The organism is Mesorhizobium sp. WSM3862 (genome assembly GCF_002294985.1).
Classification (GTDB): Bacteria; Pseudomonadota; Alphaproteobacteria; order Rhizobiales; family Rhizobiaceae; genus Mesorhizobium.
Genome location: NZ_NSGE01000003.1, coordinates 399303 through 453827, shown reverse-complemented (window position 1 = coordinate 453827; position 54525 = coordinate 399303). Strand labels below are relative to the sequence as shown.

Here is a 54525-nt window from a genome sequence, read left to right as displayed (position 1 = left end):
GCGGCGATGCACCTGGCGCACGAATTCTTCCGCGTCCTCGAGCGACATCCATTGCGCGGGATCGATGCCCTCGATGTCGAGGGCAATGAGATCGTCCGGCGCCGGCTCGGCGAAATCGATGAAATTGTTGGCCTGCTCGACCGGATTGCCGGGGCGGGCGAGGTGATAGGCGCCCCATTTCAGGCCGAGCGCCTTCGCCACCACCTTGCGCGTCTGGAAAAGCTCGCGCGTCACCGCATGGCGCTTCCACAGCGCCTTGCAGAGCTTCACCTCGGTCTCGTCGCCGAAGCAGAAATAGGGCGGCGGCAGCCCGTCGGACGCCTTGTTGATGAAGCCGACGATGCGTTTGTCGGTGGCAAGCTCAGCCCAGTCGATGGAGTTGTATTCGTAGGCGTCGATCACCAGCGCGCGGTCGGCATTCTTCCACGGCTCGGAGAAATCCGAGGCCTTTGCCGCCGTGCCCAGCGCAACCGCAGCCGCGAGAAGCGCCAGGCGGCGAAGAGGGCGCGCCGGCTTTTTCAATCAGGGTGTCCCCACTGACCAGAGGACGATCCTGAACCGCTATGGTTAAGGAAGTGCTGTCAACCCGCGAGCTGTTCAGCGCCGGAACGGCGACTGAACCTCTCCGCCCGTGGACGACGAAGTCTACGCTTGCAAAATTCGCGTGTTTGACGTTTACGTAAAAAGAAGGACGCAGGCCAACCCCAAGAATGGATGGCCTCGCTTCGGCTCCGCGACTACGGTTGGCCGCACTGGAGGAGAAGCAGCAAACATGTATCGCGCACCGGTCGAGGACATCGCCTTCACGCTGAAGCAGGTAGCCGGCCTGAAGCCGGCGCTGGACGACGGCACCTTCGGCGACCTCGGCGAGGACCTGGTCGACGCGATCCTGGGCGAGGCCGGGCGCTTCGCCAGCGAGGAGGTTGCGCCGCTCTACAAGATCGGCGACGAGCATGGCGCGGTGCTTGTGGATGCCGCCGTCACCACGCCGCCGGGCTGGAAGGAGCTTTACCGGCGCTGGATCGAAGGCGGCTGGAACGCGCTGTCCGGGCCGGAGCAATATGGCGGCCAGGGCCTGCCCACCATGCTCGGCGTCGCCGCGCTCGAAATGTGGAACTCCGCCGCGATGGCCTTCGGCATCGGCCCGACGCTCACCATGGGCGCGGTCGAGGCGCTCGACAAGCACGCCTCCGCGGCGCTGAAGGCCAAATACCTCGCCAAGCTCGTCTCGGGCGAGTGGATGGGCACGATGAACCTGACCGAGCCGCAGGCCGGATCGGACCTCGCCGCTTTGCGCACCCGTGCCGAGCCTGCCGGCGACGGCACCTACCGCATCTTCGGCCAGAAGATATTCATCACCTATGGCGAGCACGATTTCACCGACAACATCGTGCATCTGGTGCTGGCGAGGCTGCCCGACGCGCCCGCCGGCACGCGCGGCATCTCGCTGTTCCTGGTGCCGAAATTCCTGGTCGATGACGACGGCTCGCTCGGCGCCCGCAACGACGTCTTCTGTTCCGGCCTCGAGCACAAGCTCGGCATCCACGCTTCGCCGACCTGCACCATGATCTATGGCGACGGTTTTGCGGGCATGACGCCCGGCGCCATCGGCTGGCTGATCGGCGAGGAGAACAAGGGGTTGGCCTGCATGTTCACGATGATGAACAACGCTCGCCTCGCGGTGGGCATGCAGGGCGTTGCGGTGGCCGAAACTGCCACGCAGAAGGCGATCGCCTATGCCAATGAGCGCCGGCAGGGCAAGGCATCTGATTATTCAGGGTCCGGCATGGCGCCGATCGTCCATCACCCGGACGTGCAGCGCAATCTTCTCACCATGCAGGCGCTGACGCAGATCGCGCGTGCTATCGCCTATTCCTGCGCGCACGCCATCGACCGTGCCCGTGTCGCCGAGGGCGAGGCCGCCGCCAACTGGCGCGACCGCGCCAATCTTTTGACGCCGCTGGCAAAAGCCTTTTCGACCGATGTCGGCGTCGAGGTCGCTTCGCTGGGGATCCAGGTGCATGGCGGCATGGGCTTCATCGAGGAGACGGGCGCGGCGGCGCTCTATCGCGACGCCCGCATCGCGCCGATCTATGAAGGCACCAACGGCATCCAGGCGATCGACCTCGTCTCGCGAAAACTGCCGCTCGGCGGCGGCGAGCACGTGCATCGTTATATCGGCGAATTGAAAGCGATGGCCGATGCGGTGCGCACCTCCAACATCGAGGGTTTCGGCCGCACCGCCGACAATCTCGATCGCGCGCTTGCCGATCTCGACGAGGCGACCCGCTTCTTGCAAAGGCTGATGGCCGACGGCAAGGCCGATGCCGCGATGGCTGGCGCCACGCCCTATCTGCGCCTAATCTCGCTCGCCGCCGGCGGCGCTTATTTGGCGCAAGGCGGCCTAGCCGACCGCGGCCGCGTCGCGCTTTGCCGCTTCTTTGCCGAGAACCTCCTAGGCGAGACGCGCGCGCTCAAGGAGCGCGTCATCGACGGCGCCGAAAGCCTCGCCGCCGCCGGCAAGGCACTGATCGCCTGAACAGCCAGTCAGCCGAAGGAACCGATCGTGACCGACCATATCCTCATCGAGCGCCGGGGCGCCGTGCAGATCATCCGCATGAACCGGCCTGAGAAGAAGAATGCGCTGACACGTGCCATGTACGCGAAAATGTCGGCCGCCCTTTCTGAAGGTGATGCCGATCCGACGGTTCGCGTCCATGTCTTTCTCGGCGTGCCCGGTGCCTTTTCCGCCGGCAACGATCTTGCGGATTTCCTGGTGATCGCCACCGGCGGCGAGGGCGGGAATGAGGTGTGGGATTTCCTGATGGCGCTGGCCAAGGCGGAGAAGCCGATGGTCTCGGGTGTCGATGGCATAGCGGTGGGCATCGGCACCACGCTCAATCTGCATTGCGACCTGACCTTCGCCACGCCGCGCACGCTCTTCCGCACCCCCTTCGTCGACCTCGGCCTCGTGCCGGAGGCCGGCTCCAGCCTGCTCGCGCCGCAGATCCTCGGCCGCCAGGGCGCCTTCGCGCTGCTCGGTCTCGGCGAAGGTTTTTCGGCTGAGCGCGCCAAGGCCGCCGGCCTGATCTACGATGTGGTCGTGGAAGACGCCCTGGAAGGCGCGGTGCTGGCTGCGGCGGCCGAGATCGCCGCCAAGCCGCCGCAGGCGCTTAAGATTGCCCGCGATCTGATGCGTGAGCCGCGCGAGGAACTCGTCGCCCGCATCAAGGTCGAGAGCGAGCATTTCCGCGAGCGGCTGAAGTCCGACGAGGCGCGCGCGGCGTTGACCGCCTTCATGACCCGCAAGAAAGGCTGAAACTCTTCGCTCTCGGCGATCAGGGGTAAAGCCGCGTCTTGTCCCAGCCGCCGGCGTCGTTTCTCGAGAACACGATGCGGTCATGCAGCCGGAACGGGCGGTCGTGCCAGAACTCGATCGTCTGCGGCAGGATGCGGAAGCCCGACCAGTGTTTCGGCCGCGGGATTTCGCCGATCGCATAGCGCGCCGTGTATTCGGCCACCGCCTTTTCCAGCGCGAAGCGGCTTTCCAGCGGCCGCGACTGTTTCGAGGCCCAGGCGCCGATGCGGCTGCCGCGCGGCCGCGTCGCATAATAGGCGTCGGCCTCGGCGTCGCTGACGATCTCCACCGGCCCGCGCACGCGCACCTGGCGGCGCAGCGATTTCCAGTGGAAGCACATCGCCGCCTTCATGCTGCCAAGAATCTCGCGGCCCTTGGCGCTCTCGAAATTCGTGTAGAAGACAAATCCCCTTTCGTCGAACCCCTTGAGCAGCACCATCCGCACATCCGGCATGCCGTCGGCGTCGACGGTTGCCAACGCAACGCCGTTGGGGTCGTTGATCTCGCTCTTGACGGCGTCGTCCAGCCACTCGGCAAACAGCCGGAACGGCTCCAAAGCCTCGGCGAAGTCACCGCTTGTTAACTCACTTTCGTTCATAGTTTTCCAAATTTTAACGTTGCGGGAGGAGTTCGCCGATTGTCGCGTATCGCGCAAGCTTTTGACAGCGGGCAATGGAGCGTTATTGCTTCGGCCAGCGCCAAGGCTGCGTTGCTGACATTGGCGCTTCCGCTCGCGGCCTGTGGCGCCGGCGGCTTCAGCCTCGAGAAGGCGGAGGTTGACCGCTCGATCATCACCTCCAGCGCGCCGTCCGCGCCCGCCGTGCCGGCAAGCAGCGACAACGACTCGGACCAGACCACGATCGGCAATGCGGTGTCTTCCGCCGACATCCAGGAGCTCGGCGGCCAGGCGGTGCCATGGGCCAATGCCGGCACCGGCTCGCGCGGCTCGATCACCGAGCTGGTCGAACTCAAGGATGGCGGCTTGACCTGCCGCCGCTTCAACGCGACGCGGGAAAGTTTCGACGGCGTCGCCATGTACCAGGGCGAGCTCTGCATTGCCGACGCCGGAGGCTGGCGCATGCAGGAGTTCAAGGGGCTCTAATTTCACTCTCCATTGGCATCTTGCACCACTGGAATTTCTTCCTATGCGAGCGCATATAGAGGGCAACTGTGGACCCAATCTCTCTTTCAGGCAGGAAGCATGCGCGACCCCTATGAGGTGCTGGGCGTTGCCAAGAACGCCTCGGCCAAGGAAATAAAATCGGCGTACCGCAAGCTCGCCAAGCAGCATCATCCGGACCAGAATCCGAATGATCCGAAGGCGAAAGAGCGTTTTGCGGCCGCCAACCAGGCCTATGAGATCGTCGGCGACGAGAAGCGCCGCGCAGCTTACGATCGCGGCGAGATCGACGCCGACGGCAAGCCGAGATTCCAGGGCTTCGAGGGCGCGGCCGGAGGCGATCCGTTTGCCGGATTCCGCCGTCAGCAGGGCCCGGGCGGGGCGCATTTCGAATTCCGCACCGGTCGTCCGGGCGGCGATCCATTCGACGGCAACAGCGATATCTTCAGCCAGATCTTCGGGGAGGCCTTTTCGGGTGGGCGGGGTCCAGGCCGTGGCGACCGTCGCCAGCCGGTCCAGGCGCCCGACCTCAATGTCACGCTGGACATCACCGTCGAAGAGGCGGCCACCGCGGAGAAGGTGACGGCGATGTTCCCTGACGGCCGCAAGATGGCGGTCAAGCTTCCCGCCTATGTCGAGGAGGGCCAGACCATCCGCCTGAAGGGTCAGGGCGAGCAGGGGCCCGGCCAGCCGGGCGACGCGCTCGTCAAAATTCACATTCGCCGCCATCCGCGCTATCGCATCGAGGGCCGCGACCTGCATGTCGACCTGCCTATCGAACTCGCCGACGCGGTGCTCGGCGCCAAGGTGGCCGTCGAGACGCCGACCGGCAAGCTCGCGGTCAACGTTCCCGCATGGTCGAGCTCGGACAAGGTGTTGCGCCTGAAGGGCAGGGGCCTGCCGGAAAAAGTAGGTGGCCATGGCGATCTCTACGCCCATGTGCGGCTGATGCTGCCGGAGGGTGGAGACGCCGATCTCGAAGCCCTGATGCGTAAGCGGAAAGGCTGATCGAAGCAGTTTTCTCCTCAAGCCAGTCTGTTTTCGACGCTTGAAGGGGCCCTGTGCCTGTGCGATAGGGCTCCACAAAGCAGACATTCTTGCGGAGAATTGCGCACATGGCGGGTGGACAGGGCCTGATGGCCGGTAAGCGAGGCCTCATCCTTGGCGTCGCAAACAATCGGTCGATCGCTTTCGGCATCGCCAAGGCTTGCGTCGATCACGGCGCCGAAATCGCGCTGACCTATCAGGGCGAGGCGTTCAAGAAGCGCGTCGAGCCGCTGGCGGCGGAACTCAACGCGCATGTCGCCGGCCATTGCGACGTGACCGACCCGGAAAGCCTGGACGCAGTCTTTGCCGACATCGCCAAGCACTGGGGCAAGCTCGACTTCCTCGTCCATGCCATCGCCTTCTCGGACAAGGACGAGCTGACCGGCCGTTATGTCGAGACGACGCGCGATAATTTCCTGCGCACCATGGATATTTCGGTGTTTTCCTTCACCACCATCGCCAAGCGCGCCGAGCCGCTGATGAGCGAAGGCGGCTCGCTGCTGACGCTGACCTATTACGGCGCCGAGAAGGTTATGCCTCACTACAACGTCATGGGCGTCGCCAAGGCGGCGCTCGAGGCCAGCGTGCGCTATCTGGCCGTCGACCTCGGCTCCAAGAAGATCCGCGTCAACGCCATCTCGGCCGGCCCGATCAAGACCCTTGCCGCCTCCGGCATCGGCGACTTCCGCTACATCCTCAAATGGAACGAGTACAACGCGCCGCTCAAGCAGACGGTGACGCAGGAAGAGGTCGGCGATTCCGGCGTCTACTTCCTGTCGGACCTGTCGCGCGGCGTGACCGGCGAGGTCCATCACGTCGATTCCGGCTACCATGTCGTCGGCATGAAGGCGGTCGACGCGCCCGACATCTCGACCGTCAAGGACTAGTTCTCTCCGCCTGTCTATCGTCCAGGCCCTGGCCCGACCTCCGGAGACCTGATGTATCCGCTCGTCTACATCGCGCGCCACGGCCAGACGCAGTGGAACGCCGAGGGTCGGCTGCAAGGCCAGGCGGATACCGATATCAACGAACTTGGCCGCGAGCAGGCGACGCAAAACGGCCGACGGTTGGCGGACCTTATCGGAAACGCCGCGAATTTCGATTTTGTCGCCAGCCCGATGCGCCGCACGCGTGAGACGATGGAACTGATGCGCGCGGCGATGGGTCTCGACCCGCTCGCCTATCGCACCGATCCGCGCTTGGTGGAGCTAAGCTTCGGCGACTGGCAGGGTTTCACCTTTGCCGAACTCGAAAAGCGTGTCCCGGGTTCGACCAAAAGCCGCCGCGCCGCGAAGTGGGATTTCCAGCCGCCCGGCGAGGGCGCCGAAAGCTACGAGATGCTGCTCGAGCGGATCAGGCCGTGGTTCGACGCGCTTCAACGGCAGACGGTCTGCGTCACCCATGGCGGGGTCATGCGCTGCTTCTTCCGCCTCGTCACCGGCATTTCCAAGCAGGAAGCCGCCAGTCTCGAGATGCCGCAGGACCGCCTGCTCCGGCTCGAGGGCCGCAGCCTGGAGTGGCTGTAAGCCTCTACACCCTGGCAACGAATTGATCGTAGCAGTCGGCAATGCTTACCTGTCATGCTCAGCTTACGATTTTGGGCCGGTTAGGACTGCATGTTCTCCAGTTTGATCGATAGAATTCGCCGACGGCTTGAGTTAGGTCGCCCAATTCGCCGCGGGCAGGCCCTAGGCGACATAGTCGCAGGAGCGCTGGCGGACACTCTGGCACCAGATTTTCAGCGAGTGGGCGATTTGTTCTGGGTGAGCGACCCAAGGGACCACATGCGCTATCTGTTGAAGTTTCAAACGATGAAAGGAATGACTTTTTTGCTTGCTGGGGCGTATCGGTCGACTTTGTGCCGATTTTCGGCCGTGGAAAATTTAAGTGGAAAAGAACGGCAAAGTCGGCCGCCTTTGATCTCTGTATCGACCCCATTGACCTGTCAGGCTCGATTCCAGGCTGGTGTTCTTTCTACGCCAACGATCGTGACTATCATGTCGAACGGGTTGCATTGGCTGCTGTAAAAGCCGCTCGACTGGATTGGTCGAAGATCACTGCATTGGGGGACGTCGCCCACATCTTCGAGCAACGGGCAAAGATGGAGTTCAAACGTTTCGCGTTGGAGAATTACGTGCAAACTGACCTGGCATGGGGCCTCATCCTAATCGCTTTGGGGCGGCTGAACGAAGGTCAGCATCGCCTCGACGCATTTTGTCAGCAGTTCGCTATAGCCCGAGGGTCGACTATCCTCGTAAAGGCGAAGGATGAAGCCACCAAGATAGCGGCCGGACGACCGGCGCCGTTGTTTCGTTGACCAGGTTGCGACCTAATTCTAGTCGCTGTCCGGCAGCTGCATATCGGTCACGACATTCTCGCCATTGGTCACGTCGTAGGCGAGGACGATATCCATGCCGGGCTTCAGCGCGTCGAGATCGGTTTCGGCGTTGAGCTTGTAGGACTTTCCGTCGTCCAGCGTCAGCGTCAGCGTGTCCTTGTCGACCTTCTTGATCAAGCCTTCGGTCTGGCCGGCGAACGCGGCAGCGGTGGAAATGAGCAACATGGCGCAGGCGGCGCCAATCAGGGTACGCATCGTCGTCCTCTTTGGTCATTGCGCCGGCATGAGCAACGGCGGATCCTCAACGGCGGATGGAAGAGAGCAGAAACCAACCGAATGTGTCAAAACTAAATCCTCCAGATCACAGATTGATGCATCCGATCACCGTTTGACCGCTGTGGAAAACGCCAATAGAAGGCACGCTTGAACCGGCGAACCGGGTCCGCGCCGGGCAGGGCGTTTTTCCATGTCTCACAACACCTTCGGCCATCTTTTCCGCGTCACCACCTGGGGTGAAAGCCATGGCGCCGCGCTTGGCTGCGTTGTCGACGGCTGCCCGCCCGGGATCCGCTTCAAGCGCGAGGACATCCAGGCCGAGCTCGACCGGCGCCGCCCGGGCCAGTCGCGCTTCGTCACCCAGCGCCGCGAGCCGGACGAGCTCAAGATCCTCTCCGGCTTCATCCTCGACGAGGACGGCGAGACGATGATCACCACCGGCACGCCGATCTCGATGCTGATCGAGAATGTGGATCAGCGCTCCAAGGATTACGGCGAGATCGCCCGCCAGTACCGGCCGGGCCATGCCGATTACACCTATGAGGTCAAATACGGGTTGCGCGACCATCGCGGCGGCGGCCGCTCCTCGGCGCGCGAGACGGCAGCTAGAGTGGCGGCCGGCGCGCTGGCACGCAAGGTGGTGCCGGGCATGGTGGTGCGCGGCGCGCTGGTTTCGATGGGCGAAAAGTCGATCGATCGCGCCAATTGGAACTGGAATTTCATTGGCGATGCGGAAAACCCGTTTTTCACCCCCGACCCGGCCTCGGTTCCGGTCTTTGCCGCCTATCTCGACGGCATTCGCAAGGCCGGCTCGTCGGTCGGCGCGGTGATCGAGATCGTCGCCGAAGGTGTGCCGGCGGGCCTCGGCGCGCCGATCTATGCCAAGCTCGACCAGGACATAGCCTCCGGCCTGATGTCGATCAACGCCGTCAAGGGCGTCGAGATCGGCAACGGCTTCGAAGCCGCCCGCATCACCGGCGAACAGAATGCCGACGAGATGCGGATCGGCAATGACGGCAAGCCGGTGTTTTTGTCCAACAATGCCGGCGGCATCCTCGGCGGCATCTCGACCGGCCAGGCGATCGTCGCCCGCTTCGCCGTCAAGCCGACCTCCTCGATCCTCACGCCGCGGAAATCGATCGACAAGGACGGCAAGGACGTCGAGGTCATGACCAAGGGCCGCCACGATCCCTGCGTCGGCATCCGCGCCGTGCCGATCGGCGAGGCCATGGTTGCCTGCGCGATTGCGGATCATTATCTGCGCCATAGAGGACAGACGGGAAGGCAGTAAGGCAGTAGGAGAGTATGTTACGTCGCATTCGGCGACGCCAAACTTTTTCCTTTTCCCTACTCCCTTACTGCCCTATTCCCCAAGCGAGCTAGCGAGCGTCCATGCCATACGACCAGAAGAAGATCGTCGAAGCGATCCGTGCTTTCGAGCGCGGCGAGATCGTCGTCGTCATGGACGATGATGGGCGCGAGAACGAGGGCGACCTGATCGTTGCCGCCGTCCACTGCACGCCGGAAAAGATGGCCTTCATCGTCCGCAACACCTCCGGCATCGTCTGCACGCCGATGCTGCGCGAGGACGCAAGGCGGCTGAACCTTGCGCCCATGGTGGCCGACAATGATTCCGCCCACACCACCGCTTTCACCGTCAGCGTCGACTTCAAGCACGGCACCACGACGGGTATTTCGGCGGACGACCGCACGCTCACCGTGCGTAACCTAGCCAACGGCAATGTTGGTGCCTCCGACTTCGTGCGGCCCGGCCACATCTTCCCGCTGATCGCGCGCGAGGGCGGTGTCTTGATGCGCTCGGGCCATACGGAAGCCGCGGTCGACCTGTGCAAACTCGCCGGGCTGCCGCCGATCGGCGTCATCTCCGAACTGGTCAACGACGACGGCACCGTCAAGCGCGGGCCTGAGGTGCAGGCTTTCGCCGCGCAGCACGGGCTGAAGCAGGTCTCGGTCGCCGATCTCATCGCCTATCGCCAGCGCAAGGAAACGCTGGTCGAGCGCGTCGCCTGCTCCGACATCGAGACGCCCGGCGGCAAGGCGCAGGTCTTCACCTACACGCTGCCCTGGGATTCCATGCACCATGTCGCGGTCGTCTTTGGCGACATCCGCGACGGCGAGGAGGTGCCGGTGCGGCTGCATTCGGAAGACGTCGTCACCGACGTCTTCGGCACCAGCCACCGCTTGGACCACATCATGGAGGCGATGGGCGAGCGCAAGCGTGGCGTCATCGTCTACCTGCGCGAAGGCTCGGTCGGCGTCGCCCATCAGGAGCGCAAACGGCCCCAGAGCGGCGACCGCGAGGATCACGAAGAGGCGCGCCGGCGCGAGAACGAGTGGCGCGAGATCGGGCTCGGAGCGCAGATCCTCAAGGATCTCGGCATTTCCTCGATCAACCTGATCGCCTCGCGCGAGCGCCACTATGTCGGGCTCGAAGGATTCGGCATTCACATCGCCAAGACGGAAATTCTCTGACGTTTCGGCCGACAGGCGGCGGAGAAAAACGATGGCCGCGCCATTGCCTCTCAGCCAGCAGACCGAACGACTGCTGCTACGCCGGCCCAAACAGGCGGATCTGGAGTTTCTGGCCGATCTTTTCTCGCGCCCCGAACTGGTGGCGCATCGCCCCGACCCGACGCCGGACACGCCGCAGCAGAGTGCCGCAAGGCTCGCTCGCGACATCGATCATTGGGACAGGCACGGATTTGGTCGCTGGGCGGTCGAAGCCAACGAGAGGCTGATCGGCTTCGGCGGTGTCACCTTATCGAGCGATTTCGATGGGCTGAACCTGTCCTATCATCTTCACCCCGAGACCTGGGGGCATGGCTACGCGACGGAACTGGTCCGGGGGAGCTTGCACGCGGCTTTCGGCCCCTTGCGCGCCGATCGGGTGATCGCACTGGCGCGTCCCGCCAATCCCGCATCGCGGCGCGTGCTGGAGAAATGCGGCTTCGTCTTCGAGCGAGAGATCATGCTCCATGGCGCGCCGACGGGGCTTTACGCAGTCCCGGCGGCGAAGTTCGTTCCAAAGCAGGACATATAGCCAGCCAGAGCCGGATGCATCGGTATCATCCAGCCGGAACAATCGCCGCTTCGCATTCATCCGGAGCGCAGTCCGGCGTCGCCAGCCGACACTGGCCGGCGAGCACGGTGACCAAAGCGACTGAGCCTGCCGCCACCGACACCCAGAACCCGTTCTGCGGTCCAAAAGTGTCGACCATCCAGCCGGCGGCGAAGGAGCCCAGCGCCATGCCGATGCCGATCCCGGTGGTCACCCAGGTCACGCCTTCCGTGAGCATTGCCGGCGGCACGTGGCGTTCGATCAGTCCAAAGGCGGTGATGAAGGTCGGCGAGATGGCAACGCCGCTGACGAACACGGCAAGCGCCAGCGTCGGCACCGTGTCGGCAAAAAGCAGTGGCAGAGTGGTAAGCGCGATGACGGCGACCGCTATCGCGAGTTGGCGTTGCAGCGGCGTGCGCAGGCTGAGCGCGCCGACGATGATGCCGAGCACGAAGGATCCCAGTGCATAGACGCCGATGACGAGGCTGGCTGCTTCGGGCTGGCCGAGCTCTTCGGTAATGGCAACGGTGGTGACTTCCGTGGTTGCGAAGGTCGCGCCGACAAAGATCAGCGCGAAGGTGATGATCTGCACCGGCCGCAGGCGGATCGCCGAACCGGCCGCGCCATCCTCGGCCGGGCGAATGGGCGGTTCCGTCGAACGCTGCAGCAGGAATGCCGCCGAGCCGAAGGCGAGCAGCAAGGTGCTCACCACCATCCCGGCTTCCGGGAACAGCGCGGCGCTCAAGCCCACCGACAGCGATGCCCCAGCGACATAGACCAGCTCGTCCGCGGCCGATTCGAAGGCGAAGGCCGTATTGAGCTCGGGGCGGTCGCGAAAAATCTCGGTCCAGCGCGCCCTGACCAGCGCCGGGATGCTCGGCATTAAGGCGGCAAGCAGCGACGATAGGAACAAGGTCCACACCGGCCAGTGCTGGTTGGCCGCGACGATCAAGGTCGCGAAGGCAAGCGCCGAGACAAGTGTCGTCGGCACTGCAATCCGGCTCTGGCCGAGGCGGTCGACCAGCCGCGAGACCTGCGGCGACAGGAAGGCGTTGACCAAAGCGTATGTGGCCGAGACGGCGCCGGCCAGCCAGTACTCGCCATGCGTTTGCGACAGCATCGCCACAATACCGATCGGCGCCATGGCGATCGGCAGCCGGGCGATGAAGGCTGCCGCGGCGAAGCTCTTCGTGCCAGGAGCCCGAAAGATTTCCGAATATGGGTTTCGCATGGTCCCGTTCCTCGACAAGGGAAGGCGCCGCAACTACATACGCAGCGTATGAATGTCAAATAGTTCATACGTCGCGTATGTCAATTAGCATACGACGCGTATGTGAATAAGGCCAGGAGCCATGCACAAACCCCGCAAGGAGATGATCGCCGAGACGCGCGCCAAGCTGATCGCGGCCGCGCGCCATGCCTTCGGCACGATCGGCTATGCCGAGGCCTCGATGGACGATTTCACCGCTTCGGCGGGTCTGACGCGCGGCGCGCTCTATCATCATTTCGGCGACAAGAAGGGGCTCCTGCAGGCGGTGATCGCCGAAATCGACGCCGAGATGGCGGCGCGGGTGAACGAGGTGGCCTCGCGGGCGCCTACTCGCTGGCAGCATTTCGTCGACGAATGCACCACCTATATCGAGATGGCGCTTGAGCCGGAAATCCAGCGCATCATGTTCAGGGACGGCCCGGCCGTGCTCGGCGATCCGGCTCAGTGGCCCAACGCCAGCGCCTGCACGGCTTCAATGACCGATCACCTGTCAAAGCTGCAGGAGGAGGGCGTCGTCGTTCCCGATCTCGATCCCGAGACCGCAGCGCGGCTCATCAACGGCGCCAGTAGCCAGGCCTCGCAGCGCATCGCCAATGCCAAGGATCCGGAAGCGACGTCGAAGAAGGTTGTGGCGGCGTTCAAGCAGCTGCTGGAAGGCCTGAAAACCAAATAGCATTCGGTCGCGGCGTTCCGGGCAATCACTCGGGTCCGCGCTGCCTCAGACAATTGTCCCCCGCTCAAAATCCCTCCGACATTGACTTTGGCAGGAGCGAGCGCATCCTCTCCCGCCAATTCTCTGAGGCGGAGGGTCGGGGCCATGTGGGACTTCAGCATCGGCCGGTCGGTGTCCATCATGATGCGGACGTGGCCGTTCATCGTCTTTCGCATCATCGTCTATTTCGGCATCACGGTGGCCTACATAACAGCGACCGGCACCGGCGCCAGCGTCGGTTACGGCGTCGGCCACATCTCGACCGATCCGGACGGGCCGATGTCCTTTGCCTTGTGGGGTGGGGTCGTCGGCTTCGGCGTGGTCTCGATCGCCGTCTACTGGATCCGCGAATACATTCTCTATGTGCTCAAGGCCGGCCATATCGCCGTCATGGTCCATCTGATCGACGGGCAGGACATTCCCGACGGCCAGGGCCAGATCGCCTATGCGCGCGAAGTGGTCACGAAGCGCTTCGCCGAGGCCAACATCCTTTTCGTCGTCGACCAGCTGGTGAAAGGCGCCATCCGCGCCATCACCGGGCTGATCGGCGGCATTGCTGCGTTCCTACCCATTCCAGGCTTGAGCGGCCTGGTGAGCTTCATCAACACCGTCATCCGCCTGTCGCTGACCTATGTCGACGAGATCATCCTCGGCTACAACATCCGCACCAATTCCAACTCGCCTTTCGAGACCGCCAGGCAAGGCGTCGTGCTCTATGCGCAGAACGGCAAGTTGATGGTCAAGAACGCCGTCTGGCTGGCGGTGATCATGTGGGGTGTTTCCTTCGTCATCTTCCTTTTGATGCTGGCGCCTGCCGCCGCGATCCTCTGGGTCATGCCGGGCCAGCTTGCCGGCTGGGCCTTCGTGTTGGCCATCGTCTTCGCCTGGGCCTTCAAGGCGGCTTTCATCGAGCCCTTCGCCATCGCTTCGCTGATGCAGGTCTACTTCGCCGCCATCGAGGGCCAGGTCCCCAATCCGGAATGGGACCGGCGCCTGGCCGAAGCCTCGTCCAAGTTCAGGGAGCTGCGCGACAAGGCGCTCAGCCCCTTCGGCGGCTCGCGCTGGGATTCGCCAAGGACCGCTTGAGCAGCAGCCCCGGCCACGAAGGCCGCCTGATCACGGCTTCGCCCCTTCACGGGAACCAAGGCGAGCGATCGCCGATTTGAGCGGCGCCTCGCCGGCGCCGCAAAAGGTCTCGCTCATCACCAGCTCGGGCAGCGGCAGGCGCTTGCCCCAGCCATGCGCTTCGAGGTCGGGCCTCGGCGCGAATTCCGAGACGCGGCCGACGCAGAGATAGGCGATCGGCGTGACGTGCTCGGGGATCGACAGCAGTCGCTTCAGTGCTTCGGGCTCGATGATGCTCACCCAGCCGACCCCGACGCCTTCCGCCCGCGCCGCGAGCCAGAAATTCTGCACCGCGCAGACGGTGCTGTAGAGGTCCATCTCCGGATTGTGCCAGCGCCCGAGCGGCGAGTTCTTCGAGCGCTGGCGGTCGCAGGTGATGCAGAGGTTGAGCGCGCTTTCGCAGATGCCCTCGAGCTTCAGCTTGCGGTAGAGCGCCCGCCGCTCCACCTCGATCGCCGGCAGTTCCTGTTCGCGCGCGGCCAAAAACAGGTCGCGCACCTGCCGCCGCCTTGTGGCGTCCCGGATGATGATGAAGTTCCAGGGCTGCATGTAGCCGACCGACGGCGCGTGGTGTGCCGCGGTGAGAAGCCGCGCCAAAACGCTGTCGTCGAGATCGTCGGCAAGGAAATGGCTGCGCACGTCGCGCCGGGTGAACATGGCTCGGTAGACGGCGTCGCGCGCCAATTGGTCAAAGTCATCGCCGCCGGCGGCGGCTGTTCGTGCCTGCATCGCTTGTCCCCTTGCGATAAGCAGTCCTCCGCCTGACCATGCGGATGACCATGTCTGCCGGGCCGGTCTTCTGGCTCGGGATCGACCCGCATCCGGCGCCTTCCCGTCTGGGACAGTGGCGTTTGCCGGCGCGGTCCCCCTCACAGCGTTGGGCACGCCACGGATTTCAACCGTGTTCCCGATTCTCCCGCGTTGCGGGCACCAGGCAGCGACGCGACCTTATCGCGAAGCCGAAGCCGGGCCAATGCCGCCAGCGACACGATTGGGCGCGATTTCCCCAATCATTCGGCGCTGAAACATGGCTATCCGTGCGACAGGTGCCTAGATTAGGCGCCATGACCACTCGTCTTTACACTCATCCGGTATTCCTGGAACACCTCACGCCGCCCGGCCACCCCGAGCGGCCCGACCGTTTGCGCGCCATCGAGCGCGTGCTCGACGACGAGGCTTTTTCGGCCCTCGACCGCGTCGAGGCGCCGGAAGGCGACGAGGCGACGATCCTTTACGCGCATCCGGAGGATTTCGTCGGCCGTGTCCGCGCTGCGATTCCCGAGACGGGGATCGTCTCGATCGATGCCGACACCAGCGCCAGCCCGAAAAGCTGGCAGGCGGCGGTGACGGCGATCGGCGCGGCCAACGCCGCAGTCGACGATGTGTTCGAGGGCCGTGCCGCCAATGTCTTCGTTGCCGCGCGTCCGCCCGGCCATCACGCCGAAAAAGCGACCGCGATGGGCTTTTGCCTGTTCAACACCGCGGCGATCGCCGCCCGTTATGCGCAGGAGAAGCATCTGGCCGAGCGCGTCGCCATCGTCGATTGGGATGTGCATCACGGCAACGGCACGCAGGACATTTTCTGGGACGATCCGTCGGTGCTCTATTGCTCGACCCACCAGATGCCGCTTTATCCGGGCACCGGTGCCAAGAGCGAGACCGGCGCCGGCAACATCGTCAACGCGCCGCTTGCGCCGAGCACCGGCAGCGACACGTTCCGCGACGCCTTCCTGTCGCGCGTGCTGCCGTCGATCGACGCCTTCCAGCCGGATCTGATCATCATTTCCGCCGGTTTCGATGCGCACCATCGCGATCCGCTGGCCGCGATCAACCTGACCGAGGATGATTTCGACTGGGCGACCGGCCAGCTGATGGAGCGCGCCGGGCGCCACAGCGGCAACCGGCTCGTCAGCCTGCTGGAGGGCGGTTACGATCTGCAAGGATTGGCATTTTCGGTCGCCGCCCATGTCGGGCGGCTGATGAAGGGATGAATGATGGCTGATGAAGCTAACCAAGACGTCAAGGCGATGAGCTTCGAACAGGCGCTCGACGCGCTGGAGAAGATCGTCGATGATCTGGAGCGCGGCGACGTTCCGCTCGACCAGTCGATCAAGATCTACGAGCGCGGCGAGGCGCTGAAGGCTCATTGCGACCGCTTGCTCAAGGCCGCCGAGGACAAGGTCGAGAAGATCAGGCTCTCGCGCGACGGCAAGCCGGTTGGAACGGAGCCGCTCGACGCCGAGTGAGGTGTATTGATATTCAGGTGAGGCCGCCTGCAAACGCGGCTTTCTGCGGTTCCGGTGCTCACGTCCTTCAAGTACGCTCCGGTCCGGTTCTCGGAACCCGCCATTTTCGGCTCGGTCTGACCTGAATCTCAACACACCTCGGTGCACAATGTCAGACCGGTTCGGGCAGAAAGCAGGTAAGGAGTTAAAGCATGTGCCGAAACATCAAGACCCTGTTCAACTTCGATCCGCCGGCGACCGACGACGAGGTCCATGACGCGGCGCTGCAGTTCGTGCGCAAGCTGAGCGGCGCGACCAAGCCGTCCAAGCGCAACGAGCATGCCTTCAACCACGCCGTCGAGGCGATCGCCGCCGCCGCGCGCGAACTGCTTGACAGCCTCGAAACCACCCAGCATCCGCGCAACCGCGAGGAAGAGGCTGCCAAGGCGAAGGCCCGATCCGCGCTCCGCTTCGCCTGACGCCGGTCATGAGCTTCTTTCCGGGCAACGATCCTGAGGCCGGCGACGCCTTCGCCTGCGACCAGATCGAGTTGATGGTCATTCCCAACGCCAAGGACATTGGCGGCTTTGAGGTTCGCCGCGCCTTGCCGACGGCGAAACGCAGGCTGGTCGGTCCATTCATCTTCTTCGACCGCATGGGTCCGGCCATCCTGCGCGCCGGCCATGCGATCGACGTGCGCCCGCATCCGCATATCGGGCTGTCCACCGTCACTTATCTGTTCGACGGCAAGATCAGGCATCGCGACTCGCTCGGCACCGAAATGGTGATCGCGCCGGGCGACGTGAATTTGATGACCGCCGGCCGCGGCATCGTTCATTCCGAGCGCACGCCCGAGGAATTGCGCGGCGCGCCGATGTCGATTTCCGGCCTGCAAACCTGGCTGGCGCTGCCGGACAGCAAGGAAGAAATCGCCCCGGTGTTCGCGAACACGTCGGTCGTCCACCTGCCCGAAATCGATGCCGAGGGCGTTAGCGGCCGCGTCGTCATCGGCGAATTTTCCGGGCTGCGCTCGCCCGTCGCGACCGCCTCGGAAACGCTCTATGCCGATCTGCGGCTGGCGGCGGGCGCCAGCGTCAAAATCCCCGGCGACGCCGAGGAACGCGCCATCTACACGCTGGAGGGCGAGGTTTCGATTGCCGGCGACCGTTTCCCGGCCGAGCGGCTTTTGGTGTTCAAACCGGGCGAGGAAATCGTCGTGTCGTCCGAGCGCGGCGCGCATTTCATGCTGTTCGGCGGAGCGTCGCTGGGCTCCAAGCGCTATATCTGGTGGAATTTCGTTTCGTCCTCGAAAGAACGCATCGAGCAGGCCAAGGAAGAATGGAAGACGGGCCGCTTCGATATCGTTCCTGGCGATGAGGAAGAATTCATTCCGCTGCCGGAAGGTTAGCGCAGAATGGACATTCTGCGCCGGGCGCGTCACTGACACGCATTTACATTGGCGCGCCGTCAGCCTATCTCGCGCATAGCAAAGCGCATATTTGAAGGTTAACCCAAGGTTAAGTTGACAGGCCGTCCCAGAGTGAACCCGAAGCCTGACACGCCGCTCCTCGACAAAGTCCGCATCCCGGCGGATCTGCGGGCGCTTGATGAAAGCGAGCTGCCGCAGCTGGCGACCGAACTGCGCGCGGAGCTGATCGATGCGGTGTCGCACACCGGCGGCCATCTTGGCGCCGGTCTCGGCGTCGTCGAGCTTACGGTTGCGCTGCACTATGTCTTCAACACGCCGGAAGACCGGCTGATCTGGGACGTTGGCCACCAGGCCTACCCGCACAAGATTCTGACCGGCCGCCGCGACCGCATCCGCACGCTTCGCCAGGAAGGCGGTCTCTCCGGCTTCACCCGGCGCGCAGAGAGCGAATACGACCCCTTCGGCGCAGCGCATTCCTCGACTTCGATTTCGGCCGGCCTCGGCATGGCGATGGGCCGCGACCTTGCGGGCGGCCGCAACAATGTCATCGCCGTCATCGGCGACGGCGCCATGTCCGCCGGGATGGCCTATGAGGCGATGAACAACGCCGGCGCGCTCAATGCCCGCCTGATCGTCATCCTCAACGACAACGACATGTCGATCGCCCCGCCGACCGGCGCGATGAGCGCCTATCTGGCGAGGCTTGCCTCCGGCAAGACCTATCTCGGCCTGCGCGATTTCGGCAAGAAGCTGACCTCCTATCTCGGCAAGCGCGCCGACAGCGCCATCACCCGCGCCGTCGAGCATGCGCGCGGTTACGTCACCGGCGGCACGCTGTTCGAGGAGATGGGATTCTTCCACATCGGCCCGATCGATGGACACAATTTGGAGCACCTGATCCCGGTGCTGAAGAACGTCCGCGATAATGGCGACGGTCCCATTCTGATCCATGTCGTCACCCAGAAGGGCAAGGGCTACGCGCCGGCGGAGGCCGCCGCCGACAAGTATCACGGCGTCAACAAGTTCGACGTCATCACCGGCGCGCAGGCGAAAGCGCCGGCCAACGCGCCGAGCTACACCAAGGTCTTCGCCGAGAGCCTGATCCAGGAGGCGCGCGAGGACGAACGAATCGTGGCGATCACCGCCGCCATGCCGAGTGGCACCGGCCTCGACCTCTTCGGCGAGGTGTTCCCGGCCCGAACCTTCGATGTCGGCATTGCCGAGCAGCACGCGGTGACCTTCGCCGCCGGCCTCGCCACCGAAGGCTACAAGCCCTTCGCCGCCATCTATTCGACCTTCCTGCAGCGCGCCTACGATCAGGTGGTGCACGACGTGGCAATCCAGAAACTGCCGGTGCGCTTCCCGATCGACCGCGCCGGCTTCGTCGGCGCCGACGGCGCCACGCACTGCGGCGCCTTCGACACGACCTTCCTCGCCTCGCTGCCTGGCTTCGTCGTCATGGCCGCCGCCGATGAGGCGGAGCTTCGCCATATGGTGCGCACGGCAGCCGACTACGACGGCGGCCCGATCGCCTTCCGCTATCCGCGCGGCAACGGCGTTGGCGTCGACATGCCGGAGCGCGGCTCAGTGCTCGAGATCGGCAAAGGCCGCATTCTCAAGGAAGGCACCAAGGTGGCGCTGCTCTCGTTCGGCACGCGGCTGCAGGATTGCCTGCTGGCCGCCGAGGAACTCGGCGCCGCGGGCCTTTCGACCACCGTTGCCGACGCTCGCTTCGCCAAGCCGCTGGACGAGGATCTCATCCGCCGCCTCGCGCGCTCGCATGAGGTTCTCGTGACGGTCGAGGAGGGCGCGGTCGGCGGCTTCGCCAGCCAGGTGCTGCATTTCCTTGCCCATGAAGGCCTGTTGGAAAACGGTCTCAAGGTGCGCCCGCTGGTCTTGCCGGACGAGTTCACCGATCACGCCAAGCCTGAGAAGATGTATGCCGACGCGGGCCTCGACACGACCGGCATCGTGCGGACGGTCTTCGCCGCACTCGGCCATGGCATGCAAGCGCAGCGCGCCTGAATCGAAAACTCAGCTCTCCGATTGAGTCTGTCGGCTTGCGGGTGCAACTGTTTGTTTAGGTTTTCATTTGGCCGTTCGGTTACCTTGTCTTTTGGCCGATTTTCAACGGGCGCCCTGCTAAGACCCTGGTCCTAGGTAGGGGATAAGAACAATGAAGTCGTTCCTTTGCGGTATGGCCTTGCTGAGTGCCATGGCCGCTCCGATGGCAGCCGAAACGCGTTACGACCGCAACCTGGAAAAGGCGGTGATGGACATCGTCGCCGGCAAGATGGGCAACATCCGGGGCGGCTTTTCCTACAAGCAGGCTCCCCAACTGGTGGTGCTGCCGGAAGCCGCGCCGACAGCGCCAGCTCCGGCTGAGCCGCGCGAGCAGGCCTCCAACAATGACGGCCTGATGCCGGCGGTCGAGCGCCCGGTCTCGCGGACTATTTTCTAAAACCACATATCGCGCACGCAGCGGCCGTCGCGCGGCAGGTCGTCGAACGTTTCGAGGCCGTCGAAATGCTCGATCGGCAGGTCGGCGACCGCCTCCGGCGGGGCCAGCCTGACATTGACGGCGATGCGAGTGCGGCCGCTCGAGCCGGGAAGCAACCCGCGCCAGGCGAGCACACAGGCGCATTTCGGACAGAACAGGATTTCCAGCGCGGGCTCGGCCAGCTCGACCCGCCTGTAGGAGCTCGTCGGACCTGCGATGCGGATACGCTCGTCGACATAGTCATAGGCCCAGAGCGTGCCGTAGCGGCGGCAAAGGGTGCAGTTGCAGGCGGTGATCGATCCCGGATCGCCTTCCAGCGTCCAGTGCGCAGCGCCGCAATGGCATGTTCCCTTCAGCATGGCTCTTCCTCGACCGGGTGAGCGGACTTTCGGCGCCGGCATTCTGCCGTGCTCCGCGCCATATTCAACAGGGCTGCCATTGCCTTCGCCGCCGGCTTTCGCCAATGAAGGCCGATGAGTTCCTCTCTGCCCGCCAGCGCGCGTCCGCGTCTCGACGAACTGCTCGTCGCACGTGGCCTGTTCGCCAGCCGTTCCCGCGCCCGCGACGCGATCGAACGCGGCACCGTCACCGTCGACGGCGCAGTCGCCCGCAAGCCGGGCCAGCCCGTGGCGCCACACTGCGTCGTTGCCGTCGACGATCCGGCGCAGGCGTATGTGTCGCGCGCGGCGCTGAAGCTGATTGCCGGCCTCGACCATTTCGGCCTCGATCCCTCTGGGCATGAGGCGCTCGATATCGGCGCCTCGACCGGCGGCTTCACCCAGGTGCTGCTCGAGCGTGGTGCTACCCATGTCACGGCGATCGATGTCGGTCACGGCCAGATGCACCCCGAAATTGCCGCCGATCGGCGGGTCACGGTCATTGAAGGGCTGAATGCGCGGGACCTGACCGCCGCTGATCTTGGCGACCGCGTTCCGGATTTCCTGGTCTGTGATGTCAGCTTCATCTCGCTGAAGCTGGCGCTGCCGCCGGCGCTGGCCTTGGCGGGCGAGGGCGCCAGGGCGCTGGTTCTCGTCAAGCCGCAATTCGAGGCGGGGCGCGAGGCGATCGGCAAGGGCGGGCTGCTCAAGGACCCGAGCGATGCCGAGCGCATCGCCGCCGGTTTGCGCGACTGGCTTGCCGGCATGCCGGGCTGGCGCGTGCTTGGGCTGCATCCATCGCCGATCGAGGGCGGCGACGGCAACCGCGAGTTCCTTCTCGCCGCGATCAAGGACGCGGTATCGCCATGAGCGCGCGCTTCACCATCACAAGGCTCGGTTCGCAGGGCGACGGCATCGCCGGTGCCGATGGCGGCGAGGTCTTCATCCCGTTCACGCTGCCTGGCGAGACGGTCACCGCCGCGCGCCAGAAGGACCGCGCGACGCTGATGTCGGTTGTTGAGGCTTCACCGCTTAGGGTTGATCCGCCCTGCCGACACTTCACCGAATGCGGCGGCTGCGCGTTGCAGCATTTCGAGGCCGACGGCTACCGGCAGTGGAAACGCGAACGGGTGGTGCAGGCGCTCAAGATCAAGGGCATCGCTGGTCAGATCGACGCGCTGGTGCCTTGCGCACCGCACACGCGCCGGCGCGTCGTCTTTAGCGCTCGGCGCACCGAGGCCGGCATGCTGCTCGGCTTCGTGCGCGCGCTCTCCTCCGAGATCATTCCTATCGAGGAATGCCCGATCTCATTGCCGGCAATCGTTGATGCGCTCGATCCTTTGCGAAGGCTGGCAGGACTGGTCTGCGCGACGCCGAAAGCCTTCCACATGACCGTCACCGCCACGGCGTCCGGCCTCGATGTCGCCGTCCATGACGCGGGCAAGCTCGGCGAAAACCAGCGCCGCATCGCTTCCAATTTCGTGATGGCCGCGGGCTTGGCGAGGCTTTCGATAGACGGCGAGGTGATCGTGGAGCCGAAGAAGCCGGTGGTGCAGTTCGGCTCGGTCGCCGTCGCCCTGCCGCCCGGCGCCTTTCTTCAGGCGACGGAGGCCGCCGAGCAGACGATGGCCGGTCTCGTCTGCCAGCACCTGTCGCGTGCCAAGAAGGTCGCCGACCTGTTCGCCGGCTGCGGCAGCTTCGCGCTCCGGCTGGCGGCGAAGTCGGAGGTCCACGCCGTGGAGGGAGACGCCCCGGCGCTTGCCGCGCTCGACCGTGCCTCCCGCTTCGCCAGCGGCTTGAAGCGCGTGACCAGCGAGCGTCGCGACCTCTTCCGCAGGCCGCTGACCTTCAAGGAGTTGAGCGGCTTCGACGGCCTCGTCTTCGATCCACCGCGCGCCGGCGCGGAGGATCAGTCCAAGCAGATCGCCCGCTCAGACGTGCCGCTGGTCGCGGCCGTCTCCTGCAATCCGACGACGCTGGCGCGGGATCTGCGCATCCTCATCGACGGCGGCTATCAACTGAAGAGCGTGACGCCGATCGACCAGTTCCTGTGGTCGCCGCATGTCGAGGCCGTCGCGCTGCTGGAGAAGCCGAAGCGGCGCCGGTAGTCCGCGAGAGCCGGTTCGCAAGAAACTTGAAGCCTCTCTTTTCCGAAATTTGCGCCCTAAAGCCGCCTTCTTGGAGGTCTTAGTTTTGCGCTGTTAGGGAAACATTCCTGCTCTTTCGGCGTTACTGAAATAAGCGGATGGCGGATGGCGGATAACGGACAGCGCATTGCCATGCAGACGCTTCTAAAATTCCTCAGCCTCATCGTTCTCATCGCTTTTGGCGCCGCGTCCGCGACCGGTGCGCTCGCGCAAGAGCAAAAACGTCTCGCCTTCGTCATCGGCAACGGCGCCTATCAGTCCGGCGAGCTCGCGACTGCCGCCAATGACGCCGGCCTGATCGCGCAGACCCTGCAGGCGGCAGGGTTCGACGTCGTCGGCGCGCGCGATGTCGATCAGGACTCGCTGCGCGGCGCGCTGCGCGATTTTCTCGGCAAGGTTTCCGCCGCCGGTCCCGACGCGGTCGTCTTCGTCTATCTTGCCGGCCACGGCGTGCAGTTCGAAGGGGAGAACTACTTTCTTCCGGTCGATGCCCAGATCGCCAGTCCAGCCGACGTGCCGCTTCAGGCAATGCGGCTCTCGGATGTCACCCGGTCGTTGGCCGGATTGCCGACGAAGGTAAACATCGTTGTGCTCGACGCGGCGCGGCCTGATGCCTTGCCCAAGATGAGCCAGCCCCTGGCCGGTGGTCTCGCGCTTGTCGATCCCGACCCGAACATGCTGATTGCGTTCAACGCGGCTCCGGGAACGGTCGCGCCGGAAGGCAAGGGCCCTTACGGCGCCTATGCTCAGGCGCTCGCCGAAATGATACGCGAGGGCGGGTTGTCGCTTGACGAGGTGTTCGACCGCACGCGGCTGCGCGTCAACGAGATGACGCAAGGCGCGGAAGTTCCGTGGCATGCCTCGAAGATCACCGCGCCTTTCGTCTTCTTCGACCGTGCCGCGGACGCGCCCGCGCCCAAGGTTTCGGAGGCCGAATCCCGCTCCAATCGGACCAGGGCGATCCGGGATTTCGACGCTCGTGACGCTTATATCGCGGCTCTCGACCGCGACACGATGCGCGGCTACGAGGATTTCCTCGTCGCCTATCCACACGATCCGATGGCTAAGCGCGTGCGCGCCATTGTCGCTGCGCGGCGCGAGGCGATCACCTGGCGCGAGACCTGGCTGGAGGACACGCCGGAAGCCTACTGGTCTTATCTGCGGCGCTATCCGCGTGGTCCGCATGCCTGGGACGCACGACGGCGGCTCGAACATTTCGACGCTGCCCTGGAGCCGCCGGAGGAGTTCACCGTCTATGAGTATGATTTGCCGCCGCCGCCGGAGGAGGAAATCATCTATATCGACCGTCCGGTGCTCTATTTCGACGATCCCGATTTCGACTTCGAACCGCCGCCGCCGATCACGGTGATCTTCCTGCCGCCGCCGCCGCCGGATTTCATCGTGCTTCCGCCACCTCCGCCGCCGGTCGACGTCTTCATCCTGCCGACGCCGGTATTCGTGCCGATCCCCGTATTCATCAGCCCGCCGCGCCACGTCGTGCCGCCGCCGAACGCCATCATCTTCAACAACATCCACAACACGACGGTCATCAACACCTTCAACACGACGATCAAAAACGAGACCATCGATCGGGCTGCGCAGCCGAGCGCCGGTGTTCGGCTTGACCGCCCCACAGCCCAGAAGACGACGGAAGGCGCCGTTGGTGGCCGCGCCGATGCTCTGGCGGCCAAGGTCCCACTGCCGCCGCTCCTGCAGAAGAGGGCGGCCAAGCTCCGTCAGGCCCCATCCAATCAGCAACAGGGCGCCTTGCCGCCGCAGCCTGGTCAGCGTGTTATCCAGCGCCAGCAGCCTGACACCTCGCCGGAGACCTCGTCCAGAACCGGCAAGCTCTCAACCGATCACGCCTTGCCCGGAGCCGATGGCAAGAGGCTGCCGCTGGTCAACGGCAAGCCGGCGCTCGACGGCCAGAACTTGCCCGGCAACAAGTTGAAGAGGCAACCCGGCAGGCAAGGCGTCTCGGGCGGCAACCAAGAGGCGACGGGAACTGCCGGTCCCGACAGGACCGGGAAGCAGGACACGGATCGGAAGAGGGGCAAAAAGCTCCGCAACCTGCCCGCCGTCAACGGCATGCCGGCCGACAACGGGCAGAGCGCGCGGGAGAAGTTCAGGCAGAACAGTCCCAAGGCTTTATCCGAACGGAGCGGTGGCAAGCCGAGGAAGCTGACGCGCAAGGATTTGTCCGCAGGCCAATCCGTGGTCGAACCGAGCGATCAAGGTTCGGCCGCCGCGAGCAACAAGGGCAGGAAGGTCCGCAAGCTGCCTACCGTCGACCGGATGCCGGCTGAGAACCGGCCGAGCGTGCGCGAGCGGCTCAGAAAGAACAATCCCGACGTGTTCTCTGATGAAAACCAGGGCTCGGCTAATACGAAGAGCAAGAAGTTCCGCAGACTGCCGAGCGTTAGTGCTGGGCCACCCGACAATGGACCGGCCATGCAGAAGCGGTTCAGGAGGAACAATCCGACCGTGTTCTCCGACGAGAAACAGGGCTCGGCCAGCGGGAACGACAGGCGCAGGACGTTGCGCCGGCTGCAAAACGAAGAAGGTTCCGCCGGCCGGGAGGTCACCGTCCAGCGCGACTTCAAGGTCAACAGGCCGAACCAGAACGCGCAGCGCCAGTTCAGGCAGGAAAGGCCTAACGAGCAGGTGCTGCGGCGGCAGAGGTCGGAGCCACGCCCGGAATTGCGTTCGCAGCCGAGGCCGCAGATGCAAGAGCGGCGTCTCCCCCGGGAGAAGCCGCAGCCCAAGAAGAAGCTCTCTTGCGGACAGCAGGGCGAGCCGGCCTGCAACCAGTAGGCCGGCGCGGTCGAGCCGGCGCCTTACCTTTGCGAGCCGATTTTTCGGCATGAACGTGCAAGGCAGGGGCGCCGGTTTGCAGCGTCGTCTCAACCGTCAAAAGCGGGATGCCTCGGCTGTCCAGGCCGCTCGGTCTGCGGGCCTGGCGGCATCCGTCAGGTTTTCGGCGTGCCGCCGCGCTGATTGATAGATACCCAAATATTCGGGTTCTGCTGCGACTGGCGCTTCAGGAAATAATAGCCGGTCGCGTTCCAGGGCCGGACTTCGTCGACCAGATTGTCGAGCACGAGATCGCCCTTGTCGGTCTTCACGGTCAGGATGGTGTGGCCTTCGTTGTTCAGGTCGCGCACGACCGTCATCAGCAGCGCCTGGCGGGGAAATCCCGCTTCCATGAGAAGCTTGCGCTTGTAGAGCGCGTAGATCTTGCAGTCGCCCTTGCCGTCCACCGGATAGTCCCAGTGGTCCATCATCGTGCCCCAGTGATCATAGTTGCTGACGGGCTTGATGGCGCGGTTCGCCTTCTGGTTTATGCGCTCGAGGGTTCGCATGTTCTGCGCGGTCAGCTTGACGTTCGCCGGCTGCAGGGCAGGCACTTTGCACTCTTTCGGCCGGCGGTGGCAGAAATCGATCCAGCCATAAGGGACGCTGGTACGTCCTCCCACTGTGGCGGAGCGCAGGTCGACCGGACTCGATGGCCGCTTGAACAATGTCGACTGCGCCGCCGCCGTGTCGACGCAAAGCGACGTCACACCGATCAATGAGCAAAGGCCAAGGAGGAATAAAGAGGTCAGGACGCCAGGGGAACGCAGCACTGCCAACACCACCGCAACGAGAAGACTGCTGATAGTTAAGTCGGAAGCGTCGGCCAAAGCAATTGAACAATTAATAATCTGCTAACACGATTGTGTTCGCGCTCCGGCGGGTAGCTAGGTGTGAGCTTTCCGGCCGGATCGAGGTGACCGTTCAGGATGGTCGTTCGTTAGGTATCTGACGACAAGGTTGGGATCAATTGCGAGCATGGCGCCGCCGCGCTTCGGCAAAGACACTCGCGTTCATCTCTTCAAGCGTCTTCTGCTTGCCGCGGTGCGGCAGCAGGCCAACCACGTCTTCCGGTCGCGTCGGGGTGAAGGCCGGCACTTGCTTCAGAAGAACACCGTCTGGTGTGTCTTCGACCTGCAGACGTGTGCCGGCACCCCAGTCCCTCCGTTTCCGGATCGCGCTGGGGAGGATCACTTGTCCCTTGGTCGAGACGGTGGTTATGAGTTTTTCGGCACCAGCCATCGCAAGCTTACCCCATGTAAGACACAGGTAAGATACTCAAGCGGCGGAGTGCTATTCAAACCTGCCGGATTGAGCGTGCTCAAACCCTGGTGCCGCCCACCGTCATCTGGTTCATCCTCAAATGCGGCTGGCCGACCCCGACCGGCACGCCCTGTCCGGCCTTGCCGCACATGCCGATGCCGTTGTCGAGTTTCATGTCGTTGCCGACCATGGTGACGCGGTGCATGGCGTCCGGCCCGTTGCCGATCAGCATTGCGCCCTTGATCGGCTGCGTCACCTTGCCGTCCTCGATCATGTAGGCCTCGGTGCAGCCGAACACGAACTTGCCTGAGGTGATGTCGACCTGGCCGCCGCCGAAAGAGACGGCATAGATGCCGTTCTTGACCGAGGCGATGATCTCTTCCGGCGCGGTATCGCCCGAGGTCATGTAGGTGTTGGTCATGCGCGGCATCGGCTGGTGGGCATAGCCTTCGCGCCGGCCGTTGCCGGTCGCCTTCATGCCCATCAGCCGCGCATTCTGGCGGTCCTGCATGTAGCCGACCAGCTTGCCGTCCTCGATCAGCACATTGCGCGCCGAAGGCGTGCCTTCGTCGTCCACGGTAAGCGAGCCGCGCCGCTCGGCGATGGTGCCGTCATCGACGACGGTGACGCCCTTTGCCGCTACTTGGCTGCCCATCAGGCCGGCGAAGGCGGATGTTTTCTTGCGGTTGAAGTCGCCCTCGAGGCCATGGCCGACAGCCTCGTGCAGCATCACGCCCGGCCAGCCGCTGGAAAGCACGATGTCGAATGTGCCTGCCGGCGCCGGAACGGCCTCGAGATTGACCAGCGCCTGTCGCAGCGCCTCGCGCGCGGCGTGCTTCCAACTCTCCTCGGTGAGGAACTCGCCAAAGCTCTTGCGGCCGCCCATTCCGTAGGAGCCGCTCTCCTGGCGGTCGCCATCGCCGACCACCACCGAGACGTTCATCCTGACCAGCGGGCGGATGTCGCGCACCACCTGGCCGTCGCCGCGCACGATCTCGACATGCTGCCACGAGGCGGCGAGCGAAGCCGTCACCTGGCGCACGCGCGGATCGGCGGCGCGCAGCCAGGCGTCGATCTCCTGCAACAGCTTCGCCTTGGCCTCGAAACTGGGCGAGGGGATGGGATTCTCGTCGCCGTAAAGGTGGCGATTGGTGCGCGCGGGCGCTGCGGCAAGCATTCCGGAATAGCCGCCCTTGACCGCGGAGACGGCATCGGCGGCGCGCAGCAGCGAGGCTTCCGACAGGTCGCTCGAATGGGCATAGCCGCTCGCCTCGCCGGCGACGGCGCGCAGCCCGAAACCCTGGTCGGTGTTGAAATTCGCCGTCTTCAGCCGGCCGTTGTCGAACATCAGCGCTTCGTTCTCGCTGTATTCGAGGAACAGTTCGCCGTCGTCGGCGCCCTTGATGGTATCGGCGACGATCTCTTTGACGCGGTCGTCGGAAATGTCGAATTGGCCGATCAGGCTGTTCATGGCAGGGCTGTCCGCTGGCGGTTTCGCATTCCCCCCGATGTAGGGGCGAAGTGAGGTCAAGACAATCGCCGGCCTTCACACGCGATCGTCATCGCCCCGAGCCGACTGGCGGCCGCGTTGCCGCCGCTGGACTTAGGGCAGAGCCGAGAAGCCTTCGGCGAATCCCTTCAGATCGACAGGAATGCCGATGCCTTCCTCCGGCGTCTGGAAGACGATGAAGGTGGCCGACGTGCCGTTCTTCAGCGTGTCGAGCAGTGGCTTCTCGAGGATCACTTCCGCGTAGCAGCCGTCCTGGAAGCAGCGCACGAAATAGGCGCGGCCGATGTCCTTGCCGTCGACATTGAGGCCGAGCCCGTTGGGCAGGAGCACGCCGAGCGGTGCCAGCACCCGCAGGATCTCCGCCTTGTTGTCGGCGGTGCGCAGCACCACGACGGAAAGCCCCATCTCCGGACGGTCCTCGGCGACGACGTTCTGCATCATCACGCATTGCTCGGAGGTTGCGCCGGCCGGCGTGTCGCAGATGATCGACCACGCGCCATGCGTCGACTTGACCGTGCCGCTGGGCGGCGCCGCGGTCTGCGGCGGCGCGGCATTCGCCACGCTGGCGCTAAGCGAGGCGGCAAGGAAGATAACCTTCGCCAGGGGTCTCGAAAGCCAGGAAGTCATAACGGCTCCATTGCGAATCACGGCACTTTAAGCTCCGCCAAGGCCAAGTAAAGGACGAGACCGTCGCCAGCCCGCCCAGATACCGGCAATTACGCGCTTTTCCAGAGCAAATTCGCCCGAATTGCGACCACCCGGCGCGGGGGCGGCGATGGTCGGGGATGCCCTTCGGGCTGCGCGCAAAAATGCCGCACGGTTTCGCCCGCTCCTTCCTTGCGGAGGGAAATAGAGTATGGTTTGAACCACCTTAGGGACAGACCGGGATTCCCCATCCCGGCGTCGTTCGTTATTGGTGCGATCCGATTGCAGGAAGTGGGAGACGAGAGGGCGATGAGAAAATTCATGGCAAGCGCCAGACTTCTGGCAGGTGCTGCGGCCGCGGGCACGCTCCTCTCCAGCGCATCCGCCTATGCGGATCAGCCGCGGCCATGGGAAACCGCCTTCCAGGCGCCTGCGACCGACATGATGCGGCAGATCGAATGGTTCGGAAACTACACCTTCGTATTCATCGTGGTCATCACCCTGCTGGTGCTGGTCCTGCTCGCCTATGTCATCCTGCGGTTCCGCGCGAGCGCCAACCCGGTTCCTTCCAGGACCAGCCACAACACGCTGATCGAGGTGATCTGGACCGTCGGCCCGGTCATCGTGCTGCTGCTCATCGCCATCCCCTCGTTCCAGCTGCTCACCGCGCAGTATACCCCGCCGGAAGAAGCCAAGCTGACCGTCAAGGCGACCGGCAACCAATGGAATTGGGACTACGAATACCAGGTCGACAAGAGCTTCTCCTTCAACTCGGCGATCCTTCAGGACGGTGACCGCGCCAAGGCCGGCAAGGAAGACCGCAATCTCTATCCGCGCCTGCTCGCCGTCGACAATGAGCTGGTGGTGCCGGTCAACACCATGACTCGCGTGCTGATCACCGCCACCGACGTCATCCACTCCTTCGCCGTGCCGTCCTTCGGCATCAAGATGGATGCCGTGCCCGGCCGCACCAACGAGACCTGGTTCAAGGCGGAGAAGGAAGGCCTCTATTACGGCCAGTGCTCGCAGCTCTGCGGCAAGGATCACGCCTTTATGCCGATCGCGGTTCGCGTCGTCTCCGACGCGCAGTTCAAGACCTGGCTGGAGACGGCCAAGACCGACGTGCCCGCCGCCAACAAGGCGCTGATGGCCGAGATCGATGGTACCAACAAGGTAGCGGCCGTCGGCAACTGACGCCGCGGGTTAGCAAGAATTAGGGAACGGAGCGGAATATGGCAGAGGCTGCAGCTCACGACCACCACGACCACAGGCCGCATGGCTGGGTCCGCTGGGTCTACTCGACCAACCACAAGGACATCGGCACGCTCTACCTGATCTTCGCGATCATGGCCGGGATTATCGGCGGCGCGCTTTCGGTCGCCATCCGCATGGAGCTGCAGGAGCCGGGCATCCAGATCTTCAGCGGTCTGGCGCAGATGGTCTACGGCATGCAGGGTGATGCCGCCATCGACGGCGGCAAGAGCATGTACAATGCCTTCGGCGCCGCGCACGGCCTGATCATGATCTTTTTCATGGTGATGCCGGCGCTCATCGGCGGCTTCGCCAACTGGATGGTGCCGATCATGATCGGCGCGCCGGACATGGCCTTCCCGCGCATGAACAACATCTCCTTCTGGCTGCTGCCGCCGGCCTTCCTCCTGCTGCTCGGCTCGATGTTCGTACCGAGCGCGCCCGGCGCCTTCGGCGTCGGCGGCGGCTGGACGATCTATCCGCCGCTCTCGACATCCGGCCAGCCGGGCCCCGCAATGGACCTTGCGATTCTGTCGCTCCACATCGCCGGCGCCTCGTCGATTCTCGGTGCGATCAATTTCATCACCACCATCTTCAACATGCGCGCGCCTGGCATGACCATGCACAAGATGCCGCTGTTCGCCTGGGCGGTGCTGATCACGGCCTTCCTGCTGCTCTTGTCGCTGCCGGTTCTGGCGGGCGCCATCACCATGCTGCTCACCGATCGCAACTTCGGCACCGCCTTCTTCGTGCCGGACCAGGGCGGCGACCCGCTGCTCTTCCAGCACCTGTTCTGGTTCTTCGGCCATCCCGAGGTGTACATCCTGATCCTGCCGGGCTTCGGCATCGTTAGCCACATCGTCTCGACCTTCTCGAAGAAGCCGGTCTTCGGCTATCTCGGCATGGCCTACGCCATGGTCGCGATCGGCGCCGTCGGCTTCATCGTCTGGGCGCACCACATGTACACGACCGGCCTGTCGCTCGACACGCAGCGCTATTTCGTGTTCGCCACCATGGTCATCGCGGTTCCGACGGGCGTGAAGATCTTCTCCTGGATCGCCACGATGTGGGGCGGCTCGATCTCCTTCAAGCCGCCGATGCTGTGGGCGCTGGGCTTCATCTTCCTGTTCACGATCGGTGGCGTCACCGGCGTTCAGCTGGCAAATGCCGGCCTCGACCGCTCGCTGCATGACACCTATTTCGTGATCGCCCACTTCCACTACGTGCTGTCGCTGGGCGCCGTGTTCGCCATCTTCGCCGGCTGGTACTACTGGTTCCCGAAGATGACCGGCTACATGTACTCGCCGGTGATCGCCAACACCCACTTCTGGGTCACCTTCGTCGGCGTCAACCTGATCTTCTTCCCGCAGCACTTCCTCGGCCTTGCTGGCATGCCGCGCCGCACTGTCGACTATCCGGATGCGTTTGCCGGCTGGAACATGATCTCGTCCTACGGCTCCTACATCGCCGCCGTCGGCGTTGCGATCTTCCTCTATGGCGTGTTCGAGGCCTTCCAGAAGAAGCGCGTCGCGGGCGCCAATCCGTGGGGCGAGGGTGCCACCACGCTCGAATGGCAGCTGCCGTCGCCGCCGCCGTTCCACCAGTGGGAACAGCTGCCGAAGATCAAGTAAGGCCGCAGATACAGGACCGCCGGCTCGCCCGGCGGTCCTGGCCAACGGAATGATGGACTTTAAGTACGCATGGCCCTTGCCGACCACAAATTGATGGAGGAAGTTGGCTTTCGCATGTCGGAAGCCACCGCGGGCGATTTCTTCGCCCTCCTCAAGCCGCGCGTGATGTCGCTGGTCGTCTTCACGGCCTTTGTCGGCATGGTCGCGGCGCCGGTCGCCATCAATCCGCTGCTGGCGGTGATCGCGATCCTGGCGATTGCCATCGGCGCCGGCGCCTCGGGCGCTCTCAACATGTGGTACGACGCCGATATCGACGCGGTGATGACCAGGACAGCGAGCCGTCCGGTGCCGGCCGGGCGCGTCACGCCGGGTGAGGCGCTGAGCTTCGGCCTCGTGCTCTCCGCGCTGTCGGTGATGACGCTGGGCGTGCTCATCAACTGGCTGTCGGCGGCGCTTCTTGCCTTCACCATCTTCTTCTACGCCGTCATCTACACGATGTGGCTGAAGCGCTGGACGCCGCAGAACATCGTCATCGGCGGCGCCGCCGGCGCCATCCCGCCGGTGATCGGCTGGGCGGCGGTGACCGGATCGGTCAGCCTCGAAAGCCTGATTCTTTTCCTGATCATTTTCCTTTGGACTCCGCCGCATTTCTGGGCGCTGGCGCTGTTCAAGTCGGACGACTACGCCCGCGCCGGCATTCCGATGATGCCGAACGTCGCCGGACACGCCTCGACCCGCCGCCAGATCTTTGCCTACGCGCTGATCCTGGCGCCGGTCGGCGTCTTGCCATGGCTGCTCGGCTACACCACCGCCGCCTATGGCGCGGTCTCCGTTCTGCTCGGCCTGGGCTTCGTCTGGTATGCCTGGAAGGTGCTGGGCATGAGCGATGCCGACCGCGCGATGAAGCCGGCCAAGGCGCTGTTCGGCTTTTCGCTGCTCTATCTCTTCGCAATCTTTGCCGCCTATCTCGTCGACAGCGTGGTCGGGCGTGCCCTCGTCATGGGGGGAGCATGATCGTGGCCGACAAGAACCTCGAACTGGTCACCTTGACCGAACGCCAGCGGAAGGCGCGGCGCAGCCGCTCCGTTGCCATCGGCGTCGCGCTGGCCGCGCTCGTCATCATCTTCTACATCGCCACCATCGTGCGCTTCGGCCACCATGCCTCCGGCCTGATACCGACGAATTTGATGTGAGGCGGCGATGAGCGGCGAGACCGGACCCATCGGGAAGAACAGCAACCGCATCGTCGTGGCGGTCTGCCTTGCTTTCTTCACCGGCATGGTTGGCATGGCCTATGCGGCGGTCCCGCTCTACAAGATGTTCTGCCAGGTCACCGGCTATGGCGGCACGACGCAGCGCGCCGAGAAGCAATATGCCGGTCGCGTGCTCGACCGCGACATCACCATCCGCTTCGACGCCAACACCAATGGCATTCCGTGGCAGTTCGAGCCCGTCGCGCGCTCGGTGACGATCAAGATCGGCGAGACCACGCAGGCGCATTACAGCGCCACCAACAAGTTCGATCGCCCCATCACCGGGCGCGCCTCCTTCAATGTGCAGCCGGAAATGGCCGGCGCCTATTTCAACAAGGTGGAGTGCTTCTGCTTCACCGACACGACGCTCAAGCCGGGTGAGACGCTGGACATGCCGGTCGTGTTCTATGTCGATCCAGACGTCGTCAACGTGCCGGAACTGAAGGACCTGAAGACCATCACCCTGTCCTACACCATGTTCCCGGTCGAAAAGAAGCAGCCAGTCGCGTCGTCCGCGCCGACCGCTGGCAGCCGCAACAAAGTTCCAGATTCCGAAGCAAGCCTCGGGGGTTGATATGGCAGACGCGCACGCAAAACCGAACCACGACTACCATCTCGTCAATCCCAGCCCTTGGCCTTTCCTGGGCTCGATCGGCGCATTGGTCACGGCCGTCGGCGGCGTTTGCCTGATGCAGTATCTGAAGGCCGGCAGCTTCCCAATATTCGGCCACAACATCGCCAATCCGTGGCTGTTTTTCATCGGCCTGATCATCGTGCTCTACACGATGTTCGCCTGGTGGTCGGACACCATCAAGGAAGCGCATGAGGGCCACCACACGCGCGTCGTTTCGCTGCACCTGCGCTACGGCATGATCATGTTCATCGCCTCCGAGGTGATGTTCTTCGTCGCCTGGTTCTGGGCCTTCTTCGACGCCAGCCTATTCCCGGGCGAGGCCGCGCAATATGCCCGCACCACCTTCACGGGCGGCGTTTGGCCGCCAAAAGGTCTGGAGGTTCTCGATCCCTTCCACCTGCCGCTCTACAACACCATCATCCTGCTTCTGTCGGGCACGACGGTGACCTGGGCGCACCACTCGCTGCTGCACGGCGACCGCAAGGGCCTGATCAACGGCCTGATCCTGACCGTCGGCCTCGGCATGCTGTTCACCATGGTGCAGGCCTACGAGTACATGCACGCTCCGTTCGGCTTCAAGGACTCGATCTACGGCGCCACCTTCTTCATGGCGACCGGCTTCCACGGCTTCCACGTCATCATCGGCACCATCTTCCTGCTCGTCTGCCTGATCCGGGCGATGCGGGGCGATTTCACCCCGAAGCAGCATTTCGGCTTCGAGGCGGCCGCCTGGTACTGGCACTTCGTCGACGTGGTCTGGCTGTTCCTGTTCACCGCGATCTATGTCTGGGCCTCGAGCGGCGCGGTGATCGAAGCCCACTGAGACCGATGGATTGAGTTCACGAGGCGGCTGCGGCGACGTGGCCGCCTTATCTTTTTGACCGAACGGGTCTACGGTGCGGACATGAGCGAAGACAAGGCGATCTGGCCACCCGTCGACCCGATCTCGGCCGGGCTGCGCGGCCATTGCCCGCGCTGCGGCGAGGGCAAGCTGTTCTCCGGCTTCCTCACCGTCGGCAAGCGCTGCTACAATTGCGGCCTCGACTATTCCTTTGCCGATGCCGGCGACGGTCCGGCGGTCTTCGTCATCCTGATCATCGGCTTCATCGTCGTTGGCCTGGCGCTGTGGATGGAAGTGTCGCTAAGCCCGCCGCTCTGGCTGCATTTCATTTTGTGGATACCGCTGGCGCTGGTGCTGAGCCTGGCGGCGCTGCGCCTGATCAAGGGCGTGCTGATCACCCTGCAATATTCCAAGAAGGCCGCGGAAGGCAGGCTGGACAGCGGCCAATGAGCGATGCGACCTCCTCGACTGCCGGCGCTTCGCGGCCGCGCTCGGCGCTGCTGCTTGGGCTCGGCCTTGTCCTGTTCGCCATTCTCCTCGGCCTCGGCACGTGGCAGGTTCAGCGCTTGCACTGGAAGGAAGGGCTGATCGATACCATCGACAAGCGCACCCATGCGGCACCTTTGCCACTGACCGATGTCGAGAAAGAATTCGCCGCCACACACGATGTCGATTACACGCCGGTGACGGTGACCGGCGCTTTCCTGCACCAGGGCGAGCGCCATTTCTTCGCCACTTGGGAAGGCGACACGGGCTTCAATGTCTACACGCCCCTGCGGCTCGACGACGGCCGTTTCGTGCTCGTCAACCGCGGCTTCGTCCCTTACGATCTCAAGGATCCGGCCAAGCGGAAGCAGGGCGAGGTCGCCGGCACGGTGACGGTGACGGGGCTTGCCCGCAATCCGCTGCCCGAAAAACCCTCGATGATACTGCCCGACAACGACGTCGCCAAGAACATCTTCTACTGGAAGGACCGCGACGTCATGGCCTCGAGCGCCGGGCTGCCAGCGGGAGCCGTGCTGGTGCCCTTCTTCATCGATGCCGACAAGACCCTTAACCCCGGCGGTCTGCCGGTCGGCGGCGTCACCATCATCGATCTGCCGAACAACCACCTGCAATATGCCGTCACCTGGTATGGCCTTGCCGCCGCCCTTGCCGCGGTGCTGATCCTCAGGCTTCGCCGCCCGGCGAAGGAGGAGTGAGCGCCGCTCTTGACAGGGCAGGGGTGCACGCCTCATTTCGCCTTCAGCTTTCCGACTGAACCGGCCCGTTTTGATGATTGAAAAAAAGCCACCGCTGACGATCAGGCTTTGCCAGCCGCGCGGCTTCTGCGCCGGCGTCGACCGCGCCATTCAGATCGTCGTGCTGGCGCTGAAGAAATACGGCGCGCCGGTCTATGTCCGCCATGAGATCGTGCACAACCGCTACGTCGTCGAGGGGCTGCAGAGCCTGGGCGCGGTGTTCATCGAGGAATTGTCCGAGATCCCGCCCGAGCATCGTCAGTCGCCGGTCGTCTTTTCCGCGCATGGGGTGCCGAAATCGGTGCCGGCCGACGCCGAGGCGCGCAACCTGTTCTACCTCGATGCCACCTGTCCGCTGGTGTCGAAGGTGCATAAGCAGGCGATGCGGCACCAGCGGCTCGGCCGCCATGTGCTCCTGATCGGCCATGCCGGCCATCCGGAAGTGATCGGCACGATGGGCCAGTTGCCGGAAGGAGCCGTGACCCTTATCGAGACCGAGGCGGATGCGGCAAGCTTCGTGCCGGCAGACCCGGCGGCGCTTGGCTTTGTCACCCAGACGACGCTGTCGGTCGAGGACACCGCCGGCATCATCCGGGCGCTGCAAGAGCGTTTCCCCGAGCTTCACGCCCCGGCCGCCGAATCCATCTGCTACGCTACCACCAACCGACAGGAGGCGGTGAAGGAGACGGCCGCCGGTGCCGACCTTTTCCTCGTCGTCGGCGCGCCGAACTCGTCCAACTCGCGGCGTCTTGTCGAAGTGGCGGAGCGCGCGGGCGCCGCGATGTCGCTTCTCGTGCAGCGGGCCTCCGAAATTCCGTGGAATGAGATCGGCAGGATTTCGACGCTCGGCCTGTCGGCCGGCGCCTCGGCGCCGGAAATCATCGTCGACGAGATCATCGACGCGTTCCGGCAACGCTTCGACGTCACCATCGATCTGGCCATCACGGCCACGGAAACGGAGGATTTTCCGGTGATGCGGGTGTTGCGCGATGTCGAACTGACGGCGGCCGACATGGCCTTCGTCAACGGAGCCGCGTAAACCCAGATGGCTGTCTACACCGACGTCAACGAAAACGAGCTCAGCACGTTTCTGAAAGCCTATCCGGTGGGCGAGCTCCTGTCCTACAAGGGCATCGCCGAAGGGACCGAGAACTCGAATTTTCTCGTCCATGCTTCCACGGGTTCCTACATATTGACGCTCTACGAGAAGCGCGTCGACAAGGCCGATCTGCCCTTTTTCCTCGGCCTGATGGGCCATCTCGCGCGAAAAGGCATTTCCTGCCCGCTTCCGGTCACCGCGCATGACGGAACCGTCATCGGCACACTCGCCGGCCGGCCGGCCGTCATCATCACCTTTCTCGAGGGCCTGTCGCTGAGGCGCCCGACGGCAGCGCATTGCGGCGAGGTCGGCAAGGCGTTGGCCGCGCTCCATCTCGCCGGGCGGGATTTCCCGATGAAGCGGCCGAACGCGCTTGCCATCGACGGCTGGCGCAAGCTCTGGGCGGCGTCGCGCGACCGCGCCGACGAGGTCGAGCCGGGGCTCGCGGCCGAAGTCGACGCGGACTTCCTGGATTTTGAGCGCAACTGGCCGACCCGCCTGCCACAAGGCATCATCCACGCGGATCTCTTCCCGGACAATGTCTTCTTCCTTGGCGAGAAGCTGTCGGGGCTGATCGATTTCTATTTCGCCTGCGACGACCTCTATGCCTATGATGTCGCCACTTGCCTCAACGCCTGGTGCTTCGAGAAGGACTTTTCCTTCAACCTCACCAAAGGGGCCGCGCTGCTTGCCGGCTACCAGTCGGTGAGGCCGCTTGAGGGCGAGGAAAAAGCGGCGCTGCCGATGCTGGCGCGCGGCTCGGCGCTACGCTTCATGCTGACCAGGCTCTATGATTGGCTGACCATTCCTAACGGCGGGCTGGTGATGAAGCGCGATCCAACCGAATATATCCGCCGCGTGCGCTTCCACCGGGCGATTAAGTCTCCATCCGAATACGGACTGACATGAACAAGCAAATCGAGATCTTCACCGACGGCGCCTGCTCGGGCAATCCCGGGCCGGGCGGCTGGGGCGCGGTGCTGCGCTATAACGGCGTCACCAAGGAGCTGTCGGGCGGCGAGGCCGAGACCACCAACAACCGCATGGAACTGCTTGCCGCCATCAGCGCGCTCGATGCGCTGAAGGAGCCGTGCACGGTCGATCTCTATACCGACAGCAAATACGTCATGGACGGCATTTCCAAATGGATCCATGGTTGGAAGAAGAACGGCTGGAAGACCGGCGAAAGGAAGCCGGTCAAAAACGGTGAGCTCTGGCAGGCGCTCGACGAGGCCAACAGGCGCCACAAGGTTATCTGGCACTGGGTGAAGGGCCATGCCGGCCACCCGGAGAACGAGCGCGCCGACGAACTGGCAAGGCTAGGCATGGCGCCGTTCAAGCCGAAACAGGCGCGGCCGGCACCGGTTGCGGCTGCGCCGCAGAAGGCTGGTGCTCCGGCCAGGAAGCCCGCGGCCAGGCGTTCGACGCAGAGCTATTAACGCGCCTGACGTTCTCTACCGGATCGCTAGCGCCGTGGAGAACAGGCCGAGGGCGAAGACCGTGTGCGAGACGAGGTTGAGCGCGCGCACCAGCATCGGGTTGGGCGTCCTGGATGCTGCCCAGCCGGCGCCCATGCCGGGCGCCAGCAGGAACCAGCCGGCGCCGACGGTGACGATGCCGAGGATAAAGGCCGGCAGGAAGGTCGGCGCCGCCAGCCAGCCCGTTCCCGCCAGCACGACCAGGATCACGCCGTAGAGAATTCCGACGAGATAGTGGAACGCCCAGCCCAGCGCCTTTTCATGCGTGTAGGGGGCGGCCTGACTGATATCGTCATGGAAGACCTTCTCGGGCAGATGCCGGACCCAGCGGCCGACCATGCCCCAATTCGGCCGCGGCAGCCCGAACGCCTTGTTGAGGATAATGGCCCAGACGTCCATGAAGACCGTGGCGCCGATGCCGATCGCGATGGCGCGCCAGACGATGTCGAGCATCAGAGCTGCTCGAGGATTTTGGCCGCCCCGCTCTCGTCGACGCCCGGCTTGGCTTCGACATTGAGCGCCACGACCTTGCTGTCATCGACGATCATCGAAAAGCGCTTCGAGCGCAGCCCCATGCCGTTCGCGGAAAGGTCGTTGTCGAGTCCGACCGACTTGGCGAAGTCTCCGCTGCCGTCGGCGAGATAGAGGATCTTGCCTTCGCCACCGGTGAAGCGTGCCCAGGCGCCCATGACATGGACGTCGTTGACCGAAACGACCGCGATAGTGTCGACGCCGCGCGCCACGATGGCGTCGTGGTTCTCGAGATAGCCCGGCAGATGGTTGTTGCTGCAGGTTGGCGTGAAGGCGCCGGGAACGCCGAAAAGCACCACCTTCTTGCCGGCGAAAATCTCGGCGCTGGTCATCGGCTTGGCGCCATCGGCGGTCATCACCTTGAAAGTCGCCTCGGGCAGTTTTTCGCCAACCGAAATGGTCATGGTTTCCTCGTTCGGGAGATTGGGAAGGATCTGTGCCTGCGATATCGAACCGGGGCGCATTCCGCAACCGTTCAGAGCAATGCCAGGAAAAGTGCCCAGCGGTTTTCCATTCGGAATTGCGGCTCCACGACGAATTGGCTCAAGGGAAAGGCAGCATCCCGTCCACCGCACCTTCGGCGCTTGTCAGCGTGTAGTAGAGCCCGCCGTCCGTGGGCGTCGCCGACGGCCGGTCGAGGATCGGCACGGTGAAAACAAGCTTGCCGTCCTTCTCGCTGCGCACCGGCGCGCCGAACATATAGTCGCGCTCCCCCGCGATGAAAAAGTCGACGGAATCGGCATCGCCGGGCGAATGCGCCTCGACGATGAGCGTCTCGTGGTCGCCGGGCAGCACGCGGATGCCGAAATCAGGTCGCGCCGGGCCAGGGAGCGTTGCAAGCGCCGTCTTCACCAGCGCCGCGTCGGTGGCGTTGTCCGGATCGGAAGCAGGATCGAGGCTGAGCCTCGTCTGCACCGGAATGCAGATCGTCTCGCAAATGCCGAGAAAGACGTTGGCATCGATCGTCGCCGGCTGGTCGGGCGCCGACAGCGTGAAGGTCACCGGCAGCGATACGGGACGGTCGTAGCCGGCCCATTTGCCGTAACCGTCGTCGTGGCGCTGCGGCGGCGGAAACGACAGCTTTGCATCGGCGATGTTGGTGCTGGCCGAGATGTCGATCTGCGGCGGCACACCGGCGTCGCCGGGATCGCGCCAATAGGTTTTCCAGCCTGGCTTAAGCGCGATGTCGAGCACGCCGTGGATCTTGCCCGCCTCGTCCGGCTTGCCGCTGGTCACCAGCCGCACCTTGCCGCCTTCGCTGTTGTACCAGGCCGAGGATGATGCCTCGGCCGGCTGGCCCGCTGCCAGGCCGACGACGGCGCCGAGCGCCACAATTTTCAGGTATCGCATGACGGTGATTTGATCGCCCGTTCTTGGCCGCGCAATGATTTCATGTTCCCGCCCGTATCATATTTGCGTGACATCGGGCAGCCTGACCATCTTTTCGGCGCCGCGGAAACGGGTTACCCTCAGATCCATGGACTTGTTGCGTCACAAAAAGAAGATGGCCGGACGCGGCTTTCTTGACGACCAGTTCCTGATTGCCATGCCCGGCATGAAGGACGACCGCTTCACGCGCTCCGTCATCTATATCTGCGCCCACAGCGACGAGGGCGCCATGGGCCTGATCATCAATCAGACGCAGCAGATGCTGTTCCCGGACCTTCTGGTGCAGCTTGGCATCGTGAACGAGCAGGAAGCCATCCGCTTGCCGGCGCATGCCCGCGATTTCGTCGTGCGCAATGGCGGGCCTGTCGACCGCAGCCGCGGCTTCGTGCTGCATTCCGGCGACTATCGCGTGGAATCCTCGCTCAACGTCTCCGACGACATCTGCCTGACCGCTACGGTCGACATCCTGCGCGCCATCTCGACGGGTCGCGGGCCGCGTCATGCGCTGATGGCGCTCGGCTATTCCGGCTGGGGCGCAGGCCAGCTCGAAAGCGAGATCGCCGAGAATGGCTGGCTGACCTGCCCGGCGACGCCTGAGCTGCTGTTCGACGCCGACATCGAGCGCAAATACGATCGCATCCTTGCCTCGATCGGCATCGATCTCGCCCATTTGAGCGCCGCCGCGGGACACGCTTAAACCCCTTTGCCGACCTGCGGGATTAGTCGAACCCGCCTTAGCTTCGTCATCAGCTCTGAGGAATGGGGACGCCTGAGCGATTAGGGTGATGACGAGTTGGAAGGTCACCGCAGTTCGTAAGCGCCGAAGCAAAGCCCTCTAAGCCTGCGTGAGCGGGTACTGCTCCCTCAGCGTCTTCAGCACCAGTTCGCCGGGCATCGGCGCGCCGAACATGAAGCTCTGGACATATTCGCAGCCCATCTGGCGCAGCTCCAGCGCGTCGCTCTCGTCGGAGATGCCTTCGGCGACGACCGACAGGCCAAGCTCATGGGCCATGTTGACCATGGACTTGAGCAGCACCGCACGTTTCGGCGTTGCGTCGTCGACGAAGCTCTTGTCGATCTTGATCGTGTCGAAGGGGAAGCGCGTCAGGTAGGAGAGCGATGAATAGCCGGTGCCGAAATCGTCGAGCGACAGCCCGATGCCGAGTTGCTTGAGCTTGGTCAGCACATGCGCGGTCTGCTCGGGATTGTCCATCACCAGCGATTCGGTGAGTTCGAGCCGGAAGCAGCGCGGCTTCAAGTTGGCCCGCGCAATGACGGAGCGCACGTCGCTGACCAGGTCGCGGCGGATGAGCTGCCGGCTGGAGAGGTTGACCGAAACCGACAGCGGCGCGTCGCCGATCTGCTTCTGCCAGGCCGCCAGATCCTCGGCCGCCTGCTGCATGGCGAACAGGCCGAGCTGCACGATCAGGCCGCAATTCTCAGCCACCGGGATGAAGTCTCCCGGCGGGATCATGCCGCGCCGCGGATGATCCCATCTGAGCAGCGCCTCGAAGCCGGCGACGCTGCCATCCTCCAGCCGCACGATCGGCTGGTAGGCAAGCGTGAATTCGCGCCGCTCGATGGCGCGGCGAAGGTCCGATTCGAACTGCAGCCGGTCGGTGCCGACGGTGCGGAAGGCCGGCCGGAACGGCTCGATCCTGTCTCCGCCGAAACGCTTGGCCTGATGCATGGCAAGCTCGGCGTCCTTGACCATGTCCTCCGACGAGGTTTGCGCCGTCGTCCAGGTGATCAGGCCGATCGAGGCGGTGAGCACGATCTCGCGCTTGGCAAAGGTGATCGGATTGTTGATCGCATGCTTGATGGCATCGGCCATGGCGGCGATGCGGGCCGGATCCTGTTCCGACAGCAGCATCAGCGCGAACTGGTCGCCGGCAAAGCGCGACAGCGAATCCTTGGGCTTCAAAAGCCGGTGCAGCCGGCGCGCGATGGTCAGCAGGATGGTGTCGCCGGCCGAAATGCCGAGCCCGTCATTGACCTGCTTGAAACGGTCGATGTCGATGACGAAGACGGTCGGGCGCACCTTGTCCTCGGTGCGGGCGATCGAGATGATCGCCTCCAGCCGGTTCATGAACAGCTCGCGGTTAGGCAGGCCGGTCAGGTTGTCGTGCACGGCGTCGTGCAGCAGCCTTTCCTCGGACTTCTTCTGCTCGGTCACGTCGACCATGGTGCCGACGCAGCGGATCACCTCGCCATCCGACCCGATCACGGGACGGGCGCGCAGCGAGAACCAATGATAATGCCCGTCGGCGCCGCGCAGCCGGAAATTCTGGGCCACGCGGCCGCGGCGGTGCTCCAGCACCACGTCCAGCGTGGTGCGGAAGGTGTCGCGGTCGTCGGCATGCAGCACCGGCAGCCAGTTGCGGGCCGCGCCCGAAAGGCTGTTGGGGGCAAGGCCGAGCTGCAGGCTGATGTCGGGCTTGGTCACCACGCGGTCGCGCAGCACGTCCCAGTCCCACACGATGTCGCCCGAGCCGGCGACTGCAAGCGCCTGGCGCTCGAGGTCGGAAAACAGGCCCTGGTGCAGCGCGCCGCCGGCAAAAGCGTGCTGCATGACGGTGAAGCCGATCAACAGGATGATCAGGATCAGGCCGCCGCCGAGCGCCGGCTGGGCGATGTCGTTGTCCAACATGCCGGTGATCGCCATCCACGAGCCGCATAGCCAGAGCAGCACCATCACCCAGCTCGGCACCAGCATGATCGCGCGGTCATAGCCGCGAATTCCGAGGAAGATGATGAGGCCGAGGCCGGTGAGCGCGGTCGCGGCAAACGAGATGCGGGCGATGCCCGCGGCGACCGCCGGATCGACGATGGCCACGCCGGCAATCAGCAGCAGCCCGAGGATCCAGACCAGCGCGCCATAGCTGAAATGGCCGTGCCATCGGTTGAGGTTGAGATAGGCGAACAGGAACACCACGAAGGTCCCCGCCAGCGCAACCTCGGTGCCGGCCCGCCACATCTGCTCGTTGCCGGGCGAGATTTCGATGACCTTGTTGAGAAAGCCGAAATCGACGCAGATGTAGGCAAGCACTGCCCAGGCAAGCGCGGCGGTGGCCGGGAACATCGAGGTTCCCTTGACGACGAACAGGATGGTCAGGAACAGCGCCAAGAGCCCGGCAATGCCGATGACGATGCCGCGGAACAAAGTGTAGGAATTGACCGAGTCCTTGTAGGATTCCGGGTCCCACAGATAGACCTGCGGCAGCTTGGGCGAAGCGAGCTCGGCGATGAAGGTGACGACCGTTCCGGGGTTGAGCGTCACTCGGAACACGTCGGCGTCGGGGCTGGTCTGGCGGTCGAGCGCGAAGCCTTCGCTAGGGGTGATCGCCGCGATCCGCGTCGAGCCGAGATCGGGCCAGAAGATACCGGAATTCACCAGGCGGAAATGCGGCGCGACGATCAGCCTGTCGAGCTGCTGGTCGGTGGTGTTGGCCAGCGCGAACACCGCCCAGTCGCCGGTCGAGCGCGCGTCATTGGCCTCGACCTCGATGCGCCGCACGATGCCGTCGGGGCCGGGCGCGGTCGAGACCTGGAAATTCTCGCCCTGGTTCCGGTAGATCTCGACTGCGCCCGAAAGGTCGAGCGCCTTGTCGTCGCGGGCAATCTTGATCGGCTCGACGGCCAATGCCGGCGCAACCGCTGAAAGCGTGACGAAGAGCGCCAGGATGAGGGCGAACAGCGACGCGATTCGCGAAAAAGTCGTCACATATCAGCCCTTCGTTCCATCACCCGGCGGATCGTCCGCGATCCGGGCGTAGAGGTAGTGATCCTGCCAGATGCCGTTGATCCGGAGATAGGATCTGAGAAGTCCTTCGCGCCGGAATCCGGCTTTTTCAAGCACGCGGATCGACCGTGCGTTGTCGGGAATACAGGCAGCCTCGATCCGGTGCAACCGCAGCGTATCGAAGGCAAAACGCGACACCACCTTGACCGCGTCGGTCATCAGTCCACGGCCGCCGAAGCGCTCGCCGATCCAGTAGCCGATGTGGCCGCTTTGCGCGACACCGTGGCGGATGTTGCCGAGCGTGATGCCGCCGGCGAGCTTGCCGCTCGACTTCTCGAAGATGAAGAAGGCAATGGCCGTGCCTTGCGCATAGTCCTCGCGGTAGCGGCCGATGCGCAGCCGCCAGGCGGTGCGGTCGAGCTCGTCAGGCTGCCAGCGCGGCTCCCATGGCTCCAGGAAGGCGCGGCTTTCGCCGCGCAGCGTCGACCATTCGCGGTAGTCGTTGGTCAAAGGCACGCGCAACGTGACCTTTTCGCCCTTCAGTGCCGGCAGGTCGCGGCGAAAGAAAGGAAGCGCGAACACGACTTTGGAACGAAGGTTAGACGGCGAGCCTGCGAGCCGTCGTCTGCGGGCCCGCAAGCGATTCGAGGATCGCCTCGTAGGGCGCCAGCGTGCCCACGGGGCCGACCGCCGTCAGCGTCGGCTTGGTCGAGAACAGCCGCGAGGAGAGATCGGTCAGCCGCTCGACCGTCAGCGCCGCCAGCCGCTCCATCAACTCCTCCTTGGCGATCGGCCGCCCGAACAGCAGCAACTGCCTGGCGATCTGCGAGGCGCGGCTTGCCGGGCTTTCGGCCGACATGATGAGGCCGGCCCGATATTGCGCGCGTGCACGGTCGAGCTCATCCTGCTGGATGCTTTCCCCGGCCTTCTGCAATTCGTCGATGATGACCGGCACCAGCTTGGCGATATCACTCTGTCCGGTCGCCGCATGCACACCGAAAATGCCGGTGTCGGAAAAGCCCCAGTGGAAGGCATAGACCGAATAGCACAGGCCGCGCTTCTCGCGCACTTCCTGGAACAGCCTCGACGACATGCCGCCGCCGAGGATCATCGACAGCACCTGCGAGGCGTAGAAGTCGCGCACATGGTAGGCGCGGCCCTCGAAGCCGAGCACGATCTGCGCATCCATCAGGTCGCGGTCCTCGCGGAAGTCGCCGCCGACATATTGCGCATATTGCGGGATGTTGCTGGTGGCCTTGGCGCGGAAGCCACCAAGCTGCTTTTCCACCTCACGCACGAAATTGTCGTGCTTGATGTCGCCGGCGGCCACGATCACCATGCGCTCGGCGCCATATTGCCGTTCGATAAAATCGTGCAACTGCCTGGAGGTGAAGGATTTGACCGTCTCCGGCGTGCCGAGGATCGAGCGGCCGATGGTCTGGTGGCGGAAGGCGGTTTCGGTGAAACGGTCGAAGACGATGTCGTCCGGCGTGTCGTGCGCGGCGCCGATCTCCTGCAGGATCACATGCTGCTCGCGCTCCAGTTCCTCCGGATCGAACTCCGATTCCTGCAGGATGTCGGCCAGGATGTCGACCGCGAGCGGCACGTCGGCGGAAAGCACCCTGGCGTAGTAGGAGGTCGTCTCGACGCTGGTGGCGGCGTTGATCTCGCCGCCGACATTCTCGATTTCCGAGGCGATCTCGAAGGCGCTGCGCCGTTTCGTTCCCTTGAAAGCCATGTGCTCGAGCAGATGGGCCATGCCGTGCTCTTCGTCGCGTTCATTGCGTGCGCCCGACTTGACCCAGGCGCCAAGGGCAACGGATTCGAGGCTTGGAAGGGTTTCGGTGGCGACCGTCAGGCCGTTCGACAGACGGCTTACCTCAACACCCATATGGCAACTACTCCCTAACGGGCCGCCCGCGTGTGGCGGCTCACGTATTCTTCCACCATTTTCAGCTCGGATGGAAGTATGGTGTACTTTTCGTCGGCTGTCATCAAGCCGGCGAGCCAAGCGGGCAGCGCTGGCGTAACGCCGCTGGCGGCCTTGACCGCCGCCGGGAATTTGGCCGGATGCGCGGTGCCGAGAACCACCATGGGCACGGCGCCCGACATATGGCCGGCCGCTACGTGCATAGCGGCGGCCGTGTGCGGATCGAGCAGATAGCTGCTCGCTTCAAGCGTCTGGCGAATGGTTGCCGCGACCTCGTCGACGCTGGCGCGGCCGGCGTCGAACTCCGCACGGATTTTCGCCATTTCGCCCGCTTCGACGGTAAAGGCGCCGGACTGCTTCAGCCCGTTCATGTAGCGCCTGACCGTCGCCGCATCCCGGCTCGCCGCCTCGAACAGCAGGCGCTCGAAGTTCGAGGACACCTGGATGTCCATCGACGGCGAGGTGGTGGCGAACACGCCCTTGGTGCGGTATTCGCCGCTTGCAAGCGTGCGCGCCAATATGTCGTTGTCGTTGGTGGCGATAATCAGCCGCTCGACCGGCAGCCCCATTCTCTTGGCGGCATAACCGGCGAAAATATCGCCGAAATTGCCGGTCGGCACGGTGAATGACACCGGCCGGTCGGGCGCGCCCAGCGACAGCGCCGAGGAGAAGTAATAGACGATCTGGGCCATGATGCGGGCCCAGTTGATCGAATTGACGCCCGACAGCGACACCCTGTCGCGGAAGGCGTGGTCGTTGAACATATCCTTCACCAGGCCCTGGCAATCGTCGAAATTGCCTTCGATCGACAGCGCATGGACGTTCGCCGCGCTCGACGTCGTCATCTGCCGCTGCTGCACCGGCGAGACCTTGCCGTTGGGGAAAAGGATGAAGATATCGGTGCGGTCGCGGCCGGCAAAGGCGTCTATTGCCGCGCCCCCGGTGTCGCCGGAGGTGGCGCCGACGATGGTCGCGCGGTTGCCCCGTTCGACCAGCACATGGTCCATCAGCCGCGCGAGCAGCTGCATCGCCACGTCCTTGAAAGCCAGCGTCGGGCCGTGGAAGAGCTCGAGGATGAAGGTGTTTTTGCCCGTCTGCACCAGCGGGCAGACCGCATCGTGCCGGAAAGTCGCGTAGGCTTCACGCACCAGCCGTTCGAAGACGGGTGCGGCGATCTCGCCGCCGAGGAAGGGTGTCAAGACGCGGATGGCAAGGTCGGGATAGGCGAGGCCGCGCATCGCGCGAATATCGGCGGACGAGAACTGCGGCCATTCGCGCGGCAGGTAAAGCCCGCCGTCGCGCGCCAGTCCGGCCAGCACCGCGTCCGAAAATCCAAGCACGGGCGCATCCCCGCGGGTACTCACATATTGCATCGTCAAGAACCCATTGCTGCCGGCCGCGTCATCCACGGCAAATTGGTTAATTTTCCGAGCCGGCTCAGTCGCATTTTCGCCGCGGCGTTGATATACGTCACCGGCTTTGTGAGAGGGAAGTGCAGTTCATGAGGTTTTATTCGGTCAACCGCCGTGTTGTCGCGGGTCTGGCGCTCACCGGCTTTATGCTTGCCGCCGCAGGCTGCCAATCGAGCGACAATGGCATTTTGAACTTCGGCTTCAGCAAGAAGGACCCGACCGCGCCGCCACCGCCGCAGGACCCCAAGGTGCTTGCCAGCCAGTTGCGCGCCTACTGCCCGAAAGTGACGCTGCGCGACGGCACCGCCTTCTTCAATACCTATGCCAAGGGCGCCGCCGCCAAGACGAAGAAAAAGAAAGTCGATGCTGGGGCGGACGCTGAAGCCCAGGCAGCCGCAGCCGCACAGACCGGACCGAACGGTCAATCCGTCGACCCCAATCGCGATCCCGCCAAGATCATTTACCAGGCCTCGATCACCGACGTGACGCGCGACTGCACTCACGAAAACGGCCAGCTGACGATGAAGATCGCGGTGGCCGGCAAGGTCGTGCCGGGACCGCTGTTCACGCCCGGTACCGTGACGATGCCGATCCGCATCGCGGTCCAACATGGGCCTGACGTGCTCTATTCGCAGCTTCATCAGTATCAGGTGCAGGTCACCGATCCGTCTGCCGCGACGCAATTCGTCTTCACCGACACCAACGTCGTAGTGCCGGAGCCGACCGCCCGCGACTACCAAGCCTATGCCGGCTATGACGAGAACGCGCCGGCAGCGACGGACAAGTCCAAAGCCAAGAGGAAGAAGCGCGTCGCCGCGGCGGCGACAAACTGATCTTGTTCGCCGCCAATCGCGCTTCCGCGGTTAAGCGTCCTCCGACCACTCCGACAATGCCGCAATTGTGCTGCCGAGTTCCGCCAAACGGCGGATGACGGTTTCGGCGCCCGCTTCGGTCAGCGAGTCGGCATGGCCGGGATAGCTGTGCCCCGCGCCGGTGAAGCCGATGACGCGCATGCCCGCCGTCCTGGCGCCGGTGACGCCGTGCACCGAATCCTCGATGACGAAAGTGTTCTTCGGGTTGGCGCCGAGCTGTTCGGCGGCATAGAGGAACACGTCCGGTGCCGGCTTGGTCTTCTTGCTGGGGATGTCGAGCCCCGAAAAGATGCGGCCGGCGAAGAAGGGCAGCAGGCGCACCTTTTCAAGCATGAACTCGATCCGCTCGGTGCGCGAATTGGAGCAGACGGCGCGCGGCGTGGTCACCGCCGCCACCGCCTCGCGTGCGCCGTCGATGATGCGCACGTCGCTGCGCAGCTTGCGATCGACGAGTTCCTCGGCGCGGTCGATCAGCGAGGCCTGGAAGGGAAGGTGAGATTTTTCCTCGACCCGCATCAGGATGTCCTTGAAGGTCAGCCCGGCATAGGTCTCGGCAAGCTCCTCCGGCGAAATCTCGTATCCGGCCGATGTCAGAAGCTCGGCCTCCACGCGCGCGGCGATGATCTCGGAATCGACGAGCACGCCGTCGCAATCGAAAATGACAAGGTCTGGCTGGGGCATTGGCAATCCGAAAACGGGAGGAAAATGGCCTGACTGGCCCAAGCGGCGCGGCATACACCAATGGGCCGGTGTTCGCAAATCGGTGGCGCAGGCTCTCGCTCGACCTTCACCGAATGTTTACGCTGATCGGTAACCATGACGGCCAGTAAACCGTAACGTGTGCTTTGGGTGTTTTGATGTCTGCCGTGCGTCTTCTCGACGAGCTTTCCCACGCTCCCCAGCAGTCCGAATGGCTGGACACGATCCTCAAAGGCGATTGCGTCGCCACCCTCGACAGGCTGCCGGAAAAGTCGATCGACGTCATCTTCGCCGATCCGCCTTACAACCTGCAACTCGACGGCGATCTGCATCGGCCCGACCAGTCCAAGGTGGACGCCGTCGACGACGACTGGGACCGGTTCGAGAGTTTTGAGGCCTATGACGCCTTCACCCGCGCCTGGCTGCTTGCCGCGCGACGCGTGCTGAAGCCCAATGGCACGATCTGGGTGATTGGCTCCTACCACAACATCTTCCGCGTCGGTGCCAGGATGCAGGATCTCGGCTTCTGGATCCTGAACGACGTCGTCTGGCGCAAGACCAACCCGATGCCGAATTTCCGCGGCCGCCGCTTCCAGAACGCGCATGAGACGATGATCTGGGCCTCGCGCGACCAGAAGTCCAAGGGCTACACCTTCAACTACGAAGCGCTAAAGGCCTCGAATGACGATTTGCAGATGCGCTCTGACTGGCTGTTCCCGATCTGCACCGGCGCCGAGCGCCTGAAGGACGAGAACGGCAACAAGCTGCATCCCACGCAGAAGCCGGAAGCGTTGCTGGCCCGCATCATGATGGCCTCGACCAAGCCGGGCGATGTCGTGCTCGATCCCTTCTTCGGCTCGGGCACCACGGGTGCGGTCGCCAAGCGCCTCGGCCGTCACTTCGTCGGCATCGAGCGCGAGCAATCCTACATCGATGCCGCCAATGAGCGCATCGCCGCCGTGCGCCCGCTGGATGAGGCCGACCTCACCGTGCTGTCCGGCAAGCGCGCCGAGCCGCGCGTCGCCTTCATAAGCCTGATCGACACCGGCCTGGTGGCGCCGGGCGCCACACTTTACGACGCCAAGAAGCGCTGGGCTGCAAAAGTGCGCGCCGACGGCACGCTGGCCATCGGCGACAGCGCCGGCTCGATCCACAAGATCGGCGCCGAGGTGCAGGGTTTGGACGCCTGCAACGGCTGGACCTTCTGGCACTATGAGCGCAGCGGCGGCCTCACCCCGATCGACGAATTGCGCCGCATCGCCCGCCTCGGAATGGAGCGGGCAGGCGGCTGATCCGCTTGAATCGAAAGCTCAACCGATTGCTGCAAGTGATTCAGTTCAGGCCGCAATCCCGAGCCGTTCAAGATCCGCTTGAAGCGCCTTGGCCTCGGTGAACAGCACCGCCTGCCAGCCGGCGGTCTTGGCGCCGTCGACATTCTTCTGGCTGTCGTCGATGAAGAGTGTGGCGGCCGGCTCCAGGTCGAAGGATGCGACGTGACGGTCGTAGATGGCCTGATCCGGCTTGATCAGGCCGATCTCGCCCGAGACGGTGACGCCGCGCGGCCGATTGAGAAAGTCGAAGCGCCGGCGGGCTTCGGCGAACGTGTCGGCGGCGAAATTGGTCAGCATGGTCACATCGCGGCCCCTGTCGATCAGGCCGACCATGATGGCGACGCTGTCGTCATAGGCATGCGGCACCATCTCGTGCCAGCAGCGGCGGAAGTTGCGGATGTTCTCGGCGTGATCGGGGTGTTCGGCGATCAGAAGCGCCTCGGCGTCTTGCCAGGTGCGGCCCCGATCCTGCTCGATGTTCCAGGCGCTGGTGCAGACATTGTCGAAGAACCATTTCCGCTCCTCGGCATCCGGGATCAGCCGGCTGAACGGAAGGTCCGGATCGTAGTGGATCAGCACCTTGCCGATATCGAACACGATGTGGCGGATGTCAGTCATTGCGGTCCTTTCAACGCGGGCGCAGCGGGGCTTGCTTTTTGGTTGCGCCCGGTATCGCTGCCTCGATTACCTTTTTCATGACGGTGGGCAGCGCTTCCCCGGGAATTTCGTGGGCTAGCGACCAGAAATGCCCGTTGGGCGCATCACCCCTGATGTGGGCATGGAAGACGTCGAGTTCGAGCGCGAAATGGGTGAAGACATGGCCGATCCGCCCGGCGCGCCGCCAGTCGGCCGAAATGGGCGCTGCGTCCGCCGTCGTAGCGCCGTCGGCCCGCGCCGTCCACGCCGTGGTCGGCACCTCGGTCATGCCGCCGAGCAGCCCCTTGTCGGGCCGTTTGCGCAGCAGGATGGCGCCGTCATCGCGTTGAGCGACAAAGGCAGCACCGCGCCTGAGCGGCTTGTCGCCCTTGGGCAGGCGGACTGGAAAACGCTCCGGATCGCCTGACAGGATCGCGCTGCAATCCTCGCGCAGCGGGCACAGCATGCAGCGCGGCCGCCGCGGCGTGCAGATCGTGGCGCCGAGATCCATCATCGCCTGGGCGAAATCGCCGGGCCTCGCCCGTGGCACGAGCTTCTCGACCAGCGCTCGGATTTCCGGCTTGGCCTCGCTGAGCGGCGTCTCCACCGAATAGAGCCGCGAGATGACACGCTCGACATTGCCGTCGACGACTGCGGCAGGCCGGTCGAAGGCGATCGCCGCGATGGCGGCCGCCGTGTAGGCGCCGATGCCCGGCAATTCCTTCAATCCGGCCTCGGTGTCGGGAAAGCGGCCCCCCCGCTGCGCCACGAGATCGGCGCAGGCTTTGAGATTGCGTGCCCTCGAGTAATAGCCGAGCCCGGCCCAGGCCTTCATGACGTCCTCGGCCGGCTCTGCCGCCAGCGCCTCGACGGTCGGCCATTTCTCGACAAACGTCCGGAAATAGGCTTTCACCGCCTCGACCGTGGTCTGCTGCAGCATGACCTCGGAGAGCCAGACGCGATAAGGGTCGGGTTTTGTCCCACGCGAGAACGCACTCGGCGTCACGCGCCAGGGCAGGTCGCGGTGATGCGCGTCGTACCAGGCAAGCAGGCGGACGGCGATGCTGCTATCTCCGGATACGCACTTCTCGGCTGCGGCCTTGCGGGTCTGGTCTTGCGGTGCCATTGATCGGGTGAGTTAGGATCGGAGAACGCACATGGCAGGGAAAAGGCCCTTCGGCAATCCCGTTCCGGTGAGCGATCTCGCTACCGAGATCCTCGATCCTGTCCTGAAGAAGCGCGCCGGCATCTCGATCGGACTGGTGCAGTCCTGGGAAGAGATCGCCGGGCCGCGCCTGGCCAGCCACTCGCGCCCGGAAAAGATCCAGTGGCCGCGCCGCCTGCATGAGGACGATCCGTTCGAGCCGGCGGTGCTGATCATTGCCTGCGAAGGCATGGCGGCGCTGCATCTTCAGCATGAGGCGGGCGAGGTCATCAACCGCGTCAACGCCTTCCTGGGTTTCAACGCCATAGGCCGCATCAAGATCCTGCAGAAGCCGGTCCTTTCGGCGAAAGCGCGGCCGAAACCGCAACCGCGGCCTCTCAGCGAGGCCGAGAAATCGAAGCTGGCGCGAACGGTCGGCAAGATCGAGGATGATGGCTTGCGCGCTTCGCTCGAGCGGCTCGGCGCGACCATCCTCGGACAAAAAAAGCCCTGAGCATGTCTCCCGAAAGTTCCGGCGGTTTCGGGAAAAGTCGTGGAGCGCGCTGCAAAATTGTCGTCAGTATCGCATATTCGTGATCGCGCCCGAAAAATTTGGCGATTGGATTGGGGATGCCGATGCCTTAATTCGCGCCAACTCTCGCCTTTTCTAGCCCTTGCATTGCAAAATCCAACCGATATCAGGTGATTCGCATGAACCGCTCTTTGTCTCGCAGAAACCTTCTGACCACGCTGGCCGCCGTTCCGGCAGTGGCGCTGCTTGCCGCGTGCAGCGACTCGGGTGAAGAGGCAAAGGCGGCCGATGTGAAGCCCGCCAATCCGTCGACGCCAGCCAAGCCTGCCACGCCCGCGGCCGCTCAGGTGCCGGAAGCGCAGGGCACCGTCGACATGGCGGAACTGCTCAAGCCCGGCGCTTTGCCCGACAAGCAGCTCGGCAAGGACGACGCCAAGGTCACCATCGTCGAATATGCCTCGATGACCTGCCCGCATTGCGCGCATTTCAACGACACAACCTTCCCTGAGCTGAAGTCGAAATACATCGACACCGGCAAGGTGCGCTACATCCTGCGCGAATTCCCCTTCGACCCGAGCGCCGAGGCCGGCTTCATGCTGGCACGCTGCGCCAAGGACAACTATTTCGCCATGGTGGACGTGTTGTTCAAGCAGCAGCCGAGCTGGGTCGGCGTCAGCAACACCAAGGAAGCGCTGCTGCAGATTTCCAAGCTCGCCGGTTTTACACAGGAGTCATTTGAGGCCTGCTTGACGGACCAGAAGCTTCTGGACGATGTGAGAGCAGTCCAGAAACGCGGAGCGGACGAGTTCAAGGTCGACTCGACGCCGACCTTCTTCATCAACGGAAAGACCTACAAAGGGGCGATGTCGATTGAGGAAATGTCGGCCATCATCGACCCTCTGCTCTGACGTCCAGGCCGCGCCGAAGCTGCTTGACTTCGGCATATTGGTCTTTGCGGAGCGGCGCGAATGAAGTTTTCGCGCCTTCGCCTCCTCGGTTTCAAGTCCTTCGTCGAGCCCGGCGAGTTCGTCATCGAACGCGGGCTGACCGGCATTGTCGGGCCGAACGGCTGCGGCAAGTCCAACCTTGTCGAGGCGCTGCGCTGGGTGATGGGCGAAAGCTCCTACAAGAACATGCGCGCGTCCGGCATGGACGACGTGATCTTTTCCGGCTCCGGCGCGCGGCCGGCGCGCAACACCGCCGAAGTCACGCTTTTCCTTGACAATTCGGACCGCACGGCGCCCGCCGCCTTCAACGACGCCGATGAATTGCAGGTGTCGCGTCGCATCGAGCGCGAGGCGGGCTCGCTCTACCGCATCAACGGCAAGGAAGCGCGCGCCAAGGACGTGCAGCTGCTCTTCGCCGACCAGTCGACCGGCGCTCGCTCGCCCTCCATGGTCGGCCAGGGCCGCATCGGCGAGCTGATCCAGGCCAAGCCCCAGGCGCGCCGGGCGCTGCTCGAAGAAGCCGCCGGTATCTCCGGCTTGCACACGCGCCGGCACGAGGCGGAGCTTCGGCTGAAGGCGGCCGAACAAAACCTCGAACGGCTGGACGATGTCGTCGGCGAGTTGGAAAGCCAGATCGACAGCCTGAAGCGCCAGGCGC

At 64.1% G+C, this 54525-nt stretch carries 58 protein-coding genes and 1 riboswitch (2 of these 59 running past the window's edge); of the genes, 38 read left to right on the top strand and 20 right to left on the bottom strand.

Features of this window, described 5'->3' with window-relative positions; all coding sequences use genetic code 11:
- On the bottom strand, positions 1 to 522 hold the beginning of the coding sequence (locus CK224_RS10630) for a glycoside hydrolase family 25 protein (protein ID WP_095781724.1). It extends 639 nt beyond the left edge of the window; 522 of the gene's 1161 nt are visible here — the first part of the coding sequence; the start codon lies at positions 520 to 522; its stop codon lies beyond the left edge, outside the window.
- A 250-nt stretch (positions 523 to 772) separates the two neighbouring features.
- Between CK224_RS10630 and CK224_RS10625 the strand changes: the two genes are divergently transcribed.
- Positions 773 to 2539 carry an acyl-CoA dehydrogenase family protein gene (locus CK224_RS10625; protein ID WP_095781723.1) on the top strand — a complete coding sequence of 589 codons (1767 nt, stop codon included), beginning with the start codon at positions 773 to 775 and terminating at the stop codon, positions 2537 to 2539.
- Between the two features lie 27 nt (positions 2540 to 2566).
- A complete protein-coding gene (locus CK224_RS10620; RefSeq protein ID WP_095781722.1) occupies positions 2567 to 3319 on the top strand; it encodes a crotonase/enoyl-CoA hydratase family protein in 753 nt (250 codons plus the stop codon).
- 19 nt (positions 3320 to 3338) lie between these two features.
- On the opposite strand, the gene pdxH is transcribed toward CK224_RS10620, so the two are convergent.
- Positions 3339 to 3956 carry a pyridoxamine 5'-phosphate oxidase gene (gene pdxH, locus CK224_RS10615; protein ID WP_067327835.1) on the bottom strand — a complete coding sequence of 206 codons (618 nt, stop codon included), beginning with the start codon at positions 3954 to 3956 and terminating at the stop codon, positions 3339 to 3341.
- Positions 3957 to 3995: 39 nt separating this feature from the next.
- On the opposite strand from pdxH, the gene CK224_RS10610 reads away from it, so the two are divergent.
- From CK224_RS10610 to CK224_RS30740, 5 genes are all read left to right on the top strand, one after another.
- The gene (locus CK224_RS10610; RefSeq protein ID WP_095781721.1) at positions 3996 to 4460 is read left to right on the top strand and encodes an RT0821/Lpp0805 family surface protein; all 465 of its coding nucleotides are present in this window, start codon (positions 3996 to 3998) and stop codon (positions 4458 to 4460) included.
- Between the two features lie 99 nt (positions 4461 to 4559).
- On the top strand, positions 4560 to 5486 hold the full coding sequence (locus tag CK224_RS10605) for a J domain-containing protein (RefSeq protein WP_095781720.1): 927 nt from the start codon (positions 4560 to 4562) through the stop codon (positions 5484 to 5486).
- A 107-nt stretch (positions 5487 to 5593) separates the two neighbouring features.
- The gene (gene fabI / locus CK224_RS10600; protein WP_067327837.1) at positions 5594 to 6412 is read left to right on the top strand and encodes an enoyl-ACP reductase FabI; all 819 of its coding nucleotides are present in this window, start codon (positions 5594 to 5596) and stop codon (positions 6410 to 6412) included.
- 51 nt (positions 6413 to 6463) lie between these two features.
- Positions 6464 to 7051 carry a histidine phosphatase family protein gene (locus CK224_RS10595; protein ID WP_095781719.1) on the top strand — a complete coding sequence of 196 codons (588 nt, stop codon included), beginning with the start codon at positions 6464 to 6466 and terminating at the stop codon, positions 7049 to 7051.
- Positions 7052 to 7383: 332 nt separating this feature from the next.
- Entirely contained in the window at positions 7384 to 7842 is a 459-nt protein-coding gene (locus CK224_RS30740) for a hypothetical protein (protein WP_141245808.1), read from the top strand.
- 18 nt (positions 7843 to 7860) lie between these two features.
- Here CK224_RS30740 and CK224_RS10585 read toward each other — a convergent pair whose 3' ends face one another.
- Positions 7861 to 8118, bottom strand: a complete 258-nt coding sequence (locus tag CK224_RS10585) for a DUF1344 domain-containing protein (RefSeq protein WP_066998075.1) — start codon at positions 8116 to 8118, stop codon at positions 7861 to 7863.
- Positions 8119 to 8329: 211 nt separating this feature from the next.
- Between CK224_RS10585 and aroC the strand changes: the two genes are divergently transcribed.
- The 3 genes from aroC to CK224_RS10570 all read left to right on the top strand — a co-directional run bounded on the left by aroC (position 8330) and on the right by CK224_RS10570 (position 11200).
- Positions 8330 to 9430: a chorismate synthase gene (aroC, locus tag CK224_RS10580; RefSeq protein WP_095781718.1), complete on the top strand. Its 1101-nt coding sequence runs from the start codon at positions 8330 to 8332 to the stop codon at positions 9428 to 9430.
- Positions 9431 to 9531: 101 nt separating this feature from the next.
- Entirely contained in the window at positions 9532 to 10632 is a 1101-nt protein-coding gene (gene ribB, locus CK224_RS10575) for a 3,4-dihydroxy-2-butanone-4-phosphate synthase (protein WP_095777998.1), read from the top strand.
- Between the two features lie 31 nt (positions 10633 to 10663).
- Positions 10664 to 11200: a GNAT family N-acetyltransferase gene (locus tag CK224_RS10570; RefSeq protein WP_095781717.1), complete on the top strand. Its 537-nt coding sequence runs from the start codon at positions 10664 to 10666 to the stop codon at positions 11198 to 11200.
- Between the two features lie 25 nt (positions 11201 to 11225).
- Here the strand turns inward: CK224_RS10570 and CK224_RS10565 are convergent, their stop codons facing one another.
- The gene (locus CK224_RS10565) at positions 11226 to 12449 is read right to left on the bottom strand and encodes an MFS transporter (protein ID WP_095781716.1); all 1224 of its coding nucleotides are present in this window, start codon (positions 12447 to 12449) and stop codon (positions 11226 to 11228) included.
- 121 nt (positions 12450 to 12570) lie between these two features.
- Here CK224_RS10565 and CK224_RS10560 point away from each other — a divergent pair, with 121 nt between their 5' ends.
- Together CK224_RS10560 and CK224_RS10555 are read left to right on the top strand one after the other, a co-directional pair.
- Complete coding sequence (locus tag CK224_RS10560; protein ID WP_066998060.1) at positions 12571 to 13161, top strand: TetR/AcrR family transcriptional regulator; 591 nt, start codon at positions 12571 to 12573, stop codon at positions 13159 to 13161.
- A gap of 144 nt (positions 13162 to 13305) precedes the next feature.
- Entirely contained in the window at positions 13306 to 14286 is a 981-nt protein-coding gene (locus CK224_RS10555) for a hypothetical protein (protein ID WP_095781715.1), read from the top strand.
- A gap of 30 nt (positions 14287 to 14316) precedes the next feature.
- Here CK224_RS10555 and bluB read toward each other — a convergent pair whose 3' ends face one another.
- Positions 14317 to 15054, bottom strand: a complete 738-nt coding sequence (bluB, locus tag CK224_RS10550; protein ID WP_095777994.1) for a 5,6-dimethylbenzimidazole synthase — start codon at positions 15052 to 15054, stop codon at positions 14317 to 14319.
- A gap of 42 nt (positions 15055 to 15096) precedes the next feature.
- A riboswitch (cobalamin riboswitch) is annotated at positions 15097 to 15275 on the bottom strand.
- A 114-nt stretch (positions 15276 to 15389) separates the two neighbouring features.
- Between bluB and CK224_RS10545 the strand changes: the two genes are divergently transcribed.
- The 6 genes from CK224_RS10545 (at position 15390) to CK224_RS10520 (ending at position 20440) form a co-directional block, all read left to right on the top strand.
- Positions 15390 to 16316 carry a histone deacetylase family protein gene (locus CK224_RS10545; protein WP_066998053.1) on the top strand — a complete coding sequence of 309 codons (927 nt, stop codon included), beginning with the start codon at positions 15390 to 15392 and terminating at the stop codon, positions 16314 to 16316.
- 3 nt (positions 16317 to 16319) lie between these two features.
- Positions 16320 to 16571, top strand: coding sequence for an exodeoxyribonuclease VII small subunit (locus CK224_RS10540; protein WP_095778033.1), 252 nt, complete (start codon positions 16320 to 16322; stop codon positions 16569 to 16571).
- Positions 16572 to 16762: 191 nt separating this feature from the next.
- Positions 16763 to 17029: a DUF2277 domain-containing protein gene (locus CK224_RS10535; protein WP_066998050.1), complete on the top strand. Its 267-nt coding sequence runs from the start codon at positions 16763 to 16765 to the stop codon at positions 17027 to 17029.
- 8 nt (positions 17030 to 17037) lie between these two features.
- A complete protein-coding gene (locus tag CK224_RS10530) occupies positions 17038 to 17958 on the top strand; it encodes a pirin family protein (protein ID WP_095781714.1) in 921 nt (306 codons plus the stop codon).
- Between the two features lie 132 nt (positions 17959 to 18090).
- On the top strand, positions 18091 to 20004 hold the full coding sequence (dxs, locus tag CK224_RS10525) for a 1-deoxy-D-xylulose-5-phosphate synthase (RefSeq protein WP_095781713.1): 1914 nt from the start codon (positions 18091 to 18093) through the stop codon (positions 20002 to 20004).
- A 151-nt stretch (positions 20005 to 20155) separates the two neighbouring features.
- Positions 20156 to 20440, top strand: coding sequence for a hypothetical protein (locus CK224_RS10520; protein WP_095781712.1), 285 nt, complete (start codon positions 20156 to 20158; stop codon positions 20438 to 20440).
- On the opposite strand, the gene CK224_RS10515 is transcribed toward CK224_RS10520, so the two are convergent.
- Positions 20437 to 20838 carry a GFA family protein gene (locus CK224_RS10515; protein WP_095781711.1) on the bottom strand — a complete coding sequence of 134 codons (402 nt, stop codon included), beginning with the start codon at positions 20836 to 20838 and terminating at the stop codon, positions 20437 to 20439. The genes CK224_RS10520 and CK224_RS10515 overlap by 4 nt on opposite strands.
- A 114-nt stretch (positions 20839 to 20952) precedes the next feature.
- Here CK224_RS10515 and CK224_RS10510 point away from each other — a divergent pair, with 114 nt between their 5' ends.
- From CK224_RS10510 to CK224_RS10500, 3 genes are all read left to right on the top strand, one after another.
- A complete protein-coding gene (locus CK224_RS10510; protein ID WP_095781710.1) occupies positions 20953 to 21726 on the top strand; it encodes a TlyA family RNA methyltransferase in 774 nt (257 codons plus the stop codon).
- The gene (locus CK224_RS10505; RefSeq protein ID WP_066998036.1) at positions 21723 to 22964 is read left to right on the top strand and encodes a class I SAM-dependent RNA methyltransferase; all 1242 of its coding nucleotides are present in this window, start codon (positions 21723 to 21725) and stop codon (positions 22962 to 22964) included. The genes CK224_RS10510 and CK224_RS10505 overlap by 4 nt, the downstream gene beginning before the upstream one ends.
- Before the next feature lie 144 nt (positions 22965 to 23108).
- Positions 23109 to 25817 carry a caspase domain-containing protein gene (locus CK224_RS10500; protein WP_245425883.1) on the top strand — a complete coding sequence of 903 codons (2709 nt, stop codon included), beginning with the start codon at positions 23109 to 23111 and terminating at the stop codon, positions 25815 to 25817.
- Between the two features lie 155 nt (positions 25818 to 25972).
- Here the strand turns inward: CK224_RS10500 and CK224_RS10495 are convergent, their stop codons facing one another.
- From CK224_RS10495 to CK224_RS10480, 4 genes are all read right to left on the bottom strand, one after another.
- Positions 25973 to 26686, bottom strand: a complete 714-nt coding sequence (locus CK224_RS10495; protein WP_245425881.1) for a transglutaminase-like cysteine peptidase — start codon at positions 26684 to 26686, stop codon at positions 25973 to 25975.
- Between the two features lie 136 nt (positions 26687 to 26822).
- Positions 26823 to 27098 carry an AbrB/MazE/SpoVT family DNA-binding domain-containing protein gene (locus CK224_RS10490; RefSeq protein ID WP_095781708.1) on the bottom strand — a complete coding sequence of 92 codons (276 nt, stop codon included), beginning with the start codon at positions 27096 to 27098 and terminating at the stop codon, positions 26823 to 26825.
- Between the two features lie 79 nt (positions 27099 to 27177).
- Positions 27178 to 28590, bottom strand: coding sequence for a metalloprotease TldD (gene tldD, locus CK224_RS10485; RefSeq protein ID WP_095777984.1), 1413 nt, complete (start codon positions 28588 to 28590; stop codon positions 27178 to 27180).
- Positions 28591 to 28722: 132 nt separating this feature from the next.
- The gene (locus CK224_RS10480) at positions 28723 to 29256 is read right to left on the bottom strand and encodes an invasion associated locus B family protein (protein ID WP_066998026.1); all 534 of its coding nucleotides are present in this window, start codon (positions 29254 to 29256) and stop codon (positions 28723 to 28725) included.
- 339 nt (positions 29257 to 29595) lie between these two features.
- Here CK224_RS10480 and coxB point away from each other — a divergent pair, with 339 nt between their 5' ends.
- From coxB to rnhA, 11 genes are all read left to right on the top strand, one after another.
- Positions 29596 to 30468, top strand: coding sequence for a cytochrome c oxidase subunit II (gene coxB / locus CK224_RS10475; RefSeq protein ID WP_245425879.1), 873 nt, complete (start codon positions 29596 to 29598; stop codon positions 30466 to 30468).
- Between the two features lie 38 nt (positions 30469 to 30506).
- Positions 30507 to 32156 carry a cytochrome c oxidase subunit I gene (gene ctaD / locus CK224_RS10470; RefSeq protein WP_066998019.1) on the top strand — a complete coding sequence of 550 codons (1650 nt, stop codon included), beginning with the start codon at positions 30507 to 30509 and terminating at the stop codon, positions 32154 to 32156.
- A 69-nt stretch (positions 32157 to 32225) separates the two neighbouring features.
- Positions 32226 to 33170, top strand: coding sequence for a heme o synthase (locus CK224_RS10465; RefSeq protein WP_095781706.1), 945 nt, complete (start codon positions 32226 to 32228; stop codon positions 33168 to 33170).
- Positions 33167 to 33349, top strand: a complete 183-nt coding sequence (locus CK224_RS10460) for a hypothetical protein (RefSeq protein ID WP_066998013.1) — start codon at positions 33167 to 33169, stop codon at positions 33347 to 33349. The genes CK224_RS10465 and CK224_RS10460 overlap by 4 nt, the downstream gene beginning before the upstream one ends.
- A 7-nt stretch (positions 33350 to 33356) precedes the next feature.
- On the top strand, positions 33357 to 33983 hold the full coding sequence (locus CK224_RS10455; RefSeq protein ID WP_095781705.1) for a cytochrome c oxidase assembly protein: 627 nt from the start codon (positions 33357 to 33359) through the stop codon (positions 33981 to 33983).
- A gap of 1 nt (position 33984) precedes the next feature.
- Positions 33985 to 34866 carry a cytochrome c oxidase subunit 3 gene (locus tag CK224_RS10450; protein ID WP_066998007.1) on the top strand — a complete coding sequence of 294 codons (882 nt, stop codon included), beginning with the start codon at positions 33985 to 33987 and terminating at the stop codon, positions 34864 to 34866.
- A gap of 81 nt (positions 34867 to 34947) precedes the next feature.
- A complete protein-coding gene (locus CK224_RS10445) occupies positions 34948 to 35334 on the top strand; it encodes a DUF983 domain-containing protein (protein ID WP_066998004.1) in 387 nt (128 codons plus the stop codon).
- Entirely contained in the window at positions 35331 to 36086 is a 756-nt protein-coding gene (locus tag CK224_RS10440; protein WP_176477901.1) for an SURF1 family protein, read from the top strand. The genes CK224_RS10445 and CK224_RS10440 overlap by 4 nt, the downstream gene beginning before the upstream one ends.
- 73 nt (positions 36087 to 36159) lie before the next feature.
- Positions 36160 to 37164, top strand: coding sequence for a 4-hydroxy-3-methylbut-2-enyl diphosphate reductase (gene ispH, locus CK224_RS10435; protein ID WP_095781704.1), 1005 nt, complete (start codon positions 36160 to 36162; stop codon positions 37162 to 37164).
- 6 nt (positions 37165 to 37170) lie between these two features.
- Positions 37171 to 38133 carry a homoserine kinase gene (locus tag CK224_RS10430; RefSeq protein ID WP_095781703.1) on the top strand — a complete coding sequence of 321 codons (963 nt, stop codon included), beginning with the start codon at positions 37171 to 37173 and terminating at the stop codon, positions 38131 to 38133.
- Positions 38130 to 38663 (top strand): ribonuclease HI, encoded by a 534-nt coding sequence (gene rnhA, locus CK224_RS10425; protein ID WP_095781702.1) that lies wholly within the window; start codon positions 38130 to 38132, stop codon positions 38661 to 38663. Before CK224_RS10430 ends, rnhA begins: the two co-directional genes overlap by 4 nt.
- Positions 38664 to 38678: 15 nt before the next feature.
- Here the strand turns inward: rnhA and CK224_RS10420 are convergent, their stop codons facing one another.
- The 3 genes from CK224_RS10420 to CK224_RS10410 all read right to left on the bottom strand — a co-directional run bounded on the left by CK224_RS10420 (position 38679) and on the right by CK224_RS10410 (position 40583).
- Positions 38679 to 39155: a DUF2938 domain-containing protein gene (locus CK224_RS10420; protein ID WP_095781701.1), complete on the bottom strand. Its 477-nt coding sequence runs from the start codon at positions 39153 to 39155 to the stop codon at positions 38679 to 38681.
- Positions 39155 to 39637, bottom strand: a complete 483-nt coding sequence (locus CK224_RS10415; protein ID WP_066998201.1) for a peroxiredoxin — start codon at positions 39635 to 39637, stop codon at positions 39155 to 39157. Before CK224_RS10415 ends, CK224_RS10420 begins: the two co-directional genes overlap by 1 nt.
- A gap of 139 nt (positions 39638 to 39776) precedes the next feature.
- Positions 39777 to 40583: a protein-disulfide reductase DsbD domain-containing protein gene (locus tag CK224_RS10410; RefSeq protein WP_066997988.1), complete on the bottom strand. Its 807-nt coding sequence runs from the start codon at positions 40581 to 40583 to the stop codon at positions 39777 to 39779.
- Between the two features lie 127 nt (positions 40584 to 40710).
- Between CK224_RS10410 and CK224_RS10405 the strand changes: the two genes are divergently transcribed.
- Positions 40711 to 41319 carry a YqgE/AlgH family protein gene (locus CK224_RS10405; RefSeq protein WP_095781700.1) on the top strand — a complete coding sequence of 203 codons (609 nt, stop codon included), beginning with the start codon at positions 40711 to 40713 and terminating at the stop codon, positions 41317 to 41319.
- Between the two features lie 138 nt (positions 41320 to 41457).
- On the opposite strand, the gene CK224_RS10400 is transcribed toward CK224_RS10405, so the two are convergent.
- From CK224_RS10400 to thrC, 4 genes are read right to left on the bottom strand one after another with little or no spacing between them, the layout of a single operon-like run.
- Entirely contained in the window at positions 41458 to 44346 is a 2889-nt protein-coding gene (locus CK224_RS10400; RefSeq protein ID WP_067327864.1) for an EAL domain-containing protein, read from the bottom strand.
- A 3-nt stretch (positions 44347 to 44349) separates the two neighbouring features.
- The gene (locus CK224_RS10395) at positions 44350 to 44946 is read right to left on the bottom strand and encodes a GNAT family protein (protein ID WP_066997979.1); all 597 of its coding nucleotides are present in this window, start codon (positions 44944 to 44946) and stop codon (positions 44350 to 44352) included.
- A 16-nt stretch (positions 44947 to 44962) separates the two neighbouring features.
- Positions 44963 to 46255: a pitrilysin family protein gene (locus tag CK224_RS10390; RefSeq protein ID WP_095781699.1), complete on the bottom strand. Its 1293-nt coding sequence runs from the start codon at positions 46253 to 46255 to the stop codon at positions 44963 to 44965.
- A gap of 14 nt (positions 46256 to 46269) precedes the next feature.
- Complete coding sequence (gene thrC, locus CK224_RS10385) at positions 46270 to 47667, bottom strand: threonine synthase (protein ID WP_095781965.1); 1398 nt, start codon at positions 47665 to 47667, stop codon at positions 46270 to 46272.
- A gap of 128 nt (positions 47668 to 47795) precedes the next feature.
- Here thrC and CK224_RS10380 point away from each other — a divergent pair, with 128 nt between their 5' ends.
- Complete coding sequence (locus CK224_RS10380; RefSeq protein WP_095781698.1) at positions 47796 to 48539, top strand: hypothetical protein; 744 nt, start codon at positions 47796 to 47798, stop codon at positions 48537 to 48539.
- A gap of 30 nt (positions 48540 to 48569) precedes the next feature.
- Here the strand turns inward: CK224_RS10380 and CK224_RS10375 are convergent, their stop codons facing one another.
- Positions 48570 to 49259 (bottom strand): HAD family phosphatase, encoded by a 690-nt coding sequence (locus CK224_RS10375; RefSeq protein WP_095781964.1) that lies wholly within the window; start codon positions 49257 to 49259, stop codon positions 48570 to 48572.
- Between the two features lie 176 nt (positions 49260 to 49435).
- Between CK224_RS10375 and CK224_RS10370 the strand changes: the two genes are divergently transcribed.
- Complete coding sequence (locus CK224_RS10370; protein WP_095781697.1) at positions 49436 to 50569, top strand: site-specific DNA-methyltransferase; 1134 nt, start codon at positions 49436 to 49438, stop codon at positions 50567 to 50569.
- Positions 50570 to 50614: 45 nt separating this feature from the next.
- On the opposite strand, the gene CK224_RS10365 is transcribed toward CK224_RS10370, so the two are convergent.
- Positions 50615 to 51226: an HAD-IA family hydrolase gene (locus tag CK224_RS10365; RefSeq protein WP_095781696.1), complete on the bottom strand. Its 612-nt coding sequence runs from the start codon at positions 51224 to 51226 to the stop codon at positions 50615 to 50617.
- 10 nt (positions 51227 to 51236) lie between these two features.
- Positions 51237 to 52370 (bottom strand): A/G-specific adenine glycosylase, encoded by a 1134-nt coding sequence (gene mutY, locus CK224_RS10360; RefSeq protein ID WP_095781695.1) that lies wholly within the window; start codon positions 52368 to 52370, stop codon positions 51237 to 51239.
- Positions 52371 to 52401: 31 nt separating this feature from the next.
- Between mutY and CK224_RS10355 the strand changes: the two genes are divergently transcribed.
- The 3 genes from CK224_RS10355 to smc all read left to right on the top strand — a co-directional run.
- Positions 52402 to 52902: a DUF721 domain-containing protein gene (locus tag CK224_RS10355; RefSeq protein ID WP_067327870.1), complete on the top strand. Its 501-nt coding sequence runs from the start codon at positions 52402 to 52404 to the stop codon at positions 52900 to 52902.
- A gap of 197 nt (positions 52903 to 53099) precedes the next feature.
- On the top strand, positions 53100 to 53828 hold the full coding sequence (locus tag CK224_RS10350; RefSeq protein WP_067327871.1) for a DsbA family protein: 729 nt from the start codon (positions 53100 to 53102) through the stop codon (positions 53826 to 53828).
- Between the two features lie 60 nt (positions 53829 to 53888).
- Positions 53889 to 54525 carry the beginning of a chromosome segregation protein SMC gene (gene smc, locus CK224_RS10345; protein ID WP_095781694.1) on the top strand. The gene runs 2822 nt beyond the window's last position, so only the first 637 of its 3459 coding nucleotides appear in the window; the start codon lies at positions 53889 to 53891; its stop codon lies off the right edge, out of view.

What these genes read in the sequence shown, in the direction of transcription:
- CK224_RS10625 (WP_095781723.1), top strand. Translation starts at nt 773, where the DNA reads ATGTATCGCGCACCGGTCGAGGACATCGCCTTCACGCTGAAGCAGGTA.
- pdxH (WP_067327835.1), bottom strand. Translation starts at nt 3,956, where the DNA reads ATGAACGAAAGTGAGTTAACAAGCGGTGACTTCGCCGAGGCTTTGGAG.
- CK224_RS10605 (WP_095781720.1), top strand. Translation starts at nt 4,560, where the DNA reads ATGCGCGACCCCTATGAGGTGCTGGGCGTTGCCAAGAACGCCTCGGCC.
- fabI (WP_067327837.1), top strand. Translation starts at nt 5,594, where the DNA reads ATGGCGGGTGGACAGGGCCTGATGGCCGGTAAGCGAGGCCTCATCCTT.
- CK224_RS10595 (WP_095781719.1), top strand. Translation starts at nt 6,464, where the DNA reads ATGTATCCGCTCGTCTACATCGCGCGCCACGGCCAGACGCAGTGGAAC.
- CK224_RS10585 (WP_066998075.1), bottom strand. Translation starts at nt 8,118, where the DNA reads ATGCGTACCCTGATTGGCGCCGCCTGCGCCATGTTGCTCATTTCCACC.
- aroC (WP_095781718.1), top strand. Translation starts at nt 8,330, where the DNA reads ATGTCTCACAACACCTTCGGCCATCTTTTCCGCGTCACCACCTGGGGT.
- ribB (WP_095777998.1), top strand. Translation starts at nt 9,532, where the DNA reads ATGCCATACGACCAGAAGAAGATCGTCGAAGCGATCCGTGCTTTCGAG.
- CK224_RS10570 (WP_095781717.1), top strand. Translation starts at nt 10,664, where the DNA reads ATGGCCGCGCCATTGCCTCTCAGCCAGCAGACCGAACGACTGCTGCTA.
- CK224_RS10565 (WP_095781716.1), bottom strand. Translation starts at nt 12,449, where the DNA reads ATGCGAAACCCATATTCGGAAATCTTTCGGGCTCCTGGCACGAAGAGC.
- CK224_RS10560 (WP_066998060.1), top strand. Translation starts at nt 12,571, where the DNA reads ATGCACAAACCCCGCAAGGAGATGATCGCCGAGACGCGCGCCAAGCTG.
- CK224_RS10555 (WP_095781715.1), top strand. Translation starts at nt 13,306, where the DNA reads ATGTGGGACTTCAGCATCGGCCGGTCGGTGTCCATCATGATGCGGACG.
- bluB (WP_095777994.1), bottom strand. Translation starts at nt 15,054, where the DNA reads ATGCAGGCACGAACAGCCGCCGCCGGCGGCGATGACTTTGACCAATTG.
- CK224_RS10545 (WP_066998053.1), top strand. Translation starts at nt 15,390, where the DNA reads ATGACCACTCGTCTTTACACTCATCCGGTATTCCTGGAACACCTCACG.
- CK224_RS10540 (WP_095778033.1), top strand. Translation starts at nt 16,320, where the DNA reads ATGGCTGATGAAGCTAACCAAGACGTCAAGGCGATGAGCTTCGAACAG.
- CK224_RS10535 (WP_066998050.1), top strand. Translation starts at nt 16,763, where the DNA reads ATGTGCCGAAACATCAAGACCCTGTTCAACTTCGATCCGCCGGCGACC.
- CK224_RS10530 (WP_095781714.1), top strand. Translation starts at nt 17,038, where the DNA reads ATGAGCTTCTTTCCGGGCAACGATCCTGAGGCCGGCGACGCCTTCGCC.
- CK224_RS10520 (WP_095781712.1), top strand. Translation starts at nt 20,156, where the DNA reads ATGAAGTCGTTCCTTTGCGGTATGGCCTTGCTGAGTGCCATGGCCGCT.
- CK224_RS10515 (WP_095781711.1), bottom strand. Translation starts at nt 20,838, where the DNA reads ATGCTGAAGGGAACATGCCATTGCGGCGCTGCGCACTGGACGCTGGAA.
- CK224_RS10510 (WP_095781710.1), top strand. Translation starts at nt 20,953, where the DNA reads ATGAGTTCCTCTCTGCCCGCCAGCGCGCGTCCGCGTCTCGACGAACTG.
- CK224_RS10505 (WP_066998036.1), top strand. Translation starts at nt 21,723, where the DNA reads ATGAGCGCGCGCTTCACCATCACAAGGCTCGGTTCGCAGGGCGACGGC.
- CK224_RS10500 (WP_245425883.1), top strand. Translation starts at nt 23,109, where the DNA reads ATGGCGGATAACGGACAGCGCATTGCCATGCAGACGCTTCTAAAATTC.
- CK224_RS10490 (WP_095781708.1), bottom strand. Translation starts at nt 27,098, where the DNA reads ATGGCTGGTGCCGAAAAACTCATAACCACCGTCTCGACCAAGGGACAA.
- tldD (WP_095777984.1), bottom strand. Translation starts at nt 28,590, where the DNA reads ATGAACAGCCTGATCGGCCAATTCGACATTTCCGACGACCGCGTCAAA.
- CK224_RS10480 (WP_066998026.1), bottom strand. Translation starts at nt 29,256, where the DNA reads ATGACTTCCTGGCTTTCGAGACCCCTGGCGAAGGTTATCTTCCTTGCC.
- coxB (WP_245425879.1), top strand. Translation starts at nt 29,596, where the DNA reads ATGGCAAGCGCCAGACTTCTGGCAGGTGCTGCGGCCGCGGGCACGCTC.
- ctaD (WP_066998019.1), top strand. Translation starts at nt 30,507, where the DNA reads ATGGCAGAGGCTGCAGCTCACGACCACCACGACCACAGGCCGCATGGC.
- CK224_RS10465 (WP_095781706.1), top strand. Translation starts at nt 32,226, where the DNA reads ATGGCCCTTGCCGACCACAAATTGATGGAGGAAGTTGGCTTTCGCATG.
- CK224_RS10460 (WP_066998013.1), top strand. Translation starts at nt 33,167, where the DNA reads ATGATCGTGGCCGACAAGAACCTCGAACTGGTCACCTTGACCGAACGC.
- CK224_RS10455 (WP_095781705.1), top strand. Translation starts at nt 33,357, where the DNA reads ATGAGCGGCGAGACCGGACCCATCGGGAAGAACAGCAACCGCATCGTC.
- CK224_RS10450 (WP_066998007.1), top strand. Translation starts at nt 33,985, where the DNA reads ATGGCAGACGCGCACGCAAAACCGAACCACGACTACCATCTCGTCAAT.
- CK224_RS10445 (WP_066998004.1), top strand. Translation starts at nt 34,948, where the DNA reads ATGAGCGAAGACAAGGCGATCTGGCCACCCGTCGACCCGATCTCGGCC.
- CK224_RS10440 (WP_176477901.1), top strand. Translation starts at nt 35,331, where the DNA reads ATGAGCGATGCGACCTCCTCGACTGCCGGCGCTTCGCGGCCGCGCTCG.
- ispH (WP_095781704.1), top strand. Translation starts at nt 36,160, where the DNA reads ATGATTGAAAAAAAGCCACCGCTGACGATCAGGCTTTGCCAGCCGCGC.
- CK224_RS10430 (WP_095781703.1), top strand. Translation starts at nt 37,171, where the DNA reads ATGGCTGTCTACACCGACGTCAACGAAAACGAGCTCAGCACGTTTCTG.
- rnhA (WP_095781702.1), top strand. Translation starts at nt 38,130, where the DNA reads ATGAACAAGCAAATCGAGATCTTCACCGACGGCGCCTGCTCGGGCAAT.
- CK224_RS10420 (WP_095781701.1), bottom strand. Translation starts at nt 39,155, where the DNA reads ATGCTCGACATCGTCTGGCGCGCCATCGCGATCGGCATCGGCGCCACG.
- CK224_RS10415 (WP_066998201.1), bottom strand. Translation starts at nt 39,637, where the DNA reads ATGACCATTTCGGTTGGCGAAAAACTGCCCGAGGCGACTTTCAAGGTG.
- CK224_RS10410 (WP_066997988.1), bottom strand. Translation starts at nt 40,583, where the DNA reads ATGCGATACCTGAAAATTGTGGCGCTCGGCGCCGTCGTCGGCCTGGCA.
- CK224_RS10405 (WP_095781700.1), top strand. Translation starts at nt 40,711, where the DNA reads ATGGACTTGTTGCGTCACAAAAAGAAGATGGCCGGACGCGGCTTTCTT.
- CK224_RS10390 (WP_095781699.1), bottom strand. Translation starts at nt 46,255, where the DNA reads ATGGGTGTTGAGGTAAGCCGTCTGTCGAACGGCCTGACGGTCGCCACC.
- thrC (WP_095781965.1), bottom strand. Translation starts at nt 47,667, where the DNA reads ATGCAATATGTGAGTACCCGCGGGGATGCGCCCGTGCTTGGATTTTCG.
- CK224_RS10380 (WP_095781698.1), top strand. Translation starts at nt 47,796, where the DNA reads ATGAGGTTTTATTCGGTCAACCGCCGTGTTGTCGCGGGTCTGGCGCTC.
- CK224_RS10375 (WP_095781964.1), bottom strand. Translation starts at nt 49,259, where the DNA reads ATGCCCCAGCCAGACCTTGTCATTTTCGATTGCGACGGCGTGCTCGTC.
- CK224_RS10370 (WP_095781697.1), top strand. Translation starts at nt 49,436, where the DNA reads ATGTCTGCCGTGCGTCTTCTCGACGAGCTTTCCCACGCTCCCCAGCAG.
- CK224_RS10365 (WP_095781696.1), bottom strand. Translation starts at nt 51,226, where the DNA reads ATGACTGACATCCGCCACATCGTGTTCGATATCGGCAAGGTGCTGATC.
- mutY (WP_095781695.1), bottom strand. Translation starts at nt 52,370, where the DNA reads ATGGCACCGCAAGACCAGACCCGCAAGGCCGCAGCCGAGAAGTGCGTA.
- CK224_RS10355 (WP_067327870.1), top strand. Translation starts at nt 52,402, where the DNA reads ATGGCAGGGAAAAGGCCCTTCGGCAATCCCGTTCCGGTGAGCGATCTC.
- CK224_RS10350 (WP_067327871.1), top strand. Translation starts at nt 53,100, where the DNA reads ATGAACCGCTCTTTGTCTCGCAGAAACCTTCTGACCACGCTGGCCGCC.